At 65.1% G+C, this 57,671-nt stretch carries 47 protein-coding genes and 3 rRNA genes (2 of these 50 cut by a window edge); 38 read left to right on the top strand and 12 right to left on the bottom strand.

Translation table 11 applies throughout. The features are described from left to right. From rpmI to JOE31_RS15455, 3 genes are all read left to right on the top strand, one after another. Positions 1-14, top strand: the final stretch of a protein-coding gene (gene rpmI / locus JOE31_RS15465; protein ID WP_009358635.1) for a 50S ribosomal protein L35. 181 nt of this gene lie to the left of the window's left edge; only the last 14 of its 195 coding nucleotides appear in the window; its start codon lies beyond the left edge, outside the window; its stop codon occupies positions 12-14. A gap of 119 nt (positions 15-133) precedes the next feature. Continuing rightward, a complete protein-coding gene (gene rplT / locus JOE31_RS15460; protein ID WP_011691339.1) occupies positions 134-607 on the top strand; it encodes a 50S ribosomal protein L20 in 474 nt (157 codons plus the stop codon). A 53-nt stretch (positions 608-660) separates the two neighbouring features. Further along, positions 661-1,557: an RNA methyltransferase gene (locus JOE31_RS15455; RefSeq protein ID WP_209746121.1), complete on the top strand. Its 897-nt coding sequence runs from the start codon at positions 661-663 to the stop codon at positions 1,555-1,557. 92 nt (positions 1,558-1,649) lie between these two features. Here JOE31_RS15455 and JOE31_RS15450 read toward each other — a convergent pair whose 3' ends face one another. Continuing rightward, positions 1,650-1,916 (bottom strand): GlsB/YeaQ/YmgE family stress response membrane protein, encoded by a 267-nt coding sequence (locus JOE31_RS15450; protein WP_011691341.1) that lies wholly within the window; start codon positions 1,914-1,916, stop codon positions 1,650-1,652. 234 nt (positions 1,917-2,150) lie between these two features. On the opposite strand from JOE31_RS15450, the gene JOE31_RS15445 reads away from it, so the two are divergent. After that, on the top strand, positions 2,151-3,068 hold the full coding sequence (locus JOE31_RS15445; protein ID WP_209746119.1) for a cation diffusion facilitator family transporter: 918 nt from the start codon (positions 2,151-2,153) through the stop codon (positions 3,066-3,068). Positions 3,069-3,130: 62 nt separating this feature from the next. Here the strand turns inward: JOE31_RS15445 and JOE31_RS15440 are convergent, their stop codons facing one another. Further along, positions 3,131-4,342 carry an MFS transporter gene (locus JOE31_RS15440; RefSeq protein ID WP_209746117.1) on the bottom strand — a complete coding sequence of 404 codons (1,212 nt, stop codon included), beginning with the start codon at positions 4,340-4,342 and terminating at the stop codon, positions 3,131-3,133. A 178-nt stretch (positions 4,343-4,520) separates the two neighbouring features. Between JOE31_RS15440 and JOE31_RS15435 the strand changes: the two genes are divergently transcribed. Continuing rightward, complete coding sequence (locus JOE31_RS15435) at positions 4,521-4,973, top strand: (deoxy)nucleoside triphosphate pyrophosphohydrolase (protein WP_209746116.1); 453 nt, start codon at positions 4,521-4,523, stop codon at positions 4,971-4,973. Between the two features lie 7 nt (positions 4,974-4,980). Here the strand turns inward: JOE31_RS15435 and JOE31_RS15430 are convergent, their stop codons facing one another. Then, complete coding sequence (locus JOE31_RS15430; protein WP_209746114.1) at positions 4,981-6,102, bottom strand: Rv2578c family radical SAM protein; 1,122 nt, start codon at positions 6,100-6,102, stop codon at positions 4,981-4,983. Positions 6,103-6,186: 84 nt separating this feature from the next. Here JOE31_RS15430 and pcp point away from each other — a divergent pair, with 84 nt between their 5' ends. Continuing rightward, a complete protein-coding gene (gene pcp, locus JOE31_RS15425) occupies positions 6,187-6,861 on the top strand; it encodes a pyroglutamyl-peptidase I (protein WP_209746112.1) in 675 nt (224 codons plus the stop codon). 4 nt (positions 6,862-6,865) lie between these two features. Here the strand turns inward: pcp and JOE31_RS15420 are convergent, their stop codons facing one another. Further along, positions 6,866-7,519: an SIMPL domain-containing protein gene (locus JOE31_RS15420; RefSeq protein WP_245199213.1), complete on the bottom strand. Its 654-nt coding sequence runs from the start codon at positions 7,517-7,519 to the stop codon at positions 6,866-6,868. Continuing rightward, the gene (locus tag JOE31_RS15415) at positions 7,503-7,976 is read right to left on the bottom strand and encodes a DUF4157 domain-containing protein (RefSeq protein WP_209746110.1); all 474 of its coding nucleotides are present in this window, start codon (positions 7,974-7,976) and stop codon (positions 7,503-7,505) included. The genes JOE31_RS15420 and JOE31_RS15415 overlap by 17 nt, the downstream gene beginning before the upstream one ends. A 282-nt stretch (positions 7,977-8,258) precedes the next feature. Here JOE31_RS15415 and pheS point away from each other — a divergent pair, with 282 nt between their 5' ends. Genes pheS through JOE31_RS15400 form a run of 3 tightly spaced genes read left to right on the top strand, consistent with a single transcriptional unit; the run spans position 8,259 to position 12,581 of the window. After that, the gene (pheS, locus tag JOE31_RS15410; RefSeq protein WP_011691349.1) at positions 8,259-9,320 is read left to right on the top strand and encodes a phenylalanine--tRNA ligase subunit alpha; all 1,062 of its coding nucleotides are present in this window, start codon (positions 8,259-8,261) and stop codon (positions 9,318-9,320) included. A 2-nt stretch (positions 9,321-9,322) separates the two neighbouring features. Then, entirely contained in the window at positions 9,323-11,866 is a 2,544-nt protein-coding gene (gene pheT, locus JOE31_RS15405) for a phenylalanine--tRNA ligase subunit beta (RefSeq protein WP_209746108.1), read from the top strand. A 34-nt stretch (positions 11,867-11,900) separates the two neighbouring features. Further along, positions 11,901-12,581 (top strand): 4'-phosphopantetheinyl transferase superfamily protein, encoded by a 681-nt coding sequence (locus JOE31_RS15400; protein WP_209746106.1) that lies wholly within the window; start codon positions 11,901-11,903, stop codon positions 12,579-12,581. Positions 12,582-12,606: 25 nt separating this feature from the next. On the opposite strand, the gene JOE31_RS15395 is transcribed toward JOE31_RS15400, so the two are convergent. From JOE31_RS15395 to JOE31_RS15380, 4 genes are all read right to left on the bottom strand, one after another. After that, complete coding sequence (locus tag JOE31_RS15395; RefSeq protein ID WP_209746104.1) at positions 12,607-13,974, bottom strand: M1 family metallopeptidase; 1,368 nt, start codon at positions 13,972-13,974, stop codon at positions 12,607-12,609. A gap of 52 nt (positions 13,975-14,026) precedes the next feature. After that, entirely contained in the window at positions 14,027-18,040 is a 4,014-nt protein-coding gene (locus JOE31_RS15390) for a Pls/PosA family non-ribosomal peptide synthetase (RefSeq protein ID WP_245199212.1), read from the bottom strand. A 116-nt stretch (positions 18,041-18,156) separates the two neighbouring features. After that, entirely contained in the window at positions 18,157-19,122 is a 966-nt protein-coding gene (locus JOE31_RS15385) for a quinone oxidoreductase (RefSeq protein WP_209746102.1), read from the bottom strand. Between the two features lie 132 nt (positions 19,123-19,254). Next, entirely contained in the window at positions 19,255-20,343 is a 1,089-nt protein-coding gene (locus JOE31_RS15380) for an acyl-CoA desaturase (RefSeq protein ID WP_043480212.1), read from the bottom strand. Positions 20,344-20,534: 191 nt separating this feature from the next. Between JOE31_RS15380 and argC the strand changes: the two genes are divergently transcribed. From argC to JOE31_RS15330, 10 genes are all read left to right on the top strand, one after another. Further along, a complete protein-coding gene (argC, locus tag JOE31_RS15375; RefSeq protein WP_209746100.1) occupies positions 20,535-21,566 on the top strand; it encodes an N-acetyl-gamma-glutamyl-phosphate reductase in 1,032 nt (343 codons plus the stop codon). Continuing rightward, positions 21,563-22,729 (top strand): bifunctional glutamate N-acetyltransferase/amino-acid acetyltransferase ArgJ, encoded by a 1,167-nt coding sequence (argJ, locus tag JOE31_RS15370; protein ID WP_209746098.1) that lies wholly within the window; start codon positions 21,563-21,565, stop codon positions 22,727-22,729. Before argC ends, argJ begins: the two co-directional genes overlap by 4 nt. A 32-nt stretch (positions 22,730-22,761) precedes the next feature. After that, a complete protein-coding gene (gene argB / locus JOE31_RS15365) occupies positions 22,762-23,694 on the top strand; it encodes an acetylglutamate kinase (RefSeq protein ID WP_209746096.1) in 933 nt (310 codons plus the stop codon). After that, positions 23,691-24,971: an acetylornithine transaminase gene (locus JOE31_RS15360; RefSeq protein ID WP_209746094.1), complete on the top strand. Its 1,281-nt coding sequence runs from the start codon at positions 23,691-23,693 to the stop codon at positions 24,969-24,971. The genes argB and JOE31_RS15360 overlap by 4 nt, the downstream gene beginning before the upstream one ends. Further along, on the top strand, positions 24,968-25,975 hold the full coding sequence (argF, locus tag JOE31_RS15355) for an ornithine carbamoyltransferase (protein ID WP_209746092.1): 1,008 nt from the start codon (positions 24,968-24,970) through the stop codon (positions 25,973-25,975). The genes JOE31_RS15360 and argF overlap by 4 nt, the downstream gene beginning before the upstream one ends. Continuing rightward, a complete protein-coding gene (locus JOE31_RS15350; RefSeq protein WP_209746090.1) occupies positions 25,975-26,538 on the top strand; it encodes an arginine repressor in 564 nt (187 codons plus the stop codon). Before argF ends, JOE31_RS15350 begins: the two co-directional genes overlap by 1 nt. 12 nt (positions 26,539-26,550) lie before the next feature. Then, complete coding sequence (locus JOE31_RS15345; protein ID WP_043480224.1) at positions 26,551-27,756, top strand: argininosuccinate synthase; 1,206 nt, start codon at positions 26,551-26,553, stop codon at positions 27,754-27,756. 5 nt (positions 27,757-27,761) lie between these two features. After that, on the top strand, positions 27,762-29,189 hold the full coding sequence (gene argH, locus JOE31_RS15340) for an argininosuccinate lyase (protein ID WP_209746088.1): 1,428 nt from the start codon (positions 27,762-27,764) through the stop codon (positions 29,187-29,189). A 128-nt stretch (positions 29,190-29,317) separates the two neighbouring features. Then, a complete protein-coding gene (locus JOE31_RS15335) occupies positions 29,318-29,872 on the top strand; it encodes a pyridoxal 5'-phosphate synthase (RefSeq protein WP_209746086.1) in 555 nt (184 codons plus the stop codon). A 31-nt stretch (positions 29,873-29,903) separates the two neighbouring features. Beyond that, the gene (locus JOE31_RS15330; protein WP_209746084.1) at positions 29,904-30,641 is read left to right on the top strand and encodes a maleylpyruvate isomerase family mycothiol-dependent enzyme; all 738 of its coding nucleotides are present in this window, start codon (positions 29,904-29,906) and stop codon (positions 30,639-30,641) included. 14 nt (positions 30,642-30,655) lie between these two features. Here the strand turns inward: JOE31_RS15330 and JOE31_RS15325 are convergent, their stop codons facing one another. Both JOE31_RS15325 and JOE31_RS15320 read right to left on the bottom strand, forming a co-directional pair. Continuing rightward, positions 30,656-31,150: a methylated-DNA--[protein]-cysteine S-methyltransferase gene (locus JOE31_RS15325; RefSeq protein WP_209746083.1), complete on the bottom strand. Its 495-nt coding sequence runs from the start codon at positions 31,148-31,150 to the stop codon at positions 30,656-30,658. 45 nt (positions 31,151-31,195) lie between these two features. Next, positions 31,196-32,710: a DNA-3-methyladenine glycosylase 2 family protein gene (locus JOE31_RS15320; protein WP_209746082.1), complete on the bottom strand. Its 1,515-nt coding sequence runs from the start codon at positions 32,708-32,710 to the stop codon at positions 31,196-31,198. 93 nt (positions 32,711-32,803) lie between these two features. Between JOE31_RS15320 and JOE31_RS15315 the strand changes: the two genes are divergently transcribed. The 19 genes from JOE31_RS15315 to JOE31_RS15225 all read left to right on the top strand — a co-directional run bounded on the left by JOE31_RS15315 (position 32,804) and on the right by JOE31_RS15225 (position 57,123). Beyond that, complete coding sequence (locus JOE31_RS15315) at positions 32,804-33,457, top strand: DNA-3-methyladenine glycosylase (RefSeq protein WP_209746080.1); 654 nt, start codon at positions 32,804-32,806, stop codon at positions 33,455-33,457. A gap of 81 nt (positions 33,458-33,538) precedes the next feature. Then, the gene (locus JOE31_RS15310) at positions 33,539-34,096 is read left to right on the top strand and encodes an adenine phosphoribosyltransferase (RefSeq protein WP_209746078.1); all 558 of its coding nucleotides are present in this window, start codon (positions 33,539-33,541) and stop codon (positions 34,094-34,096) included. Between the two features lie 188 nt (positions 34,097-34,284). After that, positions 34,285-36,513: an AAA family ATPase gene (locus JOE31_RS15305; protein WP_209746076.1), complete on the top strand. Its 2,229-nt coding sequence runs from the start codon at positions 34,285-34,287 to the stop codon at positions 36,511-36,513. Between the two features lie 100 nt (positions 36,514-36,613). Continuing rightward, positions 36,614-37,927, top strand: a complete 1,314-nt coding sequence (gene tyrS, locus JOE31_RS15300) for a tyrosine--tRNA ligase (RefSeq protein ID WP_209746074.1) — start codon at positions 36,614-36,616, stop codon at positions 37,925-37,927. Between the two features lie 512 nt (positions 37,928-38,439). Further along, positions 38,440-39,963: ribosomal RNA gene (locus tag JOE31_RS15295) — 16S ribosomal RNA — on the top strand. A gap of 496 nt (positions 39,964-40,459) precedes the next feature. Continuing rightward, positions 40,460-43,595: ribosomal RNA gene (locus tag JOE31_RS15290) — 23S ribosomal RNA — on the top strand. 228 nt (positions 43,596-43,823) lie between these two features. Then, positions 43,824-43,940: ribosomal RNA gene (rrf, locus tag JOE31_RS15285) — 5S ribosomal RNA — on the top strand. The 16S, 23S and 5S rRNA genes sit together here, the layout of an rRNA operon. A gap of 609 nt (positions 43,941-44,549) precedes the next feature. Further along, entirely contained in the window at positions 44,550-46,511 is a 1,962-nt protein-coding gene (locus JOE31_RS15280) for a hypothetical protein (RefSeq protein WP_245199211.1), read from the top strand. Positions 46,512-46,517: 6 nt separating this feature from the next. Then, positions 46,518-47,510 carry an HAD-IIA family hydrolase gene (locus tag JOE31_RS15275; RefSeq protein ID WP_209746073.1) on the top strand — a complete coding sequence of 331 codons (993 nt, stop codon included), beginning with the start codon at positions 46,518-46,520 and terminating at the stop codon, positions 47,508-47,510. 22 nt (positions 47,511-47,532) lie between these two features. Then, positions 47,533-47,733 carry a hypothetical protein gene (locus JOE31_RS15270; RefSeq protein ID WP_209746071.1) on the top strand — a complete coding sequence of 67 codons (201 nt, stop codon included), beginning with the start codon at positions 47,533-47,535 and terminating at the stop codon, positions 47,731-47,733. Positions 47,734-47,735: 2 nt separating this feature from the next. Beyond that, complete coding sequence (locus JOE31_RS15265; RefSeq protein ID WP_209746069.1) at positions 47,736-48,548, top strand: TlyA family RNA methyltransferase; 813 nt, start codon at positions 47,736-47,738, stop codon at positions 48,546-48,548. Between the two features lie 13 nt (positions 48,549-48,561). Further along, on the top strand, positions 48,562-49,584 hold the full coding sequence (locus JOE31_RS15260; RefSeq protein WP_209746067.1) for an NAD kinase: 1,023 nt from the start codon (positions 48,562-48,564) through the stop codon (positions 49,582-49,584). Between the two features lie 3 nt (positions 49,585-49,587). Beyond that, a complete protein-coding gene (recN, locus tag JOE31_RS15255) occupies positions 49,588-51,327 on the top strand; it encodes a DNA repair protein RecN (protein WP_209746065.1) in 1,740 nt (579 codons plus the stop codon). A gap of 133 nt (positions 51,328-51,460) precedes the next feature. Further along, positions 51,461-53,254, top strand: coding sequence for a CTP synthase (locus tag JOE31_RS15250; protein WP_209748483.1), 1,794 nt, complete (start codon positions 51,461-51,463; stop codon positions 53,252-53,254). Between the two features lie 27 nt (positions 53,255-53,281). Next, positions 53,282-53,944 (top strand): NUDIX hydrolase, encoded by a 663-nt coding sequence (locus JOE31_RS15245; RefSeq protein WP_209746064.1) that lies wholly within the window; start codon positions 53,282-53,284, stop codon positions 53,942-53,944. Next, positions 53,944-55,014, top strand: coding sequence for a site-specific tyrosine recombinase XerD (xerD, locus tag JOE31_RS15240; RefSeq protein WP_209746062.1), 1,071 nt, complete (start codon positions 53,944-53,946; stop codon positions 55,012-55,014). Before JOE31_RS15245 ends, xerD begins: the two co-directional genes overlap by 1 nt. Before the next feature lie 96 nt (positions 55,015-55,110). After that, entirely contained in the window at positions 55,111-55,611 is a 501-nt protein-coding gene (locus JOE31_RS15235; RefSeq protein WP_209746060.1) for an RNA polymerase sigma factor, read from the top strand. A 2-nt stretch (positions 55,612-55,613) separates the two neighbouring features. Next, entirely contained in the window at positions 55,614-56,606 is a 993-nt protein-coding gene (locus JOE31_RS15230; protein WP_209746059.1) for a hypothetical protein, read from the top strand. A gap of 25 nt (positions 56,607-56,631) precedes the next feature. Then, complete coding sequence (locus JOE31_RS15225) at positions 56,632-57,123, top strand: 8-oxo-dGTP diphosphatase (RefSeq protein ID WP_209746057.1); 492 nt, start codon at positions 56,632-56,634, stop codon at positions 57,121-57,123. Between the two features lie 77 nt (positions 57,124-57,200). Here the strand turns inward: JOE31_RS15225 and JOE31_RS15220 are convergent, their stop codons facing one another. Next, positions 57,201-57,671, bottom strand: partial view of a bifunctional 2-methylcitrate synthase/citrate synthase gene (locus tag JOE31_RS15220; RefSeq protein WP_209746055.1) — the 3' portion only. Its footprint extends 669 nt past the window's final position; 471 of the gene's 1,140 nt are visible here — the last part of the coding sequence; its start codon lies beyond the right edge, outside the window; its stop codon occupies positions 57,201-57,203.

Here is a 57,671-nt window from a genome sequence, read left to right as displayed (position 1 = left end):
TGCTCGGCATCTAAGTTCCAAGTTCTCTGACTGCTCGCCACCTGGCAGCGGTCAACTACCAAAAAGGCTTCTCAGGCCAGCCGGTTGTTCCGGCAGTAGTCGCTTGGGATCAGAATTCTGAAGGAGTACGCACGTGGCACGTGTGAAGAGGGCGGTCAACGCCCACAAGAAGCGCCGGGTTATCCTTGAACGCGCTAAGGGCTACCGTGGACAGCGTTCACGCCTGTACCGCAAGGCCAAAGAGCAGCTGCTGCACTCGTTTGTGTACAGCTACGGTGACCGCAAGAAGAAGAAGGGCGACTTCCGCCGCCTGTGGATCCAGCGCATCAACGCTGCATCCCGCGCCAACGGCCTGACCTACAACCGTCTGATCCAGGGCCTGAAGGCCGCTGAGGTCGAGGTTGACCGCCGTATGCTGGCCGAGCTGGCTGTTTCTGACGCCAACGCTTTTGCTGCCCTGGTGCAGGTTGCCAAGGACTCGCTGCCTGCCGACACCTCCGCGCCGGCCGTCTCGGCCGAAGCCGCCCCGAAGGCAAAGGCTGCCAAGAAGCCCGCCGCCAAGAAGGCCGCAGCGAAGAAGCCTGTTGCTGAAGAGGCTGCCAAGTAGTACCTGTTCTGGGTAGTTCAAGAACCGGTGGCAACAGCCACTAAAGTTCTTATATGAACGAAACCGGGCGCCCGCAAGATTTTCCACTCTCCAACCCCCGAGCTGATCGGGTGAGGGATGTGGCAAAGCTTGCCGGGCGCCCGGCCCGTTTAAAGCGCGGGCAGTTCCTGGCTGAGGGGCCGCAGGCCGTCCGCGAAGCCTTGGTGCTCCACCAGAAAAGGATGGCGGCGGGGGAGCCCGGCGTGGTCCACGAGGTATTCGCGAGCGAGGCCTGCCTTGATCGCTACCCCGAGTTTGAAGAGCTGGCTGACGGCGTTAACGCCAGGCTCGCCACGGACGAGGTGCTCGCCGCCATGGCGGACACTGTCAATCCCCAGGGCATCATCGCCGTCTGCGCGTTTGTGGATATGGCCCTTGACGCCGTGCTCGAGGCGGGGCCCCGCCTGATTGCTGTGCTGTGCCAGGTACGGGACCCCGGCAACGCGGGAACCGTCCTGCGGGCAGCCGACGCTGCCGGGGCCGACGCGGTCGTCCTGACGGCCTCGAGCGTGGATATCTACAATCCCAAGGCTGTCCGTTCCACCGCAGGTTCTCTGTTTCACCTCCCCGTAGTCCTCGGCGCGGACCTGGCCGGGTTCGCCACTGCCTGCCGCGAACGCGGAATCGGCGTCCTGGCCGCGGACGGATACGGCCAGCTGGACCTGGACCAGCTCCAGGACGAAAGTGCTGCCCGGAGGCTGGGCAACCCGGGGACCGAGTCCGCATACGACCTTGGCCGGCCCACGGCGTGGTTGTTCGGCAATGAAGCCCAAGGTTTGTCCGACGCCGAACTCGCACTGGCCGACCACCGTGTGGCCGTTCCTGTCTACGGCGCCGCGGAAAGCCTGAACGTGGGCACTGCCGCGACAGTGTGCCTCTACGCAAGTGCGCGTTCCCAGAAGCGGGCCTGAACGCAAAGGCGGGGGCCCACCTTCCGGTGGGCCCCCGCCGTCGTAAATTGCACCATTCGGCACCTTGGTGCCTTATGTGGTGGTGAGTGTCGTTATGTGGTCTTGCTCCTGCCGGTGATGAAGCCGTAGATTCCGGCGACAACCAGGCCGCCGACGATGGCAAGAAGCCAGGAACCGAGGTTCCAGAATTCCATTTTGCCGCCGCCAAACAACAGGTCGCCGATCCAGCCGCCGACGATGGCGCCGACAACACCAAGAACGAGGCTGGTGACCCAGCCGCCGCCGACCTTGCCAGGCATGATCGCCTTGACGATAGCTCCTACAATGAGTCCGAGAATGATCCAGCCAATAAAGCCCATTTCTCCTCCTACATATTCGTCGGAACTCTCTACGGGTCCCGATTATGGATTCAAGCTAACACAGGGTGTGTTTGCTTGTCAGCAGGCTTAGTTTCAATGTTTTTGGTGTCATCCGCAGTGGCCTGTGGTGCGGCCTGCAGCGGCAGGCGGGTACGGTATTCCTTGCGGGCATCAGCATTGCGCGGTGATCGTACCTGCAAATTTTCCGGCAATCCCTGAAGAGGTGAAGCTCACTTGGCTGCAAATGGCGGCACCAAGGCGATCGTCGCGGCTCTGGCTGCAAACCTGACCATCGCTGCACTGAAGTTCGTCGCTTTCATCCTGACGCTGTCTTCATCCATGCTGGCCGAGGCCATCCACTCCGTTGCCGACTCCGGCAACCAGCTCCTCCTGCTGATCGGCGGTAAGCGTGCCAAGCGTGCCGCGAGCCCCGAACACCCCTTTGGCTACGGACGTGAGCGCTACATCTACGCGTTCATTGTCTCGATTGTGCTGTTCAGCGTGGGCGGCCTGTTTGCACTGTACGAGGCGTGGGGGAAAATTCAACATCCCCATGCCATCGAAGGCGACTTCTGGTGGGTTCCGCTGGCAGTGCTGATCGGTGCAATCATCGCGGAATCCTTCTCGTTCCGGACGGCCATCATCGAGTCAAACCACATCAGGGGCAAGCAGGGCTGGGTGCACTTCGTCCGCAATGCCAAGCAGCCCGAGCTCCCCGTCATCCTGCTGGAGGACCTGGGCGCCCTGCTGGGTTTGGTGTTCGCCCTGTTCGGCGTGAGCCTGACGCTGGTCACCGGCAACGGCATCTGGGACGCCCTCGGAACCGCAATGATCGGCATCCTGCTGGTGGCTATTGCCATCGTCCTTGCCATGGAGACCAAGTCACTGCTGCTCGGTGAATCCGCCACCAAGGCGGATGTGGTGAGGATCAGCAGTGCGCTCGAGGCCAACGGCACTAGAATCATCCACCTGAAGACCTTGCACCTCGGCCCGGAGGAACTGCTGGTGGCTGCCAAGGTCAGCATCGGCGCAGCCGCCTCCGGGGCGGAGATCGCCGAGGCAATCGACGCCGCCGAAAGCCGCATCCGTGACGCAGTGCCCATTGCGCGGGTCATCTACCTTGAACCGGACCTGGAGCGCGCACACGTCTGACCCGGGCGCGGGGCTGCGTGTTCCCCGGAAGGCCGCTGGGTTCCTTTGCGCGCCGGTGCAGGCTAGGAAACCAGCGGCCTTTTATGTTCCAGCAGGCCGCTGACTGCCGCGACCCCGAGGCCCAGGATTGCCAGGACCGCGCCCACAAGTGCGGGCGCAACATAACCCCAGCCCCATGCGATCACCAGGCCGCCGAGGAAGGCGCCGAGCGCGTTCGCGACGTTCAGGGCCGCATGGTTGAGTGAGGATGCCAGGGACGGGGCATCGGGTGAGGCATCCAGCAGCCGCGTCTGCAGTGCGGGCACCAGCAACGAGCCGGCACCGCCCACCACGAACACCATGACGAAGGCGGACCACGGCCAGTGGACGGCCACCGCGTACACAACCAGGGCGATGGCGATACCGGGCAGGACCCAGTAGATGGTGCCCATGACGGATTTGTCGGCAATGCGCCCGCCCACGATGTTTCCCGCCACCATGCCGAGGCCGTAGAGAGCCACCACCAGGGGTAGAAACGCGGGCGGGATTCCCGCCACCGAGGTCATGGTGTGTGCAATGTACGTGTAGGTGGCAAAGAACCCTCCGAAGCCAACGATGCCAATCAGGATGGCGAGCCACACCTGCAGCCGTTTCAGGGCGCCAAGTTCGCGGCGGATGCTCGCGTCCGGGTGCGCCTCCTGGAACGGGACGAACTTCCAGAGCATTGCGAGCGTCGCCAGCCCGATCACGCCGACGAGCACGAAGAGCAGGCGCCAGCCGAATGCCTGGCCCAGCCAGGTGGCGAAGGGGACCCCGATGACGTTCGAGACGGTCAGCCCGGCCATCACCATGGAAATCGCCCAGCCCCGCTTGGTCGGAGCGACCAGCGAAGCTGCAATCACCGCGGCAACGCCGAAGAAAGCTCCGTGAGGCAGGCCGGCCGCGAACCGGGACACCAGCATGGTGCCGTAATCCGGAGCGATGAACGACGTGAGGTTGGCAAGGCTGAAAAACAGCATGAGGCCCAGAGCCAGGTGCTTGCGGGGGAGTTTGGCGCCGACCGCCGCCAGGAGCGGTGCGCCGATCACGACGCCGAGCGCGTAGGCGGAGATGAGGTGGCCGGCTTCGGGAGTGCCGATGTTCAGGCCCTGTTCCACCTCCTTAAGCAGTCCCATCATGGTGAATTCTGTGACGCCGATACCGAACCCGCCCATCGCGAGCGACACGATGGCTAAGGCGAGGTGGTTGGTTCCGCCCCTGGGCTTGGCGGGGCTGAGGGTGGGCGTGGAGGTCATTGGCCTGCTTCTCGAAAGTTCTGGTTCATCAAAGGTTCAGTCAGTACGCAGCATAAAATCTGATTACTTCAACGTAGCGGGAGGGGGCCGTATTCCGGAGTGAACGCTTTGCCGGTGAGTGTCGTTCGGCGCGCCGGCGGAACCAGCCACCCACTATTGTCCCCCATAGACTGGTGCGGTGACTGGAATGATCAATGTTGTTGGCGGAGCCGTTGTGGATTCCCTGAGTTCCCCTGCCCGGCTTCTTGTCGCCCGGAGGACAGCTCCACCGCAGTTTGCCGGCATGTGGGAATTCCCGGGCGGGAAGGTGGAGCCCCGTGAGTCGGCGGAAGACGCCCTGCACCGGGAACTCCGCGAGGAACTGGGAATCGGGGTCAGGCTCGGCGCTGAACTGCCGGCGGAAACCGCCGCCGGCTGGCCACTCAATGCCAGGGCTTCGATGCGCGTGTGGTTTGCCGAGATCGCCGACGGGGAACCCCGCCCCCTGGAAGACCACGACGAGCTGCGCTGGATTGCCTTGGCAGGAAACGACGAAGCTCTCACCCTGCCGTGGATACCGGCAGATGTCCCGATTGTCCGGGCCCTGCTGGCGGCGGTTGCCGGTTCGGAACGGCTTTCGCCGGAATCGTAACGGACAGTCAGAAGAGCGTGGGCTGAGCGGACTCCGCGCTCTGGCCGGTTCCCGCGCCTGTTCTTGCTGCGGGGATACTGCCGGCGGGGTACTGCGCTTCCTCTTCCCTCGGGTCCCCGGCGAGGTCGCGGTGGCTGAACCCGTGTGAGCCGTAAAAGCCGTGACGGGACTTGAAGAAACGGATCCGTCCCGCGAGCCACTCGCGATACTCCTTGGACGCGTAGGAGCCGGTTCCGTACAGCCGGCGGTAGCGGCCCGCCAGTTCGGGGTGCCTGGCAGCGATCCATTGCATAAACCACTCTCGCGTACCCGGTTTGAGGTACAGGGCCCCGGCGGTGACGCCGGTGGCGCCCGCCGCAGCCAGCGCACCAAACAGCGAGTCCAAGGCTTCATCGCTGTCGGAAAGCCACGGCAGGATGGGCATGGCCATCACGCCGCACGGAAGTCCGGCATCGCGAAGCCTTGAGACGAGTTTGAGCCGTGCCCTGGGTCCCGGAGTGCCGGGCTCGACCGCCTCCGACAACTGTTCGTCGGTCATGGCCAGCGAAATTCCGATCCCCACGGGCACCTGGGCGGCGGCGTGCTTGAGCAGCGGGATATCCCGGGCCAGCAGTGTCCCCTTGGTGAGGATGGACAGGGGAGTCCCTGAATCGGCAAGCGCGCGGATGATCCCGGGCATCAGCTGATACCGGCCCTCGGCCCGCTGGTACGGATCCGTGTTGGTGCCCAGGGCCACATGATGGTGGCCCCACGAAGGTTTGGCCAGTTCCTTCCGAAGGACCTCGGCGGCGTTGATCTTCACCACCACCTGGCTGTCAAAGTCCAGGCCGGCATCAAAATCCAGGTACGTATGGCTTTTACGGGCGAAACAATAAACGCAGGCGTGGCTGCAGCCACGGTAGGGATTGACGGTCCATTCGAACGGCATGCGCGAACCGGCCGCCACTTTGTTGAGCACTGATTTGGCCGTGACCTCATGGAAAGTGACCCCGGCAAATTCGGGGGTGGAAACGGAACGCACGAGCCCTGCCAGCGGCAGCAATGGTTCAGCGGCCGGGCCGGATGCTGGTACGTTGCCGGCGGTGGTGTCCGCCAACGCCGGGCGGAGTGCTTGTGCGTCCCATCTCATGGTTACTATTCGAAGGTATGTTCGAATCAAAGTCAAGGTCCTCGAAAGAGACGACGCGATAGGGCTGATTGCTACGCTGGGCCAATGATCCTCCTCACCGGGTTCGAACCCTTTGGCGGCGAAGCCGTCAACCCGTCCTGGAGCGCGGCGGAAGCAGCCTCCAAAATCCTGCAGGCGGAGGGCCACGCCGTCGCTGCTGTGGAACTGCCGTGCGTGTTCGGGCACTCCATTGCTGTTCTGGAGGATGCACTGCAGCGTTACCGCCCGGAGCTGGTGGTGTGCGTCGGCCAGGCCGGCGGCCGGCCGCGGATTTCGCTGGAACGGGTCGCCATCAACTGCGACGACGCCCGCATCCCCGACAACGCGGGAAACCGTCCCGTGGACGAGGAAGTGGTCCGCGGCGGCCCGGCAGCCTACTTCAGCTCACTGCCGGTGAAAGCGGGGCTTGAGGCCCTGCGTGCTGCGGGGATACCGGCCGAAGTCTCGCAAAGCGCCGGCACCTACGTCTGCAACCATGTTTTCTACGCACTCATGCATGCGCTAAACATCGGCCCGGCAGGCGGCAGGTCCCCCGGCAACGGTTCTCCTGCAACCCGCGGGGGCTTCATCCATGTCCCGTACGAGACGCAGCAGGTGCCCCGCGGCAGCGGCACGCCGTCGCTGCCCGCCGCCGTGATGGCGGAGGCGCTCGCCGTCGTCGTCCGGACCACACTGGCGACCACCGCGGACATCAAGCTGCCGGCCGGAAGCGTTCACTAGCCTGTCAGCGGAGCTCCCAGACGACGTCCACCGTGGCGGAGACGCTGGACTGCCCCGCTTCGATCCCTACGGAGTCCGTGGCCATGGCCCGCTGCATTTTGGCCACCGGGATCGGTCCTGACGGTCCGGGCCGCTGAGTGACGGACACTACCGGGCCGAGTTCGGCGCCCGCCAGCGAGGCGAACTGCCCGGCAGTGGCCAGGGCATCCTGCCAGGCGGCCTCCCGTGCCTGCGCCGTCACGGCGGCAGGATCCGCGAAGCCGAGCTCCAGCCCGTTCAGCCTGACGTCGTTGCCGCCGGCGGCCACCGCACCCGCGATGACTTCCGAGGAGCCGGCAACATCCCGCAGCCGGACGCCCAGGATGCTGGAGGCAATGTAGCCAGCAACGGTCTGGCCCTGGCCCTCTTTCCACACCACGTCCGCACGGACGTTCAAGCCGGAGGTGCTGATGTCCGGATCGGGTACACCGTGCTCGCGGAGTACCGCCGATATCCCGGCCGCGGCCCTCCCGGCAGCCGCGTACGCGGCACCGACGTCTTCCCGGCGGCATTCCACCCCGATGGAAACTGTCAGCAGGTCGGGCACTGCTTCGGCAGTGCCCGAGCCGGTCACTGCGACAGTCCTGGCATTTTCGGTCATGTCATCCCTCAATTCCATTGCGGGCAGCGTTGCTCTTACGGGGTTTATTTGTTCCACGGCGGTGCCCCTCCACGTAGCCGCCGGCCTCCAACCCGGCAAGACGTTCAAAGACGTTCGCGGAACCCGGGTTTCCCGTCCGCAGCAGAGACCAGCCGGCTGCGATGAAGTACAGCGGCAGGAAGGGCAGGCCCAGGCACCATGCATACTGGCTGCTGTGCCGTTCCTCGTGCCCCAGCAGCACCGGGTTGGACAGAGCCTCCGGCGCGTGGTCCCGGAACAGCACCACGTTCCCCACCGTGAACGCCCGGGCGAAGGGGAGCCGCCACCGGTAGCCCGTGGCGACCAGCAGGCCGCGCGGTCCGGCATGGACGGCCGTGCCTGCGCACCTTGCCAGCAGCAGGCCCAGGAGCGTCGTTGCGTTCAGCGCATTGGCGATCTGCCGCAGCCGCTGTCCGGGGGTTATGGGGCCGGTCATGAGGCCATGGTAGCGGGGGCCGGTACTTACCGCTCCTTCCCGCCATTCCGGCCCGTGGGCTGTCACGTTGGGGACTGTGGCGCGTTCCGCCGGGCGCGTTCAACTAGACTGGGGGAGAGTGCCCGCCGGACGAATTCCGGCGAGCCCTGCCCTTTGTCGCTTCACGCGGTCCCTGAACCCGGCCGCGCGGAAAGACAAGCCAGTGACGGACACGCTGCCGGTGGACCCGAATGCAGCCGGACAGCTCGCTGGCGATACCCGACTCGTAGCTAAGAACAGTAGATGACTGAAACTTTGCCGGGCGCTGCCATCCCGAATCCTCTGGATGAAGCCGCCATTACTGCCGCCGTAGACCACGCCGTTGCCGCCATTGCCGCTGCCGCCACCCTTGACGAACTCAAGGCCGTGAGGTTGGCACATACGGGTGAGAAGTCGCCGCTGAGCCTTGCCAACCGCGAAATCGGCGGCCTGGCGAAGGATCAGAAGGCCGCCGCCGGAAAGCTCATGGGTGCTTCCCGCGGACGCGTCAACAAGGCGCTCGCGGACCGTACCGCCGAGCTCGAAGCTGAGAACGACGCACGCATCCTCGTTGAGGAGACCGTCGATGTCACGGCAGCTCCGCGCCGCCGTCGTGCCGGTGCGCGCCACCCGCTATCCACCCTGCAGGACCGGGTGGCGGACATCTTCGTCGGAATGGGCTGGGAAATTGCCGAAGGCCCCGAGGTCGAATCCGAGTGGTTCAACTTCGACGCACTGAACTTCAAACCGGACCACCCGGCCCGCGAAATGCAGGACACCTTCTTCGTGGAGCCCCCGGAAGCCCACCTGCTGATGCGCACCCACACCTCGCCGGTACAGGTCCGCTCCATGCTCGAACGCGAAGTGCCCATCTACGTGCTCTGCCCGGGCAAGGTGTTCCGTACCGACGAACTCGACGCCACGCACACCCCGGTGTTCCACCAGTTCGAAGGCCTCGCCATCGACAAGAAGCTCAGCATGGCGGACCTCCGCGGCACGCTGGAGCACTTCGCCCGGCAAATGTTCGGCGACGAAGCCCAGATCCGCCTTCGCCCCAACTACTTCCCGTTCACCGAGCCGTCCGCGGAGCTGGACATCTGGCACCCGGGCGCCAAGGGCGGTCCGCGCTGGATCGAGTGGGGCGGCTGCGGCATGGTCAACCCCAACGTCCTCCGCGCGGCCGGCATCGATCCGGACATCTATTCAGGCTTTGCCTTCGGCATGGGCATCGAGCGCACCCTTATGTTCCGCAACGAGGTGGGCGACATGCGCGACATGATCGAAGGCGACGTACGTTTCAGCGAGCACTTCGGGATGGAGATCTAACAGTGCGTATCCCACTTTCCTGGCTGCGTGAGTTCGCGCAGGTACCGGCCGAAGCAACGGCCGAAGACGTCATGGCAGAACTGGTCAAGGTCGGTTTTGAAGAAGAAGCAGTCCACCGTCCCACGGATACGCTCCGCGGCCCCGTGGTGGTGGGCCAGGTACTGAGCCTGGTCAAGGAGCCGCAGACCAACGGCAAGACCATCAACTGGTGCCAGGTCCGCGTGGTCCCCGAGGGCCGGGAGCAGACCCTCACCGGCGACGGTATTGACCCGTCGGGTGTGCAGGGCATCATCTGCGGCGCCCACAACTTCGTGGAGGGTGACAAGGTGGTGGTCACCCTTCCCGGTGCCGTACTGCCCGGAGACTTCCACATTTCCGCCCGGAAGACCTATGGCCACCTGTCCGCCGGCATGATCGCCTCCGTCCGTGAACTGGGCATCGGCGAGGACCACGACGGCATCCTGGTGCTCTCCCGGATCGGGCTGGACCCCGAAATCGGAACCGACGCCATGGAACTGCTCGGCCTCTACGACCAGGCCGCCGAAATCAACGTCACGCCTGACCGCGGCTACGCGTTCTCCATCCGTGGCGTCGCCCGCGAATATGCCCACGCCACGGGGACCACCTTCACGGACCCCGCTTCACAGGTGCAGGCACCGGCTGAACTGGCCGGCGGCTACGGAGTCAAGCTCAACGACGACGCTCCCATCTACGGCAAGCCTGGCTGCGACCGTTTCGTGGCCCGCACCGTCCGCGGCGTCGACGCCACCAGGCCGACGCCGCCGTGGATGGCATCGCGCCTGCGTCTTGCGGGGATCCGCTCCATCTCCCTCCCGGTGGACATCTCGAACTACGTCATGCTGGAACTCGGCCAGCCCACGCACTGCTACGACCTGGACAAGCTGTCCGGCGACATTGTGGTGCGGCGCGCCGTGGCGGGGGAGAAGATCACCACCCTCGACGACAAGGAGCGGAAGCTCGACGTCGAGGACCTCCTGATCACCGACGGCTCCGGCGCGATCGGCATCGCCGGTGTCATGGGCGGTGCCGCCACGGAGGTGAGCGATTCGACGTCGAACGTCCTGGTAGAAGCGGCGCACTTCGACGAAGTGTCGATCGCACGGTCACGCCGCCGGCACAAGCTGCCCTCCGAAGCGTCCAAGCGTTTCGAACGCGGCGTGGACTGGCAGGTTGCCGGCATTGCCGCGCAGCGGGTGGTTGACCTTCTGGTGGAGCTGGCCGGCGGCACCGCAGACGAAACGGGCACCGACGTCGGCACGGCCCCTGATGCCGTGACCATCGAGTTGCCGGCGGCATTCGCCGCGGCCCGCATCGGCATCGACTTCACCGACGAACAGATCGTCACCTCGCTTGAGGACCTCGGCGCTGCCGTGGTCAGGAACGACGCCGGCTGGACGGTCACTGCCCCGAGCTGGCGCAACGACCTCGAAACCAAGGAAGACCTCTCCGAGGAAATCGCGCGGCTGGTCGGTTACGACCAGATTCCCGCGACGCTTCCCGTGGCGCCACCGGGACGCGGCCTGACCCGCGTCCAGCAGCAGCGCCGCCGCCTGGTCCAGGCACTCGCCGATGCCGGCCTCACCGAGGTCCTGGCGTACCCCTTCGTGTCCAAAGCCGCCAATGACACCTTCGGAGTGGCTGAGCAGGGCGCCGGCCGCAAGGCCGTCAAACTGGCCAACCCGATCAGCGAAGAACAGGGCTACCTGCGGACGTCCATCCTGCCCGGACTTATCGAGGTGGCCAAGCGCAACCACTCGCGCGGCTTCCGCGATCTGGCGGTCTTCGAAGCGGGACTTGTCTTCCTGCCGGGGGACACCGTGGGTACTCCGTCGATCCCGCCGCTCGGCGTCAAGCCCTCCGATGAGGTACTGGATGCCCTGTACGACGGCGTTCCCGACCAGCCGCTGCACATCGCGGCGGTCCTGACGGGCCACGACTCGCCCGCCGCAGCGTCGCACACACCGCGTGCCTGGGACTGGGCCGACGCTTTGGACCTCGCCCGCCTCGCTGGCGACGTCCTGGGTGTCGAAATTGTCGTCAGCCAGGGGCACCACCAGGCCTACCACCCGGGACGGACCGCTCGGCTGTCGCTGCGCTCGGGCGAAGTCATCGGCTATGCCGGTGAACTGCACCCCAAACTGTTGGCCGCGCACGACATGCCGGCACGCTCGGTGGCGCTTGAGCTCAACGCCGATGCCCTCTTCGAAGCCGCCGCGGATGTCATCGTGGCCAAGCACATTTCCGGCTTCCCCGTGGCCACCCAGGATGTGGCGCTGGTAGTTCCCCGGGATATTCCTGCCGACGACGTCCTGGCCGCCCTCCGCGAAGGAGCCGGCGAGCTGCTGGAAGACGTGGCGCTGTTCGACGTGTACGCAGGAAAGGGCATTGAGGACGGCAAGAAGTCGCTGGCCTTCGGCCTGCGCTTCCGTGCTGCTGACCGGACGCTCACGGCCGATGAGGCCTCTGCTGCCCGCGAAAGCGCCGTGGCGGTGGCTGCGGAACGGTTCGGAGCCGTTCAGCGCTAGTTCCAACGGCGCTAAGCACGCGGAAGGGCGGGCCATGGCATCACAACTTGTTGTGCGAGCCTGCCCGCCCTTCCGCGTACCCGGGCAGGAGCCTGCCGAGACGGTTGCCGGACTGGAACGCAGGGCCGGAGAACTCCTGGAACGGACTGAACTGGACCGGGCCCGCGCCATGGTCCCCCGGACTCGCGATGACTTCCTGGCCGGCCGCCTGGCCCAGCGGATGTTGGCCGCGGAGCTGCTCGGCGTGCGCGCCCGGGATCTTGCCGCCAGGTACAGCTGTCCGCAATGCGGCACCGGACCGGACGTTTCCCACGGAAGGCCCGGCTACACCCTGGACGGAGTGCCCGTGCCCCTGCTGCTGAGCCTGTCCCGGGCTGCCGGCTGGACCCTGCTGGCCGCCCTGAAGTCGCCGGCGCCGGGTCAGCGGCTGGGCGTCGACGTCGAGGATCCGACGCGGATGGAGTTCGGGGGCTTCGACGCGGTGGCGCTGACCCCCGCGGAGCGCCAGGCCGTGGCCCTGTTGCGCGGGACCGCCCTGCTGCGTGAGCGTGCCCGGCTGTGGGCTCGGAAGGAGGCCTTCCTGAAGATGACCGGGGAGGGCCTGAGGCGTCCGCCTGAGACTCTCGACGTGCTTGATCTGGCCGGCATCCGTGACCTGGCGTCCGCCGAGTCGGGGCTGCCGGACCACCTGGTGGCCGCCGTCGCCCTCGGGTGAAGCCCGGCCGCCGCATGCCCGGCCGCTACCGCACGGGTAGGCCCGGCAGTGCCTCTTCGAACAGCCAGGGATGGAGCAAAGCTTCGGAATCGATTCCGGCCACGCGGTCCGCTGTCTGGATGAACCCGGCAGTGGACACTGATCCGTGGCGGTTGCTGGCCGCCCACTCGTGCAGCAGCGCAAAAAAGGCGAGGTCGCCGCACCGGATCCGGAGCGCGTGCAGCGCCAGGGCGCCGCGCTTGTACACCCGGTCGTCGAACATCAGCTCCGGCCCGGGGTCACCGACCATGAGATCCTGGCGGCCACCGTCGAGCTTCCGCCAGGCGGCCGCAGCGCGGTCCGCAACGCTCATGACCCCGGCCGCCTCGGACCAGATCCACTCCGCGTAGCACGCGAATCCCTCGTGGAGCCAGATGTCGCTCCAGGCCGCAACCGTCAGGGAATTGCCGAACCACTGGTGGGACAGTTCGTGGGCAATCAGCCGCTGCGACTCCCATCCCGTATCCAGGTAGTTGGGGCCCAGGATGGACAGCGTCTGGGCCTCGAGCGGAATTTCGAGTTCGTCTTCTGCCACCACCACGGTGTATTCCTGGAAAGGGTAGGGGCCGAAGCTGTTGACGAAGGTCCGCATCATTTCCGGCTGGCGGGCCAGGCCCCGGCGTGCTGCGTCGGCCAGGGAGGCAGGCGCTGCGACGTGCTGGGGGACGCTGCCGGGCACCGACGCGGTATCAAGGGTCAGAACGTCGTACCGGCCGATCTGGACGGTGGCGAGATACGTCGCCATCGGCTCGGCCTGCTCATATGTCCAGGTTTCACGGCTGGAGCCGGTCTTGCGGGAGATCAGCAGGCCGTTGCAGACCGCCCGGTAGTTGGCGTCGGTGGTGACGGCGATACGGTAGCTGGCCTTGTGCTGCGGATGGTCGTTGCAGGGAAACCAGGAGGCGGCACCGTTGGGCTGGCCCGCCACCAGCACGCCGTCGGTAAGTTCCTCCCAGCCCACCTCGCCCCAGAGGCCCCGGCGGGGGGAAGGATTCCCCTCATACCTGATGTCCAGCGTGAACCGGTCTCCCGGCAGCAGTGCCGCGTCAGGAACGATCACCAGCTGTTCGGCCCGCTGGCTGAATCTCCGCAGCCTTCGGCCGTTCAGGGAAACTTTGACCGCGCGCAGTCCCGCGAGGTCCAGGACTACGGCCGACGCCGGCCGGTCCGCCTCGGCGTGCAGGACGGCCCTGCCGTTCAGCCTGTTGCTGGCCAGTTTGTAGTCCAGGTCCAGTTCGTATCGCGTGACCCGGTAGGCGTTCGTGCCGTGCCCGGGGACGTAGGGATCCGGAGAGCCCGACGGTTCGCCCGGCCGGCGCGTATCGCCGGGGCTGGCTGGTGCTGCAAAACTCATAAACTGGCCTTCGAATTGCGGATGGCGGGAGTCGGAGCCGACCGTGTGGTACCTACTTAAGCCGCGGAGCCGGTACGGCCGGACCTGCCCAGGGGCTGACCGGGTTGCCCATCCAGTAGGTCGCGGCGGGAACAGTCTCCCCGCGCATGACCAAGGATGCCGGCCCAACGGTACCGCCCCTCGCGATGCGTGCCCGCGGAAGGATGACACCGTGTGGTCCCATCGTGGCTCCGTCTTCGAGGGTAACAGTGTCGATGCTCATGATCCGGTCGTGGAACAGGTGGGTCTGGACCACGCAGCCCCGGTTGACCGTTGAGCTCTCGCCCAGCGTGACAAGGTCCGCTTCGGGCAGCCAATAGCTTTCGCACCATGTGCCGCGGCCGATTTTCGCACCCAGCCCGCGCAGCCACCACACAAGCGCCGGAGTGCCCGAAGCCGAACGGGCGAACCAGGGCGCACTCACCATTTCGATGAAGGTATCCACTACCTCGTTCCGCCAGATGAAGGAGCTCCACAACGCATGTTCGCCCGGCCTGATTTTGCCCACCAGCAGCCATTTGGCCGCAACGGCGCTGGCCGCGGCCACGGCTCCTGCCACCAAAACCACGATGCCTCCGAGGAGGGCCGCGAAACCGTAGCCCCATAGCGAGGCGAGCCGGTCGAAAGCTAGCATGATACCGGCTGCCAGCCCCACTGTGAGAACCACCGGAATGAACCGGCAGAGTTCCCAGAGGGCGCGGGCCAGTTTCAGCCGCCGGGGCGGCTGGAAGGTCAGGGTGTTGTCCGTGGCAATTGCTGTACGCCGCAGCCGGACCGGCGGGCTGCCCAGCCAGGACGTGCCGGCTTTCGCCTTGGCCGGGGTGGCGGAGAGGACGGCCACCAAGGAATTCTTGGGCACGCTCCGCCCGGCCCCTGTCATTCCGGAGTTGCCCAGGAATGAGCGTTTGCCGATTTTTGCGGGGGCAATCCGCATCCACCCGCCACCGAGTTCATAGGAGGCCACCATGGTGTCGTCCGCGAGGAACGCGCCTTCGCCGACGGTTGTCATCTTGGGGAGAAGGAGGACGGTGGAGGCCTCCACGTTTTTGCCAACCTTGGCCCCCAGGAGGCGCAGCCAGACAGGGGTGAACAGGCTGGCGTAGATCGGAAACAGGACGTCCCGGGCCAGGTCCAGCACCCGTTCTGTCGCCCAGACCTGCCAGCCGATCCGGCTCCGCACCCTGAAGTAGCCTTCCTTGAGTCCGACGCCCAGCAGCCGGGTGGTCGCAAGGATCAGCAGGAGGTTGGTGATGAACCACGTCAGCGCCGCGAGCGGCAGTGAGGTCAGTACCTGGGGGAGGGCTGCCGAAAGTGATTCGCTGCCGCTGATGAACAGGAAGACCACCAGCGCCCCGGCGGTAGCGGACAGGTAGGGGATGGTGGCCAGCACCGCGGAGGCTGCGGCAAATGCCGCGAACCAGAGCCGTCCGATCAGCGGGTGCGCCGGCGGCGGCATGTCCGGCCACGCCTGTTTGGCCTTGCCGATCCGCTCGGCGGGCGAGCCCGCTACGAGCTGCCCGGCCTTGACTTTTCCCAGGACCGCCGATCCCGGTTCCACCTGGGCGCCGGCTCCGATACTTGTCCCGGGCATGAGCGTGCTGCGTGCCCCCACTGTGGCGCCGGCACCAACGTGCACCCGGCCGATGTGGACGGTGTCGCCGTCGATCCACCAGCCCGAGAGATCCACTTCCGGTTCGATGTTGCAGCCGCGCCCCAGCGACAGCATTCCGGTGACAGGCGGCAGCGAATGCAGCTGGACGTCGTTGCCGATCTTCGCGCCGAGCGCTTTCGCATAGTACGGAACCCAGGGGGCACTTGCCAGGCTGATGGCGCCCGACAAGTCTTGGATCTGTTCCGCCAGCCACAGCCGCAGGTGCACCTTTCCGGACCTCGGGTAGGTCCCGGGGACAACCCGCCGGAGCAGGGTCCTGGCGGCCAGGACAGAGAGGGCCATCCGGCCGGCCGGGCTCACGAACACCAGCCATGAAGCAGCCACCCACCACCAGGAAACAACGGGAGCAGCCGTGAAGCCGGCAAGGGCGGCCAACAGGTTGTTGGCTGCCATCACATAGGTCAGCCAGCGCATCCCCACCAGGATGTGCAGGGGGACCCCCATCAGCGTCTGGAAGACCTGCGATTTCAGGGCTGTGGGACGGACTTCACGCTCCGGCGCCGGTCCGGCCTCCCCCTCGGGCAGGGATTGCCGGGCAGCGTCGATGAGCGCGCCCACCCGCGGGGTGGCGTAGATGTCGGCCACCGTGATGGTGGGATAGCGGACACGCAGCGCGGACACGAGCTGCGCGGCTGCCAGTGATCCGCCGCCATGGGCAAAGAAGTCGGCATCAAGGCTTGACGCCGGTGTCCCCAGCACGCTGCCCCACTGCTCCACGATCCAGCGTGCATCGTCCGGCAGGTTCAGCGGGGCATTGTCCGCATCTTCCGCCCCCGCGCCGGCGAGCGGCCAGGGCAGGGAATGGCGGTCCACTTTTCCGCTGGTTTTGGTGGGCAATGATTCCACCACGGTCAGGAGGGGGACGAGCGGCGCAGGGAGGCTGGCTCCCAGGAGTTCCCGGGCCGCGACGAGATCGAGTTCCGCAGTGCCCGCAGCGGCAAGGTAACCGACGAGGATCTGGTTCCCCGCCGCCGTCGTGCGGACCGCGGCCGCCGCTCCGGCGACATGCGGCAGTGCCTGGAGCGCGGCGTCGATCTCTCCGAGTTCGATCCGCCGGCCACCGAGCTTCACCTGTTCGTCGGCGCGGCCCATGAAGATGAGGCCGGCCGCCTCGTAGCGGACCAGGTCTCCGGAACGGTAGGCCCGGGGCCAGCCGAGTGACGGCATGGGGGCATACTTTTCGGCGTCCTTGGCGGGGTCGAGGTACCGGGCCAGCCCGACGCCGCCAATGATCAGCTCGCCCACCTGCCCTTCTTCCACCGGAACGCCGTTGGCGTCGACCACGGCGAGGTCCCAGCCGTCCAGCGGCAGGCCGATCCGAAGGGGCCCGGGCACGCCGAGCTGCGCCGCGCAGGCCACCACGGTGGCTTCCGTGGGGCCGTAGGTGTTCCACACTTCCCGGCCGTCGACGGCGAGGCGCTCCGCGAGTTCAGGGGGGCACGCCTCACCGCCGAATATCAGCAGCCTGACATTTTCCAGCGATTCGGCAGGCCACAGTGCCGCGAGGGTGGGCACCGTGGACACCACTGTTATCCCGTGGCTGATTAGCCACGGGCCCAGGTCCATGCCGGTCCTGACCAGCGACCGCGGGGCCGGAACGAGGCAGGCCCCGTAGCGCCAGGCCAGCCACATCTCCTCGCAGGAAGCGTCGAAGGCCACCGAGAGTCCGGCGAGCACCCGGTCCTGGGGACCGACGGGTTCGTCCTGGAGAAAGAGCCGGGCTTCGGCATCAACGAATGCTGCCGAGGAGCGGTGCTGGACGGCGACACCCTTGGGCGTGCCCGTGGAGCCGGAGGTGAAGATGACCCAGGAGTCGTCGTCGGGCTGCGGCTTCCGCGGGTCAGGGAATGGCCGGGGACGCTTGCTGTCCGTGACGATCTCGCCGTTACCTCTGAGGATTGCCCTGACGCGGGCTTCACTGAACACCAGCTTGGCGCGTTCGTCGGGGTCATCAGCATCGACCGGAACGTACGCTGCCCCGATCAGCAGGATGGCCAGGATCGAGACATAGAGCCGGTTGGTGCCGGAGGGTATGCGTACGCCGATCTTGTCCCCGGCGCCAAGGCCAGCCAGATGCAGCTCCCTTGCCGTGGCGCGGACGTCCGCCATTAGCTGCGCATAGCTCAGGCGCCGGTGGCCGTCGTCCAGGGCCGAGGCTTCGGGATACTTCCGGGCCGTGTCCTCGAGGATGTCGATCAGCGTCCGCTCCGGGGGTGCCGCGGCGGCGCCCGGCAGCTGCGGCGGATGCACGTTCCGGACGGCGGGAAGTGCAGTGCGTCCTTCCCGGAGGCCGGACGCGGACTCCGGCGCGGGCACGGATCCGGAGGCTTGCGGTTGTTCAGTCACGGGGGTCATTCTTTCCGCACAAGATGAACAGAAGATGTCGCAGTTCTCCCGGCGTTCGCCTGGCGTTTGCGTCCCGTTTGCGGGGCCCTGCTACCGGACCCTGCAGCGGGGTCATGATCGCTGGTTCAGGGGACCAGAATGATTTTGCCGGTGGTGCGGCGCTGTTCAAGGTCGTCGTGCGCCTGTGCTGCATGGGCCAGGTCGTAGCGGCCGCCGATCCGGACCTTGAGGTTCCCTTCTGCGGCCGCCGCGAAAATTTCATCGGAGCGCCAGCGGCGTTCCTGGGCGTTGCGGAGGAAGTGGTTTATGGTCGGCCTGGTCAGGTACAGGGAGCCGCCGGCATTGAGGCGCTGCGGATCGAAGGGCGGAACCGGTCCGGATGCGGCGCCGAAGAGAACCAGCGTGCCGCGGACCCGCAGGGCGGCTAGGGAACCGTCGAAGGTGTCCTTGCCGACGCCGTCGTAGACCGCATCCGCGCCGGTTCCGTCGGTCAGCTCCCGGACTTTGGCAGAGAAGCCGTCATAGGGAATGACATGGTCGGCGCCGGCCTCGCGGGCCAGCTTCGCTTTGTCGTCGGTGGAGACGGTGGTGATGACGCGGGCGCCCTTGGCCTTGAGCAGCTGGATCGCCAGCAGGCCCACCCCGCCGGCACCGGCGTGAAGCAGGATGGTGTGGCCGGGCTCAACCCGGAAAGAGGAATTGATCAGATAGTGCGCGGTGATCCCCTGCAGGGGAAGGGCCGCTGCCGTGAAATCGTCCACGCCGCGGGGGACCGGGAGCGCCTTATCCTCGTCCACCAGGATGTAGCCTGCGTAGCAGTTGGTGCCTTCTGCTGTGGCTACGCGGTCGCCCGGGGAGAACGCCGTGACGTTGTCGCCGATTTCCTCGACGGTGCCGGCAGCCTCGGAACCCGGGGTAAAGGGATACGCCACTTTGTAGGCGCCGCTGCGCTTGTAGGTGTCGATGAAGTTCACCCCGGTGGCGGAGACCTTCACCAGCAGTTGCCGTGGACCAGGTACCGGACGCTCCACTTCGCGAAGCTGTAGCACCTCAGGGCCGCCTGCCTGGCGGGCAACAATTGCGTGCATCATGTGTCTCCTTCCCTGGGCTGGGATTTCCAGGCCCGGATACAGGAACCATCCTAGGGACACCGCCGCCAACGACGAAGTGACGGCCGGTAACGGCCGTCACTTCGTCTCAAGGGTTAATCGGGGGGCGTGTGCCTAGTAGCGGCGGGTAACAGTGGCCATAGGGCATTCGAAGTGGCGCCCGGCGGAGAGGCCCACCTCGTTGAGGTAGCGGACGATGATGCCGTAGGACTGCAGCAGCGTGGTCTCCGTGTAGGGAACCTGGTGCTTGGCGCAGAACTCCCGGACGATCACCGCGGCCTTGTCCAGCTGCGGGCGGGCCATGTCCGGGAAGAGGTGGTGTTCGGCCTGGCGATTGAGCCCGCCCATCAGGATGTCCATGAAGCGGCCGCCGGAGATGTTCCGGGAGGTCAGGACCTGGCGGCTGAAGAAGTCCACGCGGCTGTCGGCCGGCAGGACCGGCATGCCCTTGTGGTTCGGGGCGAAGGAAGCGCCCATGTAGAAACCGAAGACAGCGAGCTGGACGCCGATGAACGCCAGCGCCATGCCCCACGGCAGGAACGTGAACGTGAGGACCGGCAGCAGGCTCAGGCGGGCCAGGAGGATCGGGAGTTCAACCCAGCGGTGCGTGACTTTCGCGCGGCGGAAGACGAACTTGACCGAATCGATCTGCAGGCCGAGGCCCACCAGGAACAGCAGCGGGAAAAAGAACCAGCCCTGCTTCCGGGTAAGGAAGGCGAACCGTCCCTGCCGGTCGGCAACCGCTTCGGTGTGGAAAGCGATGGGCCCGGGCGCGATGTCGGGGTCCTTGGTAATGACGTTCGGGTGGTTGTGGTGGGCGCCGTGCTTCTGCTCCCACCAGGAGTAGCTCATGCCGGCGACGGACGTGGCCAGCAGCCTGGCGGCCCAGTCGTTGGCACGGCGGGAGGCGAAGATCTGGCGGTGGCCGGCCTCGTGGGCCAGGAAGCTCAGCTGGGTGCAAAGGATGCCGATGGCGGCGGCGATGAGGAGCTGGAACCAGCTGTCACCGATGAGCGCGAAACCGAACCAGGCGGCTGTCATCAGGAGCACCAGGACGGAGAAGACCGTGATGTAGAAGCCGACGCGCCGTTCGAGCAGGCCTGCAGCCTTGACGGTTTTGAGGAGCTCGGAATAGCTCAGGACAACCTGGTTGGGTTGCCGGACACGCGACTGCGGGCGCTCCGAAGTAGTGGTGGGGGTCATGGACTCGGGGCCTCGTAACTGTTACGGGCAACGCTGCAGCCGACATTCGGACCGCGCGGTCAGGTTCACCCTTCTCCTAGCATACGCTGACGCTCAAAACGCGAAGGCGGGCATGCGCATAAATGAGCGCAGGTGGCAGCGCATGCATAAATATCGGGTTCTATGCATAGTCTTGCTGTATAGTCATTTCCATGACTATTTCTGTTGCCGTTTCCGGTGCCAGCGGGTACGCCGGCGGTGAGGTGCTTCGCCTTCTGGCCGGACACCCCGACGTCACTATCGGGGCCATCACAGCACACAGCAACGCCGGTTCCAGACTAGGCGAATTGCAGCCGCATCTCCACGGTCTGGCGAGCCGCATCCTTGAAGACACCACGGTGGAGAACCTCTCAGGCCACGACGTGGTGTTCCTGGCGCTCCCGCATGGTGCATCTGCTGAGATCGCGGCCCAGTTGCCCGACGGCACGGTGGTGATCGACGCCGGTGCCGACCACCGCCTGGAAGATGCCGCCGCCTGGGAAAAGTTTTACGGTTCCGCGCACGCCGGAACGTGGCCGTACGGGCTCCCCGAACTGCCGGGACAGCGGGAGAAGCTGAAGGGAGCCAAGCGGATCGCCGTTCCGGGTTGCTACCCGACGTCGGCCCTGCTGGCCTTGACGCCCGGGTTCGCCGGCAGCCTGCTCCAGCCCGACGACGTCGTGATTGTTTCCGCCTCCGGCACCTCCGGTGCCGGGAAAGCCGCGAAGGTGAACCTCATCGGCTCCGAGGTCATGGGCTCGATGAGCCCCTACGGTGTGGGCGGCGGCCACCGGCATACCCCCGAGATCGAGCAGGGCCTGGGCAACGCCGCAGGTGAGCCCGTGACAGTGTCCTTCACACCCACCCTCGCCCCGATGAGCCGGGGCATCCTCACCACGGCAACCGCCCGGGTAAAGCCGGGCGTCACGGCAGTGGATCTGCGCAGCGCCTGGGAGGAAGCGTACGACGACGAGCCGTTCGTGCACCTGCTTCCCGAGGGCCAGTGGCCCGCCACCAAGTCCGTGCAGGGGTCCAACCACGCCGTGATGCAGTTGGCGTTCGACGCTCACACCGGCCGAGTCATTGTTACCTGCGCCATCGACAACCTGACCAAGGGGACGGCCGGCGGCGCCGTGCAGTCCATGAATATCGCCCTTGGCCTGGCGGAAACCGCCGGCCTCAACCTGCAGGGAGTTGCCCCGTGAGCGTCACCGCCTCCAAAGGATTCCGCGCCGCCGGCGTCAAAGCCGGCCTGAAGGCGTCCGGGAATCCTGATCTTGCCCTGGTAGTCAACGACGGCCCCTCGAAGGCGGCGGCCGCGGTGTTCACCTCGAACCGTGTTGCCGCGGCGCCCGTCCACTGGTCGCGCGAAGTGGTGAAGGACGGCCGCGTCGACGCCGTGATCCTCAACTCCGGCGGCGCCAACGCCTGCACCGGCCCGCAGGGTTTCCAGAACACCCACACCACCGCAGAAAAGACGGCGGAAGCCTTGGGCGTCTCGGCCACCGACATCTTTGTCTGCTCCACCGGGCTGATCGGCGAACAGCTGCCCATGGACAAGATCGTCCCGGGCATCGGCGCGGCCACGGCGGCCCTCGGCACCGACGGCGGTCCGGCTGCGGCCACGGCGATCATGACCACGGATTCCGTGTCCAAGGAAGCCGTATTCACGGGTAAGGACGCCGAAGGCAACGAATACACCATCGGCGGCATGGCCAAGGGCGCCGGCATGCTTGCTCCCGGGCTGGCCACCATGCTGGTGGTCATCACCACCGACGCGGACGTCCAGCCGGAAATGCTCGACGTCGTGCTCCGCGACGCCACCAGGGTCACCTTTGACCGGGCGGACTCGGACGGTTGCATGTCCACCAACGACACCGTGGTGCTGCTTGCCTCGGGCGCCTCGGGTGCCGTCCCCTCGGCCAAGGACTTCGGTGCCGGGCTGACGCAGGTCTGCGCCGAACTGGCCCGCAAGCTGATCGGCGACGCCGAGGGCGCCAGCCATGACATCGCCATCCGTACATTCAACGCCGCCAGCGAAAAGGACGCCGAGATCGTCAGCAGGGCCGTGGCCCGCTCCAACCTCTTCAAGGCTGCAATTTTCGGCAAGGACCCGAACTGGGGCCGGGTGCTGTCCGCCGTAGGTACCACCGACGCCGTCTTCGAGCCGGACCAGCTGAACGTTTCCATGAACGGCGTGCAGATCTGCCGCAACGGAAGCATCGGCGAAGACCGCAGCCTGGTGGATCTGGAGCCCCGGGAGGTCCACGTCGGGATCGACCTGCAGGCCGGAGAAGCCGAAGCCACGATCTGGACCAACGACCTCACGCACGACTACGTCCACGAAAACAGCGCCTACTCAAGCTAGGTGGCGCACCCACCTTCCGGGGAGACAGCAGCATGAACACCCAGACACGCGAGACCACCTCCATGAGTGATGCCCAGGACAAGGCAGGCACCCTGATTGAAGCCCTGCCGTGGATCCAGCGCTTCGCGGGTACCACCATGGTGATCAAATACGGCGGCAACGCCATGGTCAACGATGACCTCCGCCGGGCGTTTGCCGAGGACGTCGTCTTCCTGCACCACGTAGGTATCCACCCTGTGGTGGTGCACGGCGGAGGACCGCAGATCAACGCCATGCTCAGCCGCCTCGGCATCGAGTCCGAATTCAAGGGCGGGCTGCGCGTCACCACCCCCGAGGCCATGGACGTGGTCCGCATGGTGCTGACCGGCCAAGTGGGGCGTGAACTCGTGGGCCTGATCAATTCCCACGGCCCGTACGCCGTCGGCATGTCCGGTGAAGACGGCGGACTGCTGCGTGCCGTCCGCACCGGAACCGTCGTGGACGGCGAGGAAGTGGACCTGGGCCTCGTGGGCGAAGTCGTGGGCGTCAACCCCGAGGGCATCGTAGACATCCTCGCGGCCGGCAGGATCCCGGTAATCTCAACTGTTGCCCCGGAAATAGCCGACGACGGATCCACCACCGGGCAGGTGCTCAACGTCAACGCGGACACCGCGGCGGCCGCCGTCGCTTCGGCGCTGGGGGCCTCCAAGCTGGTCATCCTGACCGACGTCGAGGGCCTCTACGCGAACTGGCCGGACAAGTCGTCGCTGATTTCATCCCTCACGGCCTCCGAACTGCGGGAGATGCTGCCGAGGCTTGAATCGGGCATGATCCCCAAAATGGCCGCGTGCCTGAAGGCCGTTGACGACGGCGTGGAGCGCGCACACATTGTGGACGGGCGCCTGCCGCACTCCATGCTGCTGGAAACATTCACCACCGCCGGAATCGGCACGCAGGTGGTCCCGGACGAGGAAACGAACGCATGAGCCAGATAGAAAAATCCCCGGTGGTTGAGCTGGTCGAAACCAAAGGCCACACAACCGGAGCCGAGTGGCTGGCGCGCTATTCCTCGTCCCTCATGGGCGTTTTCGGCACGCCGCAGCGGGTCCTGGTCCGCGGCGCGGGGTGCCTGGTCTGGGATGCCGACGGCAAGGAGTACCTCGACCTGCTCGGCGGCATTGCCGTGAACGCCATGGGCCACGCGCACCCGTTCGTGACGTCGGTGATCTCCAGCCAGCTCGCCACCCTGGGCCACGTGTCCAACTTCTTCACCAGCCCCACGCAGATCGCGCTGGCCGAAAAGCTGCTCGAACTGGCCAAGGCGCCGGCTGGCTCCAAAGTGTTCTTCGCGAACTCCGGCACCGAGGCCGTGGAGGCTGCTTTCAAGTTGGCGCGCCGCAACTCGGGGGCCGAGGCGTCGGCCGGCGAAGGTGGAATCATCAAACGGCGGACCAAGATCATCGCGCTCGAGGGTGCCTTCCACGGCCGCACCATGGGCGCCCTGGCGTTGACTGCCAAGGCCGCCTACCGGGCGCCGTTCGAACCGCTGCCCGGCGGTGTCGTCCACATCCCGTTCGGGGATATCGACGCACTGATCGGGGAAATCGATGAAACGACTGCGGCTGTCTTCCTGGAGCCGATCCAGGGTGAAGCCGGCGTCCGGCCGCTGCCCCCCGGCTACCTGAAGGCCGCCCGCGAAGCGACCACGAAGGCAGGAGCGCTGCTGATCCTCGATGAGGTCCAGACCGGCATCGGCCGCACCGGCAAGTGGCTGGCCAGCGAAGACGCCGGCATCGTCCCGGACGCAGTGACGCTCGCCAAGGGCTTGGGCGGCGGTTTCCCAATCGGGGCGTTGATCACCTTCGGCCCTGAAACCTCCTCGCTCCTCACCGCAGGCCAGCACGGCACCACCTTCGGCGGAAACCCGGTGGCCACGGCCGCCGCGCTGGCCACACTGCACGCGATCGAGAGCCAGCGCGTCCTGGACAACGTCCGTACGGTGGGGGAGCACCTCCGCTCGAAGCTCGCGGCAGTCGACGGCGTGACGGAAGTCAGGGGCGAAGGCCTCCTGATCGGCTTTGACCTGGACGCGGACATCGCGCCCGCCGTCGTGACCGCAGGACTGGATGCCGGGTTCATCGTCAACAGCCCGGGTCCGCGCACTATCCGCCTCGCCCCGCCGCTGATCCTGACGGCTGCACAGGCCGACAGCTTCATCGAGGCACTGCCCACGCTCCTCCAGACCGCAAAGGATGCCCAGTGACCAGCTCCGCAACCACCCGTCACTTCCTCAAGGACACCGACCTCACCCCGGCAGAACAGGCCGAGGTCCTGGACCTCGCCGTCCGCATGAAAGCCGCGCCCTACAGCGTCCAGCCGTTCGCGGCCGAAGGCAGCGGACGCAAAACTGTCGCGGTCATCTTCGACAAGACGTCCACCCGGACCCGCGTTTCCTTCGCCACCGGCGTGGCTGACATGGGCGGAAACGCCCTCATCATCAACCCGGGCGAGGCGCAGATCGGCCACAAGGAATCCGTGGAGGACACTGCCAAGGTCCTGGAACGAATGGTCTCCACCATCGTCTGGCGCACCGGTGCCCATTCGGGCCTGGTGACCATGGCGGAAAACTCCAAAGTCCCCGTCATCAACGCCCTGTGCGATGACTACCACCCCTGCCAGCTGCTGGCCGACCTGCTGGCCGTCAAGGAACACAAGGGCGAGCTCAAGGGCCTCACCATGAGCTACCTCGGTGACTCCGCCAACAACATGGCGAACTCCTACCTGTTGGCCGGGGTGACCGCCGGGATGCACGTGCGCATTGCAGGTCCGGAGGGTTACCTGCCGGCCGCGGAAATCGTCGCCGCCGCAGAGGAGCGGGCCGCGGAAACGGGCGGCTCGGTGCTGATCACCACGGATGCCGCGGAAGCTCTCAAGGGGGCCGACGTCGTCGCTACGGACACCTGGGTGTCGATGGGCCAGGAGGCCGAAAAGGAAGCCCGGCTCCAGCTGTTCCGCGACTATTCCGTCGACGAAGCGGCGATGCAGCTCGCGGCGCCGGACGCCGTCGTGCTTCATTGCCTGCCGGCGTACCGGGGCTATGAGATCTCCGCAGGAGTCATTGACGGTCCGCAGTCGATCGTCTGGGACGAGGCGGAAAACCGCCTCCACGCCCAGAAGGCGCTGATGGCGTGGCTAATGCACCGGTCCGGTCTGGCATTCGTCGACGGTCTTTCTCCCGTTGAAGGCACCGTGGAGAGCACGTTCTAGTGTCCACCAACCCTCCGGCGGCACAGGGCGCCAGCCCGGCCACCAAAACGGCCAGGCTGGCGCGGATCACCGCGATCCTGACCGGTGAGTCAGTGCGTTCGCAGGCCGAGCTTGCCGCCCTGCTGGCGGACGACGGCGTCCAGGTCACCCAGGCAACGCTGTCCCGCGACCTCGTGGAACTCGGCGCGGTCCGGGTCCGGGGCAAGGACGGCGTGCTCGTGTACGCCGTTCCGGGAGAGGGCGGTGAACGTGCGGCCAAGGCGGGCGTTACCCAGGAGATCCTGGACGCCCGGCTTGCCCGGCTGTGCGGGGAACTGCTCGTGACCGCTGAAGCTTCGGCTAACATCGTGGTGCTCCGGACCCCGCCGGGTGCGGCGAACTTCCTGGCACTGGCGATCGACCACTCGGTCATGCCGTCCATCCTGGGGACCATCGCCGGGGACGACACGGTGCTGCTGGTCACGCGGGATCCGCAGGGCGGCGGGAAAGTGGCCGCCCGCTTCCTGCAGTTTGCCGAAGAAGCCGGCCATAAGCTTGAAGACAACCAAGAACCAAACAACTAAGGAGCATTTGAAGTGACTGAGCGTATTGTGCTGGCCTACTCCGGTGGCCTGGATACTTCCGTAGCGATCGGCTGGATCGGTGAAGCAACCGGTGCCGAGGTCATCGCCGTGGCCGTCGACGTCGGGCAGGGCGGCGAGTCGCTGGAGACCATCCGCCAGCGTGCCCTGGGCTGCGGCGCCGTCGAAGCCTACGTGGCCGACGCCAGCGACGAGTTCGCCAACGAGTACTGCATGCCCACGCTGAAGGCCAACGCCCTCTACCAGGGCCACTACCCGCTGGTCTCCGCGATCTCCCGCCCGGTGATCGTCAAGCACCTGGTCAAGGCAGCCCGCGAATTCGGTGCCACCACCGTGGCGCACGGGTGCACGGGCAAGGGCAACGACCAGGTCCGCTTCGAAGTGGGCATCCAGACCCTCGGCCCGGACCTGAAGTGCATCGCCCCGGTCCGCGACCTCGCCCTGACCCGCGACAAGGCCATCGCCTTCGCCGAGGAAAAGGGACTGCCGATCGAGACCACCAAGAAGAACCCGTACTCGATCGACCAGAATGTCTGGGGCCGCGCCGTCGAAACCGGCTACCTCGAGGACATCTGGAACGCCCCCACCAAGGACATCTACGACTACACCGCCACCCCGGAATTCCCGCCGGCCCCGGATGAAGTCACCATCACTTTCGAAGCCGGCGTGCCGGTCGCGATCGACGGCGTCAAGGTCACCCCGCTGCAGGCCATCAAGGAGCTCAACCGCCGCGCCGGCGCCCAGGGTGTGGGCCGGATCGACGTCGTCGAGGACCGCCTTGTCGGCATCAAGTCCCGCGAAATCTACGAGGCCCCCGGCGCCATGGCGCTGATCACCGCGCACAAGCACCTCGAGGACATCACCGTTGAGCGCGAACAGGCACGCTTCAAGGCCACTGTCGGCCAGCGCTGGTCCGAGCTGGTTTACGACGGCCAGTGGTTCTCCCCGCTCAAACGCTCCCTGGACGCCTTCATCGAGGACACCCAGAAGTACGTCTCCGGTGACATCCGCATGACGCTGCACGGCGGCCAGGCAGTGGTAAACGGGCGCCGCTCCGAGACCTCCCTCTACGACTTCGACCTCGCCACCTACGACACCGGCGACACCTTCGACCAGTCGATGGCGCGCGGCTTCATCGAGCTGTGGGGCATGTCCGCCAAGGTTGCCTCCGGCCGCGACATCCGCGTCGCCGGAAAGTAGCCCCTGTGGCTGAGCAAAAGTCCGAAGCCACCAATACGGGCGCACTGTGGGGCGGCCGGTTCGCCGGCGGCCCCGCCGACGCCCTTGCGGCGCTGAGCAAGTCCACGCACTTTGACTGGCGGCTGGCCCGTTATGACATTGCCGGGTCCAAGGCGCACGCCCGCGTGCTGCACAAAGCCGGCCTGCTGGACGACGCCGAGCTCGAGGGCATGCTGGACGCCCTGAACAGGCTTGATACAGACGTTGCCTCCGGCGCCTATCTGCCGGCGGAGTCCGATGAGGACGTCCACGGTTCGCTGGAACGCGGCCTCATCGAGCGTGCCGGTACGCAGCTCGGCGGCAAGCTCCGCGCCGGGCGCTCCCGCAACGACCAGGTGGCCACGCTGGGACGGATGTTCCTGCGTGACCATGCCCGGATCATCGCCCGCGGCGTGCTCGCCACGATCGATGCCCTCGTGGAACAGGCCAGGGCGCACCAGGGCGTGGCCATGCCCGGACGCACGCACCTTCAGCACGCACAGCCGGTCCTGCTCAGCCACCACCTGCTCGCCCACGCCTGGGCGCTGCTGCGCGATGTGCAGCGGCTGCAGGACTGGGATAAGCGCGCAGGCGTTTCGCCCTACGGTTCCGGCGCCCTTGCGGGCTCCTCGCTGGGCCTGGACCCGGAGGCAGTGGCGGCGGAACTCGGCTTCTTCTCCGCGACGCATAACTCGATCGACGGCACCGCCTCGCGCGACGTCTTCGCCGAGTTCGCCTGGGTCACGGCCATGATCGGTGTGGACCTCTCGCGCGTGTCGGAGGAGGTCATCCTGTGGGCCACCAAGGAATTCTCCTTTGTCACCCTGCACGATTCGTACTCCACCGGTTCCTCGATCATGCCGCAGAAGAAGAACCCGGACGTTGCAGAACTGGCCCGCGGCAAGGCGGGACGCCTGATCGGCAACCTGACGGGGCTGCTGGCCACGCTCAAGGGCCTGCCCCTCGCGTACAACCGCGACCTGCAGGAGGACAAGGAGCCGGTCTTCGACGCCGCCGACACGCTGGAGGTCCTGCTTCCGGCCGTCTCGGGCATGATTGCGACGTTGAAATTCAACACCGAGCGGATGGAATCCCTGGCACCGCAGGGCTTCGCCCTGGCCACGGACATTGCCGAATGGCTGGTCCGCCAGGGGGTTCCGTTCCGCGAGGCGCATGAGCTCTCCGGCGCAGCCGTGAAGCAGGCCGAAAGCCGCGGGGTTGAACTCTGGGACCTGACGGACGAGGAATATGCCGCCATCTCGGAGCACCTGACGCCGGAGGTCCGCACGGTCCTTTCCACCGAGGGTTCGCTCAACAGCCGCAACTCCCAGGGCGGGACGGCACCTGCCGCCGTCGAGCGCCAGCTCATCGCGCTGGAAGCCGAGCTGACCGGCGTGCGGGAGTACGCCGGCTAACACCCACACGCTCTCTCACTTGTTGCAGCTATTTGGCCGACGCTCTCTCACTTTCCCCGGGAAAGTGAGAGAGCGTTGCCGGTGGTCATGCAATAAGTGAGAGAGCGTTGTGCGTTTATGGTGGGTGCATGAGCGAATCCTTCCGCCAGTACCTTCGTGCCCTGCCGGACTTTCCCGACGACCTTCCGGATTTTGATCCGGCGGAGGCGCCGGCTGACCCGGCCCAGCTGTTCCGGCAATGGCTGGCAGAGGCGCTGGCCGCCGGAGAACCCCAGCCGCATGCGTGCAGCCTGGCTACGGTCGGGGCCGGCGCCCAGCCCTCGTCGCGGATGTTGATCCTTAAGGACATCGACGACGACGGCTGGCACATCGCGACGTCCCGCACCTCGCGCAAGGGCAAGGAACTCGCGGCGACCCCGAAGGCGGCCCTGAATTTCTACTGGCCGCTGCAGGGCCGGCAGGTCCGCGTGGCAGGCGGCGTCGTGGAGCTGTCCACAGAGGCCTCGGCAGCGGACTGGGCCGCCAGGCCTGCGGCGGATGGCAGCGGCAATCCGGACTGGCAGCTCTACGCCGTCCGGCCGGACGAGATTGAGTTCTGGCAGGCCCGCCACGACCGCCGCCACGTGCGCCACCGCTACGGTGCCGGTACTGACGGTCGCGATTCCGGCAGGGACCTGCGTTAAGGGCGATTAACTGTCCGCTACGATGGCGGGTATGACCGCAATCACACCGGACGCGCTGCTCGCCGAACTCCACAAAGCTGCCGACGTCGTTGCCTCCCAGGCCGGCAAACTCACCGAAGAAGACGTGACGGCCCCTTCCTTACTGCCGGGCTGGACCCGGGGCCACGTGCTTGCGCACCTGGCCGGCATTTCGAATGCCATGGCCCGGCAACTTGAGTTCGCCGGCCGCGGCGAGACAGTTGAACTTTATGACGGCGGCTTTGAAGGCCGCACCAAAGCCATCGAAATGTCCGCCGGGCACACCCTGGAGCAACACCGGGCGGATGTGGATTCTGCGCTGGAGCACGCCCTGCGGGCCTTCGATGCTTTGGATGCCAGCGCCTGGCAGGTGCCGATTTCCTACCGCGGGGGAGTGGTTATGGACGGTGGCCTGGCCCTCTGGCGCGAACTCGTGATCCATGCCTCGGACCTGAACACCGGACGTGGCCCGGAATCCTGGAGCCGGCCCTTCTGCGAGCACTTGTTCGATTTCCTGGCCGCCCGCGTGCCGGAGGGCCAGCGGTTCGTGCTGCAGCCACTTGGCCTTCCGCCGGTGACCATTGGTACCGGCAACCGATCCATCGTCATTAACGGAATGCTGACGGACATCGCGGCCTGGCTCGCGGGGCGTGAGCCCTCGCTGGGCAGCCTGCGTGCGTCTGCTGCTGCCGACGGGGTGGATCTTCCGGAACTCCTGCCGTGGCCCGCGGGCGTTCCGGCCAGCAAGTAGGGTTGCCGGCTCCGTCAGCGTTTCTCGCGTCCCAGCAGGCTTTCCTTGACGGCGAGCCCCCACCGGAATCCGCCCAGCGTGCCGTCTGTCCGCACCACGCGGTGGCACGGTACGAACAGGGCTGCCGCGTTGAAGGCGCAGGCACTCGCCGCGGCCCGGACGGCCCTCGGGTTTCCGGAGAGCTCCGCGTATTCCGTGTAGGTCACCGGGCGTCCGGGGCTCACCGTCCGGAGGACATCCCAGGCATGGCTGCGGAACGGCCCCGATTTCTGCAGGACCGGCACACGCATCGCAGGCTCCGGATCGCCGGCGTAGAAGGCAACCACGGCGTCCGAGATATCGCCAAGATCCAGGGCCGGGACTAATTCATCCGGCAGCAGTTCGGGATGGATCTGCCCGGTCAGCTCCGCAGCCTCCGCGGTCCAGCCGGACGCCAGGACGGCGCCGTCGCGGGCAATGATGGTGAACGGACCGTCCGGGGTGGACATGGTCAGCAATTGGGCTTTCATTTCTTCGCTTTCTTGGGTTAAATCTCCGGGATTAACTCTTCAGGGTTAACTCATCGAGGCGGCAGACTCGGCCTGCCGCCTCGGCCTGGCTTGAGGGCGCATGGCGGCAGCACGCCAGAGGTGCATAGTGGCGTAGGAACGCCAGGGGCTCACGTCCGTGAAGTCCGCGGGCTGCACGCCGGGCGGCCGTTCACCCGCCTGCGGGCCGGTGTCGAGGGCGAGGATGCCGTTGCGCACGGCGGCGTCATTGGCCAGGAACACGTCCGGTGCACCGATCACGCGCATGGCAACGTACCCCACCGTCCAGGGTCCCACCCCGGGCAGCGGCAGGAGCTTGGACTGCAGGCCTGCCAGGTCGTCTCCGTAACCGAAGTCGAGTTCCCCTGCGGCCATGGCGCCGGCTGCGGCGCGGACCGAGTCAATCCGCCGCTGCGGACCACGCAGCAGGGCGAATCCCGGGTCGGCGATCTGGGCCGCAGTGGGGAAGAGGCGGTGCAGGCCATCAGCCGGCACCAGGCTCTCGCTTCCGCAGGCGGACAGCTGGGTGAGGGCGGTCCGGGCGGCCGCGACGGTGATCTGCTGGCCGATCATCGCCCTGATCAGCAACTCCTGCGGATCCACGGCCCCGGGCATCCGCATGCCCGGAAAGGCTTTGACCGCGGGTGCCAGCCGCGGATCGTCTTCCAGCGCGCTGTCGATGGCAACGGGGTCTGCATCGAGGTCCAGGAGCCGCCGGACCCGGCTGAGCAGCGACGGCAGGTCCCGGAGGTCCACGGCCCCGATGGTGAGGACCAGGGGCCGCCCCGGGGCGCCGGCGTCTAACTCAACGCTAAAGCGGGCGTCAGCGTGCGGCAGCCGCAAGGTCCTCGCATAGGAGGTTCCGGTGCCGGCCTCGATCCCGGGAATGGAGCGCACGGCGAGGAATTCGAAGATGCCCGGGTCGAACGGTTCACGGTAGGGCAGGTTCAGCGTCAGGGCCGTCGTCGCAGTAGGCGTCCGGTGGTGGCGCGCGGTGCCCCGGAGAGCCGTCGGCGTCATGTCGAAGACCTCGCCTATTGTTTCGTTGAACTGGCGGACGCTGCTGAACCCGGCCGCGAATGCCACGTCGGCGAGCTTCATCTGCGTGGAAACCAGCAGCGTCCGGGCCGTCTGTGCCCGGCCGGCCCGGGCCAGCGACAGCGGGCCGGCGCCAAGCTCGTGGCTGAGGATCCGGTTGAGCTGCCGCGAGGAGTAGCCGAGCCGCGACGCGAGCCCTTCCACGCCGTCGCGGTTGATGACGCCGTCGTTGATGAGCCGCATGGCCCGCCCCGCGATGTCCGAGCGGATGTTCCACGCCGGCGTTCCCGGAACGGCTTCCGGAAGGCAACGCTTGCAGGCCCGGTATCCCGCGTCGTGGGCCGCAGCGGAGGTTTCGTAGAACGTGACGTTCTCCGCTTTCGGCGTCCGGGCCGGGCACGAGGGTCGGCAGTAGATGCCTGTGGTCCGGACGGCTGTGTAGAACTGCCCGTCGAAACGGGGGTCGCGGGCATCGATTGCCCGGTACCGCTGCCAGAAGTCCATGGCTCCATCCTGTCAGCTCGGGAACCCGGGTGCTAGCGGAAATCGGACACGGCCGTGGGCCATGCTGAGGTCGGCCTTTGTTAAAATCGATGCATGAGCAGCAGCCCGCCGCGACCCGGACACGAACACGCCGTGCGGGAGTTACTTTCCGGGGACGCCCGGCACGTGGCGCCCCTGGTGCTTGGGGCCATACTCACCCATGACAGTCCAGAGGGTGCGGTCTCCGTGCGGATCACCGAGGTGGAGGCCTATCTTGGCCCGCACGACTCCCCGCACCCGGACCCCGGTTCCCACACCTTCCGCGGACAGACCGGGCGAAACAAGCCCATGTTCGGACCCGCCGGGCACCTGTATGTCTACTTCACCTATGGCATGCATTATTGCGCCAACATCGTCTGCGGACCGCCCGGTACAGCGTCGGCCCTGCTCCTGCGGGGCGGGGAAATCGTGGCTGGCGAAGACCTGGCACGTACCAGACGCCCGACGTCGAAATCCTCCAAAGACCTGGCCAGCGGGCCCGCCAGGCTGGCCACCGCACTGGGACTGACGACGGCGGACAGCGGGCGGGACGCGCTCGGTGAACCGTTCAGGCTGGAGCTGCCGGTGGCGCGGGCACGCGACATCAGCACCGGGCCGCGGGTGGGGGTTTCGGGGGCCGGCGGCAGCCACGCCTATCCGTGGCGGTACTGGCTGACCGGCGATCCCACGGTCTCCCGCTACAAGGCCGCGAAGGCCCGTCCTGTTTAGGCGCCGCCGCTTCGGCCCAGGCTTCGGCGCCGCGGACGTCCGGATCGTGAAGAATGGCCGCCACCGGCATAGGGTGGATGCGTGAATCAAAGCGAGTCGGGCCAAACCAGACGAAGCGTTCCTGTGGACCAGCTGATCAGCAGCCTCTGCGCCACCGTGCCGGACTATCCCAAGCCCGGAATCATCTTCAAGGACCTGACGCCGGTCTTTGCCAACGGTGCCGCCCTCCGTGCCGTGGTGGACGCACTGGTTGAGCCGTTCAAAGGACAATTCGACGCCGTGGCGGGGGTGGAAGCCCGCGGCTTCCTGCTGGCGGCCGCTGCTGCCTATGCCACCGATACTGGCGTGATCACGGTGCGAAAAGCCGGAAAGCTCCCCCGCAAGGTGGTCGCGGAGGACTATGCGCTGGAATACGGGACGGCAACGCTCGAGCTGCACACCACTGACCTGCCGGCCGGGAGCCGTGTGCTGATTCTCGACGACGTCCTTGCCACCGGCGGTACGCTCGGCGCCGCCACCCGCCTGTTTGAACGCTGCGGCGTCCACGTTGCCGGCGTGGGCGTGGTCATGGAACTTGGTGAACTGCGTGGACGCTCGGCACTCACGGGCCACCGGGTCCGCTCACTCATCCGGCTCTAGGACGCGCGCCTGTCCCGAAGCCGCGCCGGGCCTGCCGCCCGACGTCGGGCGTTCCGGTCCCGGAGCCGCGGCCGGAGCCGCGGGGGCGCCGGGTGCGGAAAAACCGGGGTCACTGAAATGTTTCAGACGCGTTCATCAAAATGGTTGTAGAATGGACGGTCTGTCTTTTGCGATAGGGGAAAGTCTCGATGCTCGACGCTGATTTGGCCCATGAACGGGACTATGTTGCCGGACTGTATGCCCGCCTTGATGAGTTGCGCGAGGAAAAGCGCACTCAACTTGCCCAGGTCCGCCGTGCCGGTGCCGTGGGAACCATGCAAAATGTTTCCGAACGGGACGCCTTCGCGGCGCTCTATGAGGACCGCCTGGCACAGCTGGATGCTGTGGACGACCGGCTGGTTTTTGGCCGCCTCGATTTGGACTCGGGGGAGGCCCAGTACATCGGCCGTATCGGCCTGACGACTGACGACCTCCAGCGGCTCATGGTCGACTGGCGTGCGCCCGAGGCCGGGCACTTCTACCAGGCCACTGCTTTCGACCGCCAGGGCGTGCGCCGCCGGCGCCACCTTATTCTGCAGGGCCGCGACGTCAAGGCCATCGAAGACGACGTCCTCGACGCCGGCATGCTGGCCGACAATGAATCGCTGCAGGGCGAGGGCGCGCTGCTGGCCGCCCTTAACTCCAAGCGCACCGGACGCATGTCCGACATCGTGGGCACCATCCAGTCGGAACAGGACCGGATCATCCGCTCGTCGATCTCCGGCGCCGTCGTCGTCCAGGGCGGGCCCGGAACGGGCAAGACGGCGGTTGCGCTGCACCGCGCCGCATACCTCCTCTACACCCACCGTGACCGGCTCAAGACCGCTGGGGTTCTCCTGGTGGGTCCGTCGTCGTCATTCATGAAATACATTGAGCGCGTCCTGCCGTCACTCGGCGAGACGGGCGTGGTCATGGCGAGCGTCGGCCGGCTCATGCCCGGCATCAACGCCGTGCCCGAACAGGAAGCGGACGTCGCTGCCCTCAAGGGCAGGCTGGACATGGCCGAGGTGGTTGCCAACGCCGTCTCCAACCGGCAGCGCATTCCGGCTGAGAACCGGATCCTTGAAGTCGACGGCCGCAAGCTGGTCCTGACACCCCGCCAGGTGCGGCGGGCCCGGGAAAAAGCCCGCGCCACCCACAAGCCGCACAACGAGGCGCGCCTGACGTTCGTGAAGATCCTGCTTCGTGAGCTCACCGAGCAGATGACCGAGCTCGTCGAGGCCGGCAGCATCGGCAACAACGCCGACCGTTCGTATCTCGCCGAGGACGTCCGCACTGCTCGCGATGTCCGGATCGCACTGAATCTGTGCTGGATGCCGATGACCCCGGAAAAGCTCATCTCCGAGCTGTTCAGCAAGCCGGCGATCCTGGAGGCGTGCACGCCCCACCTGACCGACGCTGAACGCGCCCTCCTCAGCCGCCCGGTGGACAGCCCCTGGACCGAAGCCGACGTGCCGTTGCTGGATGAAGCGGCCGAACTGCTGGGCGAACTTGATCCCGCCGCCGGTCGCGGGCTGGCCCAGCAGGAGCACGACCGTGCCCGGGACATCGCCAACGCCAAACAGACCCTGGTGAACATGGAAACCGCCGGGGTGGACGTGCTGATGACGGCCGAGGAACTCGTCGACCAGAACCAGGAGCGCGAAGCGCGGCTCACCGCGGCGGAACGCGCCACCAGCGACCGCACGTGGGCCTTTGGGCACATCGTTGTCGATGAGGCGCAGGAGCTGTCGCCGATGCAGTGGCGGCTGTTGGTGCGGCGTTGCCCGCTGAAATCGTTCACGATCGTGGGCGACATCGCCCAGACGAGCTCCGTGGCTGGCGCCAAGTCCTGGCAGAGCGCGCTGGAGCCCATGTTCGGCGACCGCTGGCAGCTCGAGGAACTCACCGTCAACTACCGCACGCCCTCCCAGATCGCGGAGGCGGCGGCACGGATGGCCACCGCCGCCGGTCTGGTGATCTCTGCTCCCAAGGCCGTCCGCGAAGGCCGCTGGTCGCCGATCATTGACCGCGTGGATGACGGGGCAATCGTCAGCAGGCTCGTTGAGGTCCTTCCGGATGAGCTCGACGCGCTCGACGGCGGCCTGCTGGCAGTGATTGCCGACGGCGAACTGCTGCCGCAGGCCACTTCTGCCTTGCGCGCTGCCTACGGCCACCGAGTCGGTACCGGGGCCGGCAGCTACGAGCAGGACATTGTGGTCATCAGCCCGCGGGAAGCAAAGGGCCTGGAATTCGACGGCGTTGTGGTGCTGGAGCCGTCCATGATGCTCAACCATGAACACGGACGCGTCGGCGACCTCTACGTGGCCATGACCCGGCCCACACAGCGGCTGCGGCTGATCGCAGCCGCCCCGGTGCCGGCAGGCATCGAACGCTGATCCCCGGTGGCGGGAGGACCGGTTTGTCCCGGGCTCCCGCCACCCCGGGGGCGCTGTCACGCAGCGCTGGGGGCCGGGCAATCCTGCTAACTTAGATCACGTGTCCCAACTAAATGATCTCGAGTCCCAGCAGAACGATCCGACCTTTGCCAATATCTGGCAAGAGCTCAACTGGCGCGGCCTGGTCCACGTGTCCACTGACGAAGTGGAACTGGAAAAGCTGCTCGCCGGGGACCCGATCACCTATTACTGCGGGTTCGATCCAACCGCTCCCAGCCTGCACCTGGGCAACCTCGTGCAGCTTCTCCTGATGCGCCGCCTTCAGCTCGCCGGCCACAAGCCGTTGGGCCTGGTAGGCGGATCCACCGGCCTGATCGGTGATCCGAGGCCGACGGCGGAACGCACCTTGAACACCAAGGACACCGTTTCCGAATGGGTCGGGTACCTTCAGGCCCAAGTGCGTCGCTTCCTGAGCTTTGACGGCGACAACGCCGCCAGGATGGTCAACAACCTCGACTGGACGGCCCCGCTTAGCGCCATCGACTTCCTTCGCGAAATCGGCAAGCACTTCCGGGTCGGCACCATGCTCCGCAAGGACGCCGTTGCCTCCCGCCTCAGTTCGGATGAGGGCATCAGCTACACCGAGTTCAGCTACCAGATCCTGCAGGGCATGGACTACCTCCAGCTCTTCCGTGACTACGGCTGTGTCCTGGAGACCGGCGGCTCGGACCAGTGGGGCAACCTCACCAGCGGTACCGAACTTATCCGCAAGGTGGAGGGCAAGCACGTGCATGCCCTTGGCACGCCGCTCATCACCAATTCGGACGGCACCAAGTTCGGAAAGAGCGAAGGCAACGCCATCTGGCTTGATCCGGAGATGTGCAGCCCCTACGCCTTCTACCAGTTCTGGCTCAACACTGCTGATGCCGACGTTGCCGCGAGGCTGAAGGTGTTCACGTTCCTGACCCGCGCAGAGATAGAAGCCCTGGAGGTTTCCATTGCCGAGCGTCCCTTCGCCCGCGAAGGGCAGCGCCGGCTTGCGTTCGAAGTGACCTCGCTGGTCCACGGCGTGGAGGCAACGGAGAAGGTCATCGCTGCCTCGGCGGCACTCTTCGGCGGCGGCGATCTCGCTGCGCTGGACGAGCAGACGCTTTCGGCCGCCACAGCCGAACTGCCGTCGGCGCGTGTTGACTCGGAGGGGATGGGCATTGTGGATCTGCTCGTGGCCTCGGGACTCTCGGACAGCAAGTCGGCCGCCCGCCGGACGGTGGGCGAAGGCGGCGCTTACGTCAACAACACCAAGGTCACCGATCCTGATGCAGTTATTCCGGGCAGCGAACTCCTGCACGGGCGCTACCTGCTCTTGCGCCGCGGGAAGAAAAACCTGGCAACTGTGGAAGTGGCAGCTTCCTAGGATAAGGCGCACCCAAGAAGTCATATGCACGCTCCTTTCCGGCCGATTTGCGCGGCCGGGGAGGAGCGTGTAATGTTTTCTGAGTCGCCGCCGCTGAGTGGTGACAAACCCCCTACAAATGAGAAGCAATTCTTCATGCGCAAGGCGCAAAGATGAGAAGTTGCTTCGCATTTTGCTGGGCGGATTCACTCCACCAAGTGAATTTCGGGAGAATAGCCGGATTTGCAAAGTGGAATTGAATGAAATAAGCTAGAAACATCGCAGCGAAGAAATGATAACAAAGAATTCACTGGAATTCAAATATTTGTTTGAAAAGTATTCGAATGTGTCTGTTGTTTGAGAACTCAATAGTGTGCCAAGTTTGTTGATACCAATTTATTTTATGGATTGGTTGAATTGACTGGATCCGCCACCCCGTGGTGTGGTCTGGTTTTTACAGCTGGTTTCAAATTTTGTGCAGTCTGGTTCCGCGTTTTCCCGTGGTTCCTGGTTGTGTCTGTTTTTGTTTTACTTCAACGGAGAGTTTGATCCTGGCTCAGGATGAACGCTGGCGGCGTGCTTAACACATGCAAGTCGAACGATGAACCTCACTTGTGGGGGGATTAGTGGCGAACGGGTGAGTAACACGTGAGTAACCTGCCCTTAACTCTGGGATAAGCCTGGGAAACTGGGTCTAATACCGGATATGACTCCTCATCGCATGGTGGGGGGTGGAAAGCTTTTTGTGGTTTTGGATGGACTCGCGGCCTATCAGCTTGTTGGTGAGGTAATGGCTCACCAAGGCGACGACGGGTAGCCGGCCTGAGAGGGTGACCGGCCACACTGGGACTGAGACACGGCCCAGACTCCTACGGGAGGCAGCAGTGGGGAATATTGCACAATGGGCGAAAGCCTGATGCAGCGACGCCGCGTGAGGGATGACGGCCTTCGGGTTGTAAACCTCTTTCAGTAGGGAAGAAGCGAAAGTGACGGTACCTGCAGAAGAAGCGCCGGCTAACTACGTGCCAGCAGCCGCGGTAATACGTAGGGCGCAAGCGTTATCCGGAATTATTGGGCGTAAAGAGCTCGTAGGCGGTTTGTCGCGTCTGCCGTGAAAGTCCGGGGCTCAACTCCGGATCTGCGGTGGGTACGGGCAGACTAGAGTGATGTAGGGGAGACTGGAATTCCTGGTGTAGCGGTGAAATGCGCAGATATCAGGAGGAACACCGATGGCGAAGGCAGGTCTCTGGGCATTAACTGACGCTGAGGAGCGAAAGCATGGGGAGCGAACAGGATTAGATACCCTGGTAGTCCATGCCGTAAACGTTGGGCACTAGGTGTGGGGGACATTCCACGTTTTCCGCGCCGTAGCTAACGCATTAAGTGCCCCGCCTGGGGAGTACGGCCGCAAGGCTAAAACTCAAAGGAATTGACGGGGGCCCGCACAAGCGGCGGAGCATGCGGATTAATTCGATGCAACGCGAAGAACCTTACCAAGGCTTGACATGGGCCGGACCGGGCTGGAAACAGTCCTTCCCCTTTGGGGCCGGTTCACAGGTGGTGCATGGTTGTCGTCAGCTCGTGTCGTGAGATGTTGGGTTAAGTCCCGCAACGAGCGCAACCCTCGTTCCATGTTGCCAGCGCGTAATGGCGGGGACTCATGGGAGACTGCCGGGGTCAACTCGGAGGAAGGTGGGGACGACGTCAAATCATCATGCCCCTTATGTCTTGGGCTTCACGCATGCTACAATGGCCGGTACAAAGGGTTGCGATACTGTGAGGTGGAGCTAATCCCAAAAAGCCGGTCTCAGTTCGGATTGGGGTCTGCAACTCGACCCCATGAAGTCGGAGTCGCTAGTAATCGCAGATCAGCAACGCTGCGGTGAATACGTTCCCGGGCCTTGTACACACCGCCCGTCAAGTCACGAAAGTTGGTAACACCCGAAGCCGGTGGCCTAACCCCTTGTGGGAGGGAGCTGTCGAAGGTGGGACTGGCGATTGGGACTAAGTCGTAACAAGGTAGCCGTACCGGAAGGTGCGGCTGGATCACCTCCTTTCTAAGGAGCACCTACAGCAACCCTGCCCCGTGTATGCGGGTGTGGTGGTGTTGTCAGGAGTACGCCCGTTGCGCAGACGATAGTTCTGCGGCGGGTGCTCACGGGTGGAATATCAGCAAATAGCGGCCGCATGGTTTTGTCCTTGCCCAGTACGGATGCTCTTGAGTGTCCTGGAACGGCGGGGGCGGGGCGCAGGCGGTTTAGTGTTTGGCACACTGTTGGGTCCTGAGGCAACAGGACCGGGAGGGTTTCTTCCCGGGTTTTGTTTGTTTCTGGTTTCCTGGCTGCACCGATCACACGGTTGTTGTCCCTTTGCGGGGGTGCGTGTGTGGGGTGTGTGGTACGGGGTTGTTGTTTGAGAACTACATAGTGGACGCGAGCATCTTTTATAAGAAGCAATTTCCAAGAATATGAACCTGGATCTGGTTCTTCGCCTTTCGGGGTGGGGGATTGGTTTCTGTGGTTCTCTCGAAAATTAGCGTTTTTGATCTTTTGTGGTCAAGTTTTTAAGAGCACACGGTGGATGCCTTGGCATTAGGAGCCGAAGAAGGACGTAGGAATCTGCGATAAGCCTGGGGGAGTCGATAACCGGACTGTGATCCCAGGGTGTCCGAATGGGGAAACCCCGCCAGGGACGCGAGTTGCCTGGTGACCCGCATCTGAACACATAGGGTGCGTGGAGGGAACGCGGGGAAGTGAAACATCTCAGTACCCGCAGGAAGAGAAAACAATAGTGATTCCGTTAGTAGTGGCGAGCGAACGCGGATCAGGCTAAACCGTTCCATGTGTGATAGCCGGCGGGCGTTGCATGGTCGGGGTTGCGGGACTTTCCGTGCTGTCTCTGCCGGGACAGCGAGGTGTGATGTGCAGGCATAGGTGAACGGTCTTGAAAGGCCGGCCAGAGAGGGTGTGAGCCCCGTAACCGTAATGTTGTGTACCGCCTGGGAAGTATCCCAAGTAGCACGGGGCCCGAGAAATCCCGTGCGAATCTGTCAGGACCACCTGATAAGCCTAAATACTCCCTAATGACCGATAGCGGACCAGTACCGTGAGGGAAAGGTGAAAAGTACCCCGGGAGGGGAGTGAAACAGTACCTGAAACCGTGTGCTTACAATCCGTCGGAGCCAGTCTGATTCTGGTGACGGCGTGCCTTTTGAAGAATGAGCCTGCGAGTTAGTGTTACGTCGCGAGGTTAACCCGTGTGGGGCAGCCGTAGCGAAAGCGAGTCTGAATAGGGCGTTGCAGTGGCGTGATCTAGACCCGAAGCGAAGTGATCTACCCATGGCCAGGTTGAAGCGACGGTAAGACGTCGTGGAGGACCGAACCCACTTCAGTTGAAAATGGAGGGGATGAGCTGTGGGTAGGGGTGAAAGGCCAATCAAACTTCGTGATAGCTGGTTCTCCCCGAAATGCATTTAGGTGCAGCGTTGCGTGTTTCTTACCGGAGGTAGAGCTACTGGATGGCTAATGGGCCCTACAAGGTTACTGACGTCAGCCAAACTCCGAATGCCGGTAAGTGAGAGCGCAGCAGTGAGACTGTGGGGGATAAGCTTCATAGTCGAGAGGGAAACAGCCCAGACCACCAACTAAGGCCCCTAAGCGTGTGCTAAGTGGGAAAGGATGTGGAGTTGCGAAGACAACCAGGAGGTTGGCTTAGAAGCAGCCATCCTTAAAAGAGTGCGTAATAGCTCACTGGTCAAGTGATTCCGCGCCGACAATGTAGCGGGGCTCAAGTACACCGCCGAAGTTGTGGCATTCACATTTTATCCAAGCCGCCTCCTTGTGGGGTTGGTTCAGGAGTGTGGATGGGTAGGGGAGCGTCGTGTGGGCAGTGAAGTCGCGGTGTAAACCAGCGGTGGAGCCTACACGAGTGAGAATGCAGGCATGAGTAGCGAAAGACGGGTGAGAAACCCGTCCGCCGAATGATCAAGGGTTCCAGGGTCAAGCTAATCTGCCCTGGGTAAGTCGGGACCTAAGGCGAGGCCGACAGGCGTAGTCGATGGACAACGGGTTGATATTCCCGTACCGGCGAAAAACCGCCCATGCTGAACAGGGGATACTAACCGCCCGAGACCTGCCCGATCACCCTTGTGGTGTGAGGGTTTTGGTGGAGCGCGGGACCTGATCCTGGGAGGTAAGCGTATTAACAGGTGTGACGCAGGAAGGTAGCCGAGCCGGGCGATGGTTGTCCCGGTCCAAGGATGTAGGGCGAACGGTAGGCAAATCCGCCGTTCATGATGCCTGAGACCTGACGGGACCCCTTTAGGGGGGATTCGGTGATCCTATGCTGCCTAGAAAAGCATCGACGCGAGGTTTTAGCCGCCCGTACCCCAAACCGACACAGGTGATCAGGTAGAGAATACTAAGGCGATCGAGAGAATTATGGTTAAGGAACTCGGCAAAATGCCCCCGTAACTTCGGGAGAAGGGGGGCCCCAACCTTGATGGACACACGCTGTCCGGAGGGGATCGGGGCCGCAGAGACCAGGGGGAAGCGACTGTTTACTAAAAACACAGGTCCGTGCGAAGTCGCAAGACGATGTATACGGACTGACTCCTGCCCGGTGCTGGAAGGTTAAGAGGACCGGTTAGCCGCAAGGCGAAGCTGAGAATTTAAGCCCCAGTAAACGGCGGTGGTAACTATAACCATCCTAAGGTAGCGAAATTCCTTGTCGGGTAAGTTCCGACCTGCACGAATGGAGTAACGACTTCCCCGCTGTCTCAACCATAAACTCGGCGAAATTGCAGTACGAGTAAAGATGCTCGTTACGCGCAGCAGGACGGAAAGACCCCGAGACCTTTACTATAGTTTGGTATTGGTGTTCGGAGTGGCTTGTGTAGGATAGGTGGGAGACGTTGAAGCCCGGACGCCAGTTCGGGTGGAGTCATCGTTGAAATACCACTCTGGTCACTTTGGACATCTAACTTCGGCCCGTAATCCGGGTCAGGGACAGTGCCTGATGGGTAGTTTAACTGGGGCGGTTGCCTCCTAAAAAGTAACGGAGGCGCCCAAAGGTTCCCTCAGCCTGGTTGGCAATCAGGTGTCGAGTGTAAGTGCACAAGGGAGCTTGACTGTGAGAGAGACATCTCGAGCAGGGACGAAAGTCGGGACTAGTGATCCGGCGGTACATTGTGGAATGGCCGTCGCTCAACGGATAAAAGGTACCTCGGGGATAACAGGCTGATCTTGCCCAAGAGTCCATATCGACGGCATGGTTTGGCACCTCGATGTCGGCTCGTCGCATCCTGGGGCTGGAGTAGGTCCCAAGGGTTGGGCTGTTCGCCCATTAAAGCGGTACGCGAGCTGGGTTTAGAACGTCGTGAGACAGTTCGGTCCCTATCCGCTGCGCGCGCAGGAAATTTGAGAAGGGCTGTCCTTAGTACGAGAGGACCGGGACGGACGAACCTCTGGTGTGTCAGTTGTACTGCCAAGTGCACCGCTGATTAGCTACGTTCGGATGGGATAACCGCTGAAAGCATCTAAGCGGGAAGCTCGCTTCGAGATGAGATTTCCATACACCTTGTGTGTGAGAGGCCCCCAGCCAGACCACTGGGTTGATAGGCCGGATGTGGAAGCGAGGACTAACGACTCGTGAAGCTGACCGGTACTAATAGGCCGATAACTTACACCACACACCCCTTTCGTGAACGGATTCAAAAGACGTTCACACCATGAAAGGGGTAAAAAGAAAACAAGACTGCTTGCGTCCACTATGTGGTTCCCAACCAACAAACCCGTTGCGTTGCAGGAACAAAACCACAACAAAATAACAACACCACACCTGCCCTGACCGGCAGGAGCATGTTGTAACCACAGATTTCCCACACACACCCCCCGGGGCGTGTGACGGGTAGAAGGGTTACGGCGGTCATAGCGTGGGGGAAACGCCCGGTCCCATTCCGAACCCGGAAGCTAAGACCCACAGCGCCGATGGTACTGCACCCGGGAGGGTGTGGGAGAGTAGGTCACCGCCGGAACATCATTCAGGTCGAGAGCCCCAACCAGGCAACTGGTTGGGGCTCTCCCACGTTAACCACCAAAACCCACCCCCCACACCCTCTCCCAGACCCGGCACCCCTTTTGCCGGACCCTCTCTCAGACCCGGCACCCCTTTTGCCGGACCCTCTCCCACATCCGGCACCCCTTCTACCGGACCCTCTCCCACATCCGGCGGCCGCCCGCCCGGGCACCCGAACCAGGCACCGCCCTCGAACCCCCGCCACAACCGCGAGAGCATCCGGAAACCACCCGCCACAACTGAGCGAGCGTCGCCCGGGGGAGTGCGTAAGCTGAGAGAGCGTCACCGGGGGAGGTCCGCCGGCTGCTCCTGGATTTCGCCTGAGCAGCTACTTGGACCGGTGCCCTTACTGGGCCAGACGCTGACACGGATCCGCGTCCCTGTGAGGCTTGCCACGAGAGCAGCTTCCGTGGCTGTGGCAGTTAGTTGGTGAGCGGTGACTCGCCTAGAATTGCATGAGATGTACGGACTTCGAAGCGCTTTATTTCGGGTTGCGTAGGATAACGAAACACGGATAAGAGCGGCTGCGATTGCGCCAGTGGTCGGCTCACAACAGGAGGAATCCAACATGGCTGAGCACAACGGCGGAAATCGAAACGGTAAAGACCGCGGCAGCTACGGAGGCGGCCGACCTTCGGGCGGGGGACCGTACCGCGCCTCGAATAATTCCGGCGGGGATCCCCGCGGATTCCGCGCAAAGGATGATCGCAGTGACCGTCCGTCGCGTGAAGGCGCTGATCGTAAGCCGTTTGGTGATCGTCCGTCCCGTGAGGGTGGGGAGCGCCGTAGCTTCGGTGCAGGTGACCGTGATCGTAAGCCGTTCGGTGCAGGTGACCGTGATCGTAAGCCGTTCGGTGCAGGTGACCGTGACCGTAAGCCGTTCGGTGCAGGTGACCGTGATCGTAAGCCGTTCGGTGCAGGTGACCGTGACCGTAAGCCGTTCGGTGATCGTCCGTCCCGTGAAGGCGGCGAACGCCGCAGCTTCGGCGCAGGCGACCGCGACCGGAAGCCCTTCGGTGCAGGTGACCGCGATCGTAAGCCGTTCGGTGCAGGTGACCGTGACCGTGACCGTAAGCCGTTCGGTGATCGTCCGTCCCGTGAAGGCGGCGAACGCCGTAGCTTCGGCGCCGGTGCAGGTGACCGTGACCGTAAGCCGTTCGGTGCAGGTGACCGTGACCGTGACCGTAAGCCGTTCGGTGATCGTCCGTCCCGTGAAGGCGGCGAACGCCGTAGCTTCGGCGCCGGTGCAGGCGACCGTGACCGTAAGCCGTTCGGTGCAGGTGACCGTGACCGTAAGCCGTTTGGTGATCGCCCGCGCCGGGAAGGCGACGGCGAACGTCGCAGCTACGGTGGCGGGGACAACCGTAAACCGTTTGGTGACCGCCAGGAACGGGCGCCCCGCAGCTTCGACCGTGGCGATTCAGGCCCCCGCGACTTCGGACGCGACCGTCCCGAGGACCGCCCCGCACGCGTACCGAACGCCCGTGACCTGCGCAGCGCCAACCGCCCGGATCGTGAGCGCTCTCCCCAGATCGACGAAGATGTCACCGGCCAGGAGCTGGACCGCGCAACCAAGCATGAGATCAAGACCCTCGAGCCCAAGAGCGCAGAGTGGGTTGCACGCCACCTGGTAATGGCAGGCCGCCTCATCGACGAAGAGCCGGAGCTTGCCTTCCAGCATGCCCTGGCTGCCAGCCGCCGCGGCGGACGTCTCTCGGCAGTGCGCGAGGCGGTGGGTCTGACCGCTTACGCCGCAGGCCACTACGGTGAAGCCCTGCGCGAGTTCCGCACCTACCGCCGTATTAGTGGCTCCAACGTGCACCTGCCCGTCATGGCCGACTGCGAACGCGGCCTGGGACGGCCGGACCGTGCCCTTGACGTGGCCCGTTCCGAGGAAGCCAATGACCTCGACGCACCCGGCAAGGTTGAACTGGCCATCGTGGCCGCCGGCGCCCGCACCGACCTGGGCCAGCTGGACGCGGCCGTGGCCGAACTGGAAATTGCCCAGTTGGACATCAACCGCGCCTTCTCCTACAGCCCCCGCCTCTTCCGCGCCTACGGTGACGCCCTCGCGGCAGTAGGACGGACCGAGGAAGCGGCGAAGTGGCAGCGCCAGGCCGTTGTTGCGGAAAACGCCCTGGGCCTCGGAGAAGACGAGGAACCTGACATCATCGACCTCGGCTGGGACGAGGAAGAAGAAGCCCGCGAAGAGGAAGCAAGGCGCCGCTTGCTCGCTCAGCAGCAGGCTGCCAGTGCGCCCGCCCCGTCGCCGGGTGTCCGTGACGACAGCCAGTCGGCCGTGGTCGAAGCTGCCGCATCGGACGCCGCCGTATCAGATGCTGCTGTCCTGGATGAGGGCTCCGACGACGCCGAAGCGGACTACTTTGAATCCGACGACGCTGAATCCGACGAGGACTCCGTTGAGGAGGACGAACTCGAAGAGGGCACCAGCGGATACGGCACCACCGAGGACGCCGTCCAGGACGCCGGCGATGCGGACACCGCACAGTCGGACCGCGAAAGGGAATAACTGCGCATGAGCGGTGCTTCATTGATTTCCCGGTTCGACGCCCTCCTGTCCGACCTTGACGGTGTTGTCTACGCCGGTCCCCACGCCATCCCGGGCGCCGTCGAGGCCCTCCGCCAACTGGCGGGTATCGACATCGGACTTGGCTACGTGACCAACAACGCGTCCCGGACCCCCGCCCAGGTGGCGGCGCACCTGCGTGAGCTTGGCGCGCCTGCCGAAGACGAGCAGGTGGTCAGTTCCTCGCAGGCTGCCGGCGAGCTGCTGGCGGGACTTCTTCCGGCGGGGGCGCGGGTCCTGGTGACCGGGAGCCCGGCGCTGGCGCATGAGGTGGAACTGGTTGGGCTGACACCCGTCCACAGTGCCAAGGACAACCCGGTGGCGGTGGTCCAGGGATTCAATCCCGAGATCGGCTGGAGGGACCTCGCTGAGGCTTCGTACGTCATCGCCGGCGGCGCCCTGTGGGTTGCCACCAACACGGACATGTCCATTCCGCAGGCCCGCGGCATCGCTCCGGGGAACGGAACCCTGGTGGCTGCCGTTGCTGCGGCCACCGGACAGCGGCCCCTGGTGGCCGGAAAGCCCGAGGCTCCGCTGTTCCGCACCGCCGCCAAACGGCTCACCTCCGACCGGCCGCTCGTCGTGGGCGACCGGCTGGACACCGACATCCTCGGCGGGAACAACGCCGGATTTGCCACGGTGGCAGTGCTCACCGGCGTCGACACCCGGGAATCCATCCTCGCCGCCCGCACGGCCGAGCGGCCGGACTTCCTCATCAACGACCTCAGCGATCTGTACCGCCCGTACCCCGCTGTGGAAGAGCACGACGGCGGCACGTTCCGTTGCGGTTCGGCCTCCGCCGTTGTGCGCGGAGAGACGGTCCACATCAGCGGAGTTCCGGGAGACCTCGACTCGTGGCGGGCAGCCTGCTCCGCGTGGTGGACGGCCAATCCGCAGGCGGAAACTGCCCTGACGCCGGCCATCGAGTGGCTGACGCACTAATCCGGATCACTAGACTGGACAGATGACCGAGCTGAACAACTTTCCGGAAGCCGGCCGCAGCATGAGACCGGTCGGCGACGCGTCAGTCGACGCTGCGCTGGACCGGCTGGCTGCCATTGAAGGGCTCCCGGTTGCCGGGCACGCCGATGCCTACGCGGCACTTCACGATGCCCTGCTGGATGCGCTCAACGACGACGATCCGTCCGCTGCGGGTGACAACTGAGGATGGCCAGGCTTGACCAAATGCTCGTCACCCGTGGGCTGGCGAGATCCCGCACCCACGCCGCGCGCCTGATCGCCGAAGGCAAAGTCAGCTCCGACGGCACCGTTCTCGCGAAAGCCTCCGCCCAGGTGGATGACCTCACGCCCCTGGACGTAGCCGATGACGGGCAGGACAGCTACGTGAGCCGGGCCGGCCACAAACTGGCCGGGGCACTGGAGGCCTTTCCGGAAGTCACGGCTCAAGGCAAGCGCTGCCTGGACGCCGGTGCGTCCACCGGCGGCTTTACCGAGGTCCTGCTCAGGCGGGGTGCGGACCATGTGGTGGCTGTCGACGTCGGACACGGCCAGCTGGTGCCCCAGCTCAGGGACGACCCCCGCGTGTCGGTGCACGAAGGCCTCAATGTTCGTTACATGACGCCGGACGAGATTGGCGGCCCGGCCGCGCTGACGGTCGCTGACCTGTCGTTCATATCGCTGACCCTGGTGTTGGAGCCGCTGGCGGCGTGCACGCATCCCGGTGGCGACCTGGTCCTGATGGTCAAGCCGCAGTTCGAGATCGGCAAGGACCGGCTGGGCCGCACCGGCGTGGTGAATTCCGAGCGTGAACGCCGGATGGCGGTAGAAAAAGTCGCCCATGCGGCGCTCGACGCCGGCCTCGAACTTCGCGGCCTCGCGGCAAGCCCCTTGCCCGGCCAGGACGGAAACGTCGAATACTTCCTGTGGATAAAGCGCAGGATCACCACAGACTTGCCTAAGATCGAAGAGCGGGACGCAGCCGTTGCTGCGTTGCTCGGAACAATCTGGCCGAACCACTAGAAAGCGGAACCCGATGAGCAGGCGTGTACTGGTCCTTGCCCACACCGGCCGCGAGGAATCACTGAAGGCTGCCTGGGAGGCGTGCATCCAGCTGCACGCCTCAGGCATTGTTCCGGTGATGCAAAAATCCGAACTCAAAGACATGGAGGGGTTTTTCGGGCGGCTCGAAGACCCCGTGGAGATCCTCCACGACCACATCCAGCTCCCCGACGTCGAGCTTGTGATGGTCCTGGGCGGCGACGGCACCATCCTCCGTGCCGCCGAACTGGTCCGGGAGGTGGACGTCCCGCTGCTGGGCGTTAACCTGGGCCATGTGGGCTTCCTCGCCGAGAGCGAGCGGGCGGACCTTGCGCAGACCGTCGAATGGATCGCCAGCCGCGACTATACGGTGGAAGAACGGATGACCATCGATGTCCAGGTCTGGGTCCGCGGACAAAAGATATGGCACACGTGGGCACTGAACGAGGCGGCCATCGAGAAAGGCAACCGGGAACGGATGCTCGAGGTGGTCACGGAAGTGGACGAGCGTCCGCTGACGTCGTTCGGCTGCGACGGCGTGGTGATGGCCACGCCCACCGGTTCGACGGCCTATGCCTTCTCGGCCGGCGGCCCCGTGGTCTGGCCGGAAGTGGAAGCCCTGGTGATCGTTCCCATCAGTGCCCACGCGCTGTTTGCCAAGCCGCTGGTGGTCTCGCCCCGGTCCAGGCTGGCCGTGGAGGTCCTGAACCGTACCGACGCCCAGGGTGTGCTGTGGTGCGACGGACGCCGGTCTGTGGACCTGCCGCCTGGCGCACGTGTTGAAGTGACCCGCTCGGCCACGCCCGTGCGGCTCGCGCGGACACACCAGACACCGTTCTCGGCGAGGTTGGTCCGAAAGTTCCAGCTCCCCATCCACGGGTGGCGCGGCCCCATGCCCCAGACCGAGTCCGTCCACACCGGCCCTGTACCCGTCATCCGTACCCCCAGGTCCATGGCGCCGCCTGCGGGTCCCCGGCTCGCCGGGACGTCCGAGACTGATCCGACGACTGCGAAGTGAATCATGCTTGAAGAACTGAGAATCCGCGACCTCGGCGTCATCACCGACGCAACCCTCCCGCTCGGCCCGGGCCTTAGCGTGGTGACCGGCGAAACCGGTGCCGGTAAGACCATGGTGGTCACCGCCGTCGGCCTCCTCTTGGGTGCCCGCTCGGATGCGGGCGCCGTGCGGAGCGGTGCGAAGAGCGCCTCGGCGGAAGCCGTCCTCAAATTGGACGCCGGGCACGCAGCGGTCGTACGCGCGTTGGAGGCGGGTGCTGAGGTGGAGGAGTTCGACGGCGGCGCTGAACTTATCCTTGCCCGGAGGCTGGGTGCGGATGGACGCAGCCGTGCCTACCTTGGCGGCCGCGCCGCCCCCGTGGGGGTCCTGGCGGAGATCGGCGAAAGCCTGGTGGTGGTCCACGGCCAGTCGGACCAGATCAGGCTGAAGGGGGCGCTTGCCCAGCGCGGTGCCTTGGACAAGTTTGCCGGCGACACCTTGGCCGGCCCGCTGGGTACCTACCAGGCCCTGTACAGCCACTGGAAAGCCAGCCAGGCGGAGCTGGACGCGCTGCGGGGCGCGGCTCGTGACAGGCTGCGGGAAGCAGAGTCGCTGGAGATCGCGCTGGCTGAAATCGATGAGGTGGACCCGCAACCGGGTGAGGACGAGTCCCTCAAGGCGGAGGCCGTGAAACTGGCCAACGTCGAAGAACTCCGGATTGCGGCGAACACCGCCCATCAGGCGCTCATCGCCGAGGACTACGGAGACGAAGGCGACGCCACCACGTTGGTGGATGCGGCGAAACGGACCCTGGAACATGTGGCCGAGCACGATGCCGAACTCGGCGCGGCAGCCGCCCGCCTGGCCGAGGTCGGCTTCCTGCTGAACGACATCGCCACGGAACTGGCGAGCTACCAGGCCGGGCTGGATTCAGAGGGGCCGGAGCGGCTCGCGGAGATCGAGGACCGACGGGCCGCGCTGGCCAAACTGGTCCGCAAGTATGCCCCCAGCATCGACGAGGTCCTGGTGTGGGCGGAGAACGCCCGCGTCCGGTTCGACGAACTGCAGGATGACTCCACCCGGATCGAGGCGCTGGACGCGGAAGTCGCCCGGACCGAGGCCGAGCTGAAGAAGCAGGCCGCCGCTATCAGCAAGGTCCGGGGCAAGGCCGCCAAAGATCTTTCTGCACGGGTCAGCGCCGAACTAAAGGCGCTGGCCATGGCCGACGCGACCCTGGTGATCACCATCGAGCCTGCCGCCCAGCTGATGCCGTACGGGGCGGACGAGATCTCGTTCCTGCTTCAGCCCCACTCCGGTGCGCCGGCCCGCCCGCTGGGCAAGGGTGCTTCCGGGGGCGAGCTGTCCCGCGTGATGCTGGCCATCGAGGTGGTGCTCGCCGCAGTGGATCCGGTGCCCACCTTTGTGTTCGACGAAGTGGACGCCGGCGTGGGCGGTCGGGCCGCCGTCGAGATCGGCCGCCGGCTGGCCATGCTGGCGCAGCATGTGCAGGTCCTGGTGGTCACGCACCTTCCTCAGGTTGCCGCGTTCGCTGACCAGCACATCACCGTCACTAAGACATCGGTCAGAGGGGCCGACGGCGGCACCGCCACCGGGTTCACATCCAGCGACGTGCGGCTCCTCGATGGCCCGGAAAGGGTCAAGGAGCTGGCCCGTATGCTTGCCGGCCAGGAAGATTCCGAAACAGCCCAGGCCCACGCCCAGGAGCTGCTGGACGACGCCAAGCTGCTGCCGCAGAGGGCCTGAACCGCACTGCGAGAACCGTCACATCGGCCGCCCGCCACCCGTGGTTTGCAGCTAAAACTTGATCAGGTTCCAGCGGCGGGGGAGACTGAGTCATTTGGGGAATCCGATTTTCGACCCGTGGAAGGCTCAAATGATGATAGGCTCGAATTCCGTGGTGCAGCGATCAAATTCCCGTGTAAATTCCCGGTTCCCGGGCTCGTCCAAGACGACCAAACACATCTTCGTCACCGGCGGTGTGGCGTCCTCGCTAGGCAAGGGACTGACGGCTTCGAGCCTCGGCCACCTGCTGCGGGCACGCGGTTTGTCTGTAACAATGCAGAAGCTCGATCCTTACCTGAACGTGGATCCGGGCACGATGAACCCCTTCCAGCACGGCGAAGTCTTCGTGACTGACGACGGTGCCGAGACTGACCTGGATGTCGGACACTACGAGCGCTTCCTCGATGAAAACCTTGAAGGCTCGGCCAACGTCACAACGGGCCAGGTCTACTCCACGGTCATCGCCAAGGAGCGCCGTGGCGAGTACCTCGGCGACACCGTCCAGGTCATCCCGCACATCACGGATGAGATCAAGCGCCGGATGCGGCTTCCTGCCGAGGGCAAGAACGCTCCGGACGTTATCATCACCGAGATCGGCGGCACGGTTGGCGACATCGAGTCGCAGCCCTTCCTCGAGTCAGCCCGCCAGGTGCGCCAGGACATCGGCCGCGGCAACGTCTTCTTCCTGCATGTGTCCCTGGTCCCGTACATCGGGCCGTCCCAGGAGCTGAAGACCAAGCCGACGCAGCATTCCGTTGCCGCGCTGCGTTCCATCGGCATTCAGCCCGAGGCGATCGTGATCCGTTCGGACCGCGAAGTCCCGCAGGCCATGCGTGACAAGATCGGCCGCATGTGCGACGTCGACATCGACGCCGTCATCGGCTGCCCGGATGCGCCGAGCATTTACGACATCCCCAAGACCCTCCACTCCCAGGGCCTGGACTCCTACATCGTCCGTGCACTGGACCTGCCGTTCAAGGATGTTGACTGGACCAGCTGGGACAAGCTGCTCGAAGCAGTCCACAACCCGAAGCACGAAGTGGAAATCGCCCTGGTCGGCAAGTACATCGACCTGCCGGACGCCTACCTTTCCGTCACCGAGGCCCTGCGCGCCGGCGGCTTCGCCAACGACACCAAGGTCAAGATCCGCTGGGTCCCCTCGGACGAATGCGAAACTCACGAAGGTGCCGTGAACTCGCTCTCCGGCGTGGACGCGATCTGCGTGCCCGGCGGGTTCGGCATCCGCGGCCTCGAAGGCAAGCTGGGCGCGCTCAAGTTTGCCCGCGAAACCAAGCTGCCGGTCCTGGGCCTGTGCCTGGGCCTCCAGTGCATGGTCATCGAATACGCCCGGAACGTGGTGGGCCTTGAGGGCGCATCGTCCAGCGAATTCGAACCGGACTCCAAGTACCCGGTCATCGCCACCATGGAAGAGCAGCTGGACATCGTTGACGGCAAGGGCGACCTCGGCGGCACCATGCGTCTTGGCCTCTACGAAGCCAAGCTGGACGAAGGTTCCGTCATTGCCGAGACCTACGGCACCACCAAGGTCAGCGAGCGGCACCGCCACCGCTACGAAGTCAACAACAAGTACCGCGACCAGATTGCAGCGAAGGGGCTCGTGTTCTCCGGAACGTCCCCGGACGGCAAGCTGGTGGAGTATGTTGAGCTTCCCCGCGAGGTCCACCCGTACTACGTCGCCACCCAGGCCCACCCGGAGCTGAGCTCCCGCCCCACCCGGCCGCATCCTTTGTTCGCGGGCCTGGTCAAGGCCGCGTTGGATCACCAGAAGGGCGGGGATCTGCTTCCCGGCGCCAACAGTGCGGAAGCAACCAGTGCGGAAGCACCGGCTGAGGCCAGCGGCTCCGCCCGCAAGGTCTCCGCCAAGTAGTCACCAACTAAATCAAAGGACGGCGCGATGCCCGGTATGCCTGAAACCCCCAATGCTGCACGGCAGGTTTCGGATGCGCCGAGCCCGCGCCGTCTTTTGTCGTCCCGGAAGGTGTACGAAGGCCGCATCTGGGACGTCGTCAGCGACAGTTTCCAGCTCAGCGAACACGGCGACGAACTGGTGCGCGACTACATCGACCACCCGGGTGCGGTGGCAGTCCTGCCGATGAACGATGCCGGCGAAGTTCTGCTGATGAAGCAGTACCGGCATCCCGTCGGCATGGACCTGTGGGAGATCCCGGCCGGCCTGCTGGACATTGAGGGCGAGGACTTCGTGGTGGGCGCCGCACGTGAGCTCGCCGAGGAGGCAGACCTGGTAGCCGGCAGCTGGAATGTGCTGGCCGACTTCTTCAACTCCCCGGGATCCTCGAGCGAGGCGATCCGCATTTACCTCGCCCGGGATTTGAGTGACGTGCCGGATCATGAACTCCACGTCCGAACGGATGAGGAAGCCGAGATAGAACTGCACTGGACACCGTTGGAGGAAGCGGTGGCGGCCGTTCTGGAGGGCCGGCTGCACAACCCGTCCGCCGTCGTCGGAATTCTTGCCGCCGCGGCAGCACGCGCGGACGACTTCGAGCATCTGCGTCCGGCAAACGCCCCCTGGCCCGCCCATCCCAGCCAGCGTTAATGGGCAGCACCGTCACTCCCGCGCCGGAACGTGCCGGTGCTGAACCAACGCGTGCAGAACCAACCCGTGCGGAGCCAACGCGTGCTGAACCAACCCGTGCCGGACAAACACAAAGCGAAGGTTCCGGCCGGCCACGCAACGCCATAGACCGCGCCGTGAACGACTACCTCCAGCACATGGGCGTGGAGCGTGGTCTGGCGGCGAACACGTTGTCCGCCTACCGCCGTGACCTTGCCCGGTACGCGAACTACCTCGCCGTATGCGGCCCGGAACGCCCGGGCGATGTCACCCGGCGGCACGTCACCGGGTTTGTGCAGGCATTGTCCGACGGTTCCGACGGCGGGACAGCACTCGGTGTCAGGTCCGCCGCCCGGACCGTCGTGGCGGTCCGCGGCCTCCATAAGTTCTGGGCGCTGGAAGGAATTACGACGGCGGATCCCGCCAGCGATGTCCACCCGCCCATGCCCGGCAAACGGCTGCCCAAGGCCATCAGTGTGGACGAAGTCACCCGGATCCTGGAAGCGGCCGGTACCGACACGGCTACAGGCTTGAGGGACCGGGCCCTGCTGGAGTTTCTCTATTCCACCGGTGCCCGCATCAGCGAGGCGGTGGGCCTGGACGTCGACGACATATCGCTCCAGACGGAGCAGGCCGGCCCGGCCATCGTCCGGCTCTTCGGCAAGGGGTCCAAGGAACGCCTGGTGCCGCTTGGGTCCTACGGAGCGCGTGCCCTTGACGCGTACCTGGTGCGCGGCCGGCCGCTGCTGGCCGCCAAAGGCAAGGGTACGCCGGCGCTGTTCCTGAACGCCCGCGGCGGCCGGATCAGCCGGCAGAGCGCGTGGACGATCCTCAAGGCTGCTGCAGACAAGGCCAACATCACCAAGGACGTTTCGCCCCACACGCTCCGCCACTCGTTCGCCACCCATCTCCTGGAAGGTGGTGCGGACGTGCGGGTGGTGCAGGAACTTCTCGGCCACGCCTCTGTCACCACCACCCAGGTCTACACGCTGGTGACGGCAGATACCCTGCGGGAGATTTACGCCGCGGCCCACCCGAGGGCGCTGGGCTGACCTGGCGGAGGAAATATTCTTCTGTCGAATGTAATAATTCCGCCCCCGCCAAACACTTAACTGTTAGCAGGTCGGTACGGGATTCCAGGGGGACGAATGTTGGGGGCACGGGAGCGCTCATTCACGGTTTTGCACTCGGAGCACTTCGGACGCATCTACCGGTATATCGCTTATCGAATCAACGATGCAGACCGGGCAGAGGAGCTCGCGGCAGATGTTTTCAGGATTGCCTGGGAGAAGGATCTCCCCGAGCAACCAGGGATTGGCTGGCTTGTTGCCGCCGCCCGGAACGTTGTGGCCAACGAGTACAAGGGCCGTCACCGTCAGCAGCTGCTGCGGCGAAGACTGCAGGACCAGGTAAGGGCCGCAGCGGCTACGAACGACAATGAATCCAACGCCGTGGCCGACGTCCTCGCAAAGCTGAACGACAAACAGCGCGAAGTGCTTATGCTCGCCTACTGGGACGGGCTGACAACAGCTGAACTCGCCGAAAGCCTGGGCTGCTCCCTCTCTGCTGCAGGCGTGCGCCTGCACCGGGCCAGGAAATCATTCGCCGGCATGGTCCCGGCACACCTGATGAACGAAAGGACGGCCTAGCCATGGATCGGATCGAACAGCTCATGAAAAACGCAAAACCGCAGATTCCCGGTACCCGGCCGCAGACCGTCCCGGCCAGCCCTGAGGTCCCCGAGGACAAACCAGAGGCACAGGCCGCCCACACGTTCTCCGGAACCTTCACCGACAGCGGCGGCGTCACTTCCCTGGACCGGGCACGGCAGTCCAAACGCCGCACGGCTATCCGCACAGTCGTCGCGGCATTGGCGGCGGCAGCAGTAGTTACCCTCGCGGTGGTGGCCGGCAACATGGGGTCCATCAACTCTCCGGCGCCAGGACCTGCCGCCAGCAACACCGGCAGCACTTCAGCTCCCTCGTCCGGGCCGTCCGCAAGCAGTTCGGCCGCGGCAGCCGACACTCCTAAACCGTCCGCTTCGGCAGTGCCGCCGCCGGCACCCTCCGAACCGGACGTGGGCTGGCAGGCGTTTACAAGCGCGAACGGAAAAGTCACCTTTGACCACCCTGCCAGCTGGGATGTCGTTCCGCTGTCTGGGGATGCCGACGGCAACGCAGTGAGGCTCGAGGTCACCGACGATGCCGGCATGTTTGTCGCGGAACTCGTCTATGGGGTCCACGGTGGCCTCGGTGGAGGATGTGAAGGGCCTCGCCCCTATTCCGTGCTCGATACCGAAGAGATGCAACTGCCTTACAACCCCGGTAGAAGCGACGTCACTCCGAGATTCATTTTCCGGGCCGTCGAAACAGGCTCCGGAGTCAATGCCTCATTGGGCATCACATCCACCAGGGCCGGCGTCGATGGAAAGTCGTGCATGTTCTACAACGTGGTCAACGGGCCGGAAGAATCTCCCACGTACATGTTCGCTGACGCCGTGCAGGTGAACTCTGCTCCTTTGCCTGACGACGCACCGGGGGTAAAGGAGTTTGCCACTGTCGGTGACGCACAGGCGTATATGAAGACACCTGGCTACCTCAACGCCAGGCGCATGATCACGTCGCTGCAGATCAACGCCGGCTGAGGTCAACACAGCTAGTCTGGTGTCCATGACCTCGACGCCCGTAACCCTCTGCTTCCTGCTCCGGGACTGGCCCGACGGCCGAACGGAAGTCCTTCTCGGCCTCAAGAAGACCGGCTTCGGCAGGGGCAAGATCGTGGGGCTGGGCGGTCATGTGGAGCCGGGGGAGAGCCACGCCGAAGCCGCCTGCCGGGAGGTCCAGGAAGAGTCCGGCGTCATAGTGCTCGAGCGGGACCTGCGCCCTGCCGGCGTGGTGGAGTTTGTCTTTCCCCACCGCCCGGAATGGAACATGCACACCACCCTGTTCACCACCCGCCGGTGGCAGGGCGAGCCGGTGGAAAGTCCGGAGATCGACCCCGAATGGTTTGATGTACTGTCGCTGCCGGTGGACAGCATGTGGCAGGACGCGGACCACTGGCTGCCGCCGGTACTGGAAGGCGGGACGGTGGACATCGTGGTCACCCTCAACGCCGACAACGAAACGGTGGCCTCTTCAGTGAGCGTCTTGCGGACCCTGTAACCACCAAGAACGACGGCGGGCTGGCCACCTGTGAAAAGGTGACCAGCCCGCCGTCGTAAACTCCCGGGGTTGCGGAATTACGGCAGGTGCCGTTCTTCCACGCCGTTGTACTCGCTCAACGGACGGATCAGGGAGTTGGATTCCAGCTGCTCCATGATGTGCGCGGTCCAGCCGGTGATGCGGCTGGCGACGAACAGCGGAGTGAACGTGGCGGTGTCGAAACCCATGAGGTGGTAGGTGGGGCCGGTGGGGTAGTCAAGGTTGGGCTTGATTCCCTTGGCCTCGTCCATGGCGCTTTCCAGGCCGTTGTAGAGCCCCAGGAGCTCCGGCCGGCCGTAGTGGGCAATCATCTTGTCCAGTGCGGCCTTCATGGTGGGGACGCGGGAGTCGCCGTGTTTGTAGACGCGGTGGCCGAAGCCCATGACCTTCTTCTTCTTCGCCAGGGCATCCTCCATCCAGGCCTTGGCCCGGGCGGCGGCGTCCTCCAGGGATTCCTCGGAGCGTATGCCGATCTCATCGAAGGTGTGCATGACTGCTTCATTGGCGCC

Origin of the sequence: Arthrobacter sp. PvP023, assembly GCF_017832975.1 — a bacterium.
Lineage (GTDB): Bacteria > Actinomycetota > Actinomycetes > Actinomycetales > Micrococcaceae > Arthrobacter.
This window is presented reverse-complemented; position numbering and strand designations above follow the sequence as displayed.

Excerpts from the sequence above, each read along its gene's own strand:
- JOE31_RS15260 (WP_209746067.1), top strand. The coding sequence starts at position 48,562 with ATGAGCAGGCGTGTACTGGTCCTTGCCCACACCGGCCGCGAGGAATCA.
- JOE31_RS15265 (WP_209746069.1), top strand. The coding sequence starts at position 47,736 with ATGGCCAGGCTTGACCAAATGCTCGTCACCCGTGGGCTGGCGAGATCC.
- pcp (WP_209746112.1), top strand. The coding sequence starts at position 6,187 with ATGATCCTCCTCACCGGGTTCGAACCCTTTGGCGGCGAAGCCGTCAAC.
- argB (WP_209746096.1), top strand. The coding sequence starts at position 22,762 with ATGAACACCCAGACACGCGAGACCACCTCCATGAGTGATGCCCAGGAC.
- recN (WP_209746065.1), top strand. The coding sequence starts at position 49,588 with ATGCTTGAAGAACTGAGAATCCGCGACCTCGGCGTCATCACCGACGCA.
- JOE31_RS15395 (WP_209746104.1), bottom strand. The coding sequence starts at position 13,974 with ATGAGTTTTGCAGCACCAGCCAGCCCCGGCGATACGCGCCGGCCGGGC.
- JOE31_RS15230 (WP_209746059.1), top strand. The coding sequence starts at position 55,614 with ATGGATCGGATCGAACAGCTCATGAAAAACGCAAAACCGCAGATTCCC.
- JOE31_RS15305 (WP_209746076.1), top strand. The coding sequence starts at position 34,285 with ATGCTCGACGCTGATTTGGCCCATGAACGGGACTATGTTGCCGGACTG.
- JOE31_RS15235 (WP_209746060.1), top strand. The coding sequence starts at position 55,111 with ATGTTGGGGGCACGGGAGCGCTCATTCACGGTTTTGCACTCGGAGCAC.
- JOE31_RS15250 (WP_209748483.1), top strand. The coding sequence starts at position 51,461 with ATGATAGGCTCGAATTCCGTGGTGCAGCGATCAAATTCCCGTGTAAAT.
- xerD (WP_209746062.1), top strand. The coding sequence starts at position 53,944 with ATGGGCAGCACCGTCACTCCCGCGCCGGAACGTGCCGGTGCTGAACCA.
- JOE31_RS15280 (WP_245199211.1), top strand. The coding sequence starts at position 44,550 with ATGGCTGAGCACAACGGCGGAAATCGAAACGGTAAAGACCGCGGCAGC.
- JOE31_RS15330 (WP_209746084.1), top strand. The coding sequence starts at position 29,904 with ATGACCGCAATCACACCGGACGCGCTGCTCGCCGAACTCCACAAAGCT.
- JOE31_RS15360 (WP_209746094.1), top strand. The coding sequence starts at position 23,691 with ATGAGCCAGATAGAAAAATCCCCGGTGGTTGAGCTGGTCGAAACCAAA.
- JOE31_RS15245 (WP_209746064.1), top strand. The coding sequence starts at position 53,282 with ATGCCCGGTATGCCTGAAACCCCCAATGCTGCACGGCAGGTTTCGGAT.
- JOE31_RS15385 (WP_209746102.1), bottom strand. The coding sequence starts at position 19,122 with ATGATGCACGCAATTGTTGCCCGCCAGGCAGGCGGCCCTGAGGTGCTA.
- JOE31_RS15415 (WP_209746110.1), bottom strand. The coding sequence starts at position 7,976 with ATGACCGGCCCCATAACCCCCGGACAGCGGCTGCGGCAGATCGCCAAT.
- JOE31_RS15325 (WP_209746083.1), bottom strand. The coding sequence starts at position 31,150 with ATGAAAGCCCAATTGCTGACCATGTCCACCCCGGACGGTCCGTTCACC.
- JOE31_RS15420 (WP_245199213.1), bottom strand. The coding sequence starts at position 7,519 with ATGGAATTGAGGGATGACATGACCGAAAATGCCAGGACTGTCGCAGTG.
- JOE31_RS15450 (WP_011691341.1), bottom strand. The coding sequence starts at position 1,916 with ATGGGCTTTATTGGCTGGATCATTCTCGGACTCATTGTAGGAGCTATC.
- JOE31_RS15390 (WP_245199212.1), bottom strand. The coding sequence starts at position 18,040 with ATGACCCCCGTGACTGAACAACCGCAAGCCTCCGGATCCGTGCCCGCG.
- JOE31_RS15225 (WP_209746057.1), top strand. The coding sequence starts at position 56,632 with ATGACCTCGACGCCCGTAACCCTCTGCTTCCTGCTCCGGGACTGGCCC.
- JOE31_RS15440 (WP_209746117.1), bottom strand. The coding sequence starts at position 4,342 with ATGACCTCCACGCCCACCCTCAGCCCCGCCAAGCCCAGGGGCGGAACC.
- JOE31_RS15400 (WP_209746106.1), top strand. The coding sequence starts at position 11,901 with ATGGCATCACAACTTGTTGTGCGAGCCTGCCCGCCCTTCCGCGTACCC.
- JOE31_RS15335 (WP_209746086.1), top strand. The coding sequence starts at position 29,318 with ATGAGCGAATCCTTCCGCCAGTACCTTCGTGCCCTGCCGGACTTTCCC.
- JOE31_RS15315 (WP_209746080.1), top strand. The coding sequence starts at position 32,804 with ATGAGCAGCAGCCCGCCGCGACCCGGACACGAACACGCCGTGCGGGAG.
- JOE31_RS15270 (WP_209746071.1), top strand. The coding sequence starts at position 47,533 with ATGACCGAGCTGAACAACTTTCCGGAAGCCGGCCGCAGCATGAGACCG.
- pheS (WP_011691349.1), top strand. The coding sequence starts at position 8,259 with ATGACTGAAACTTTGCCGGGCGCTGCCATCCCGAATCCTCTGGATGAA.
- JOE31_RS15275 (WP_209746073.1), top strand. The coding sequence starts at position 46,518 with ATGAGCGGTGCTTCATTGATTTCCCGGTTCGACGCCCTCCTGTCCGAC.
- JOE31_RS15430 (WP_209746114.1), bottom strand. The coding sequence starts at position 6,102 with ATGAGATGGGACGCACAAGCACTCCGCCCGGCGTTGGCGGACACCACC.
- argC (WP_209746100.1), top strand. The coding sequence starts at position 20,535 with ATGACTATTTCTGTTGCCGTTTCCGGTGCCAGCGGGTACGCCGGCGGT.
- JOE31_RS15380 (WP_043480212.1), bottom strand. The coding sequence starts at position 20,343 with ATGACCCCCACCACTACTTCGGAGCGCCCGCAGTCGCGTGTCCGGCAA.
- JOE31_RS15455 (WP_209746121.1), top strand. The coding sequence starts at position 661 with ATGAACGAAACCGGGCGCCCGCAAGATTTTCCACTCTCCAACCCCCGA.
- JOE31_RS15320 (WP_209746082.1), bottom strand. The coding sequence starts at position 32,710 with ATGGACTTCTGGCAGCGGTACCGGGCAATCGATGCCCGCGACCCCCGT.